Origin of the sequence: Sphingomonas sp. 8AM, from assembly GCF_902506455.1 — a bacterium.
Lineage (GTDB): Bacteria > Pseudomonadota > Alphaproteobacteria > Sphingomonadales > Sphingomonadaceae > Sphingomonas.
The window spans coordinates 2,173,098-2,230,768 of the sequence record NZ_LR733844.1; the positions used below are offsets into that span (position 1 = coordinate 2,173,098).

The 57,671-nt window shown below is 66.4% G+C and carries 50 protein-coding genes (2 of these 50 cut by a window edge); 26 read left to right on the forward strand and 24 right to left on the reverse strand.

The genetic code is table 11. The features are described 5' to 3' along the window. On the reverse strand, positions 1–119 hold the start of the coding sequence (locus BACI71_RS10130) for an alpha-L-rhamnosidase (RefSeq protein WP_159758267.1). 3,022 nt of this gene lie to the left of the window's left edge; only the first 119 of its 3,141 coding nucleotides appear in the window; its start codon is at positions 117–119; its stop codon lies beyond the left edge, outside the window. Positions 120–312: 193 nt separating this feature from the next. On the opposite strand from BACI71_RS10130, the gene BACI71_RS10135 reads away from it, so the two are divergent. Then, positions 313–1,221, forward strand: coding sequence for a glycoside hydrolase family 27 protein (locus BACI71_RS10135; protein ID WP_159758269.1), 909 nt, complete (start codon positions 313–315; stop codon positions 1,219–1,221). On the opposite strand, the gene BACI71_RS10140 is transcribed toward BACI71_RS10135, so the two are convergent. From BACI71_RS10140 to BACI71_RS10155, 4 genes are all read right to left on the reverse strand, one after another. Further along, positions 1,178–1,555: a thiol-disulfide oxidoreductase DCC family protein gene (locus tag BACI71_RS10140; protein WP_159758271.1), complete on the reverse strand. Its 378-nt coding sequence runs from the start codon at positions 1,553–1,555 to the stop codon at positions 1,178–1,180. The genes BACI71_RS10135 and BACI71_RS10140 overlap by 44 nt on opposite strands. Then, the gene (locus BACI71_RS10145) at positions 1,552–3,264 is read right to left on the reverse strand and encodes an FAD-dependent oxidoreductase (RefSeq protein WP_236552938.1); all 1,713 of its coding nucleotides are present in this window, start codon (positions 3,262–3,264) and stop codon (positions 1,552–1,554) included. The genes BACI71_RS10140 and BACI71_RS10145 overlap by 4 nt, the downstream gene beginning before the upstream one ends. 67 nt (positions 3,265–3,331) lie before the next feature. Then, entirely contained in the window at positions 3,332–3,766 is a 435-nt protein-coding gene (locus BACI71_RS10150; RefSeq protein ID WP_159758275.1) for an acyl-CoA thioesterase, read from the reverse strand. A 104-nt stretch (positions 3,767–3,870) separates the two neighbouring features. Continuing rightward, entirely contained in the window at positions 3,871–4,689 is an 819-nt protein-coding gene (locus BACI71_RS10155) for a formate/nitrite transporter family protein (protein ID WP_159758277.1), read from the reverse strand. 155 nt (positions 4,690–4,844) lie between these two features. Between BACI71_RS10155 and BACI71_RS10160 the strand changes: the two genes are divergently transcribed. Further along, entirely contained in the window at positions 4,845–5,648 is an 804-nt protein-coding gene (locus BACI71_RS10160) for an NIPSNAP family protein (protein ID WP_159758279.1), read from the forward strand. A 145-nt stretch (positions 5,649–5,793) separates the two neighbouring features. On the opposite strand, the gene BACI71_RS10165 is transcribed toward BACI71_RS10160, so the two are convergent. Beyond that, the gene (locus BACI71_RS10165) at positions 5,794–5,934 is read right to left on the reverse strand and encodes a hypothetical protein (RefSeq protein WP_159758281.1); all 141 of its coding nucleotides are present in this window, start codon (positions 5,932–5,934) and stop codon (positions 5,794–5,796) included. Between the two features lie 98 nt (positions 5,935–6,032). Between BACI71_RS10165 and ppk2 the strand changes: the two genes are divergently transcribed. Together ppk2 and BACI71_RS10175 are read left to right on the forward strand one after the other, a co-directional pair. Beyond that, positions 6,033–6,791, forward strand: a complete 759-nt coding sequence (gene ppk2 / locus BACI71_RS10170; RefSeq protein WP_159758283.1) for a polyphosphate kinase 2 — start codon at positions 6,033–6,035, stop codon at positions 6,789–6,791. Positions 6,792–6,817: 26 nt separating this feature from the next. Next, on the forward strand, positions 6,818–7,168 hold the full coding sequence (locus tag BACI71_RS10175; protein WP_159758285.1) for a hypothetical protein: 351 nt from the start codon (positions 6,818–6,820) through the stop codon (positions 7,166–7,168). A gap of 178 nt (positions 7,169–7,346) precedes the next feature. On the opposite strand, the gene BACI71_RS10180 is transcribed toward BACI71_RS10175, so the two are convergent. The 5 genes from BACI71_RS10180 to BACI71_RS10200 all read right to left on the reverse strand — a co-directional run bounded on the left by BACI71_RS10180 (position 7,347) and on the right by BACI71_RS10200 (position 13,051). Next, positions 7,347–9,050, reverse strand: coding sequence for a cation acetate symporter (locus BACI71_RS10180; RefSeq protein WP_159758287.1), 1,704 nt, complete (start codon positions 9,048–9,050; stop codon positions 7,347–7,349). Next, positions 9,047–9,355 carry a DUF485 domain-containing protein gene (locus BACI71_RS10185; RefSeq protein WP_159758289.1) on the reverse strand — a complete coding sequence of 103 codons (309 nt, stop codon included), beginning with the start codon at positions 9,353–9,355 and terminating at the stop codon, positions 9,047–9,049. The genes BACI71_RS10180 and BACI71_RS10185 overlap by 4 nt, the downstream gene beginning before the upstream one ends. An 80-nt stretch (positions 9,356–9,435) precedes the next feature. After that, positions 9,436–10,020, reverse strand: a complete 585-nt coding sequence (locus tag BACI71_RS17920; RefSeq protein WP_236552939.1) for a PEPxxWA-CTERM sorting domain-containing protein — start codon at positions 10,018–10,020, stop codon at positions 9,436–9,438. Between the two features lie 49 nt (positions 10,021–10,069). After that, on the reverse strand, positions 10,070–11,947 hold the full coding sequence (locus BACI71_RS10195) for a DUF6055 domain-containing protein (protein WP_159758291.1): 1,878 nt from the start codon (positions 11,945–11,947) through the stop codon (positions 10,070–10,072). A 129-nt stretch (positions 11,948–12,076) separates the two neighbouring features. Further along, positions 12,077–13,051 (reverse strand): family 43 glycosylhydrolase, encoded by a 975-nt coding sequence (locus BACI71_RS10200; RefSeq protein ID WP_159758293.1) that lies wholly within the window; start codon positions 13,049–13,051, stop codon positions 12,077–12,079. A 116-nt stretch (positions 13,052–13,167) separates the two neighbouring features. On the opposite strand from BACI71_RS10200, the gene BACI71_RS10205 reads away from it, so the two are divergent. Next, positions 13,168–14,307, forward strand: a complete 1,140-nt coding sequence (locus BACI71_RS10205) for a 1,4-beta-xylanase (RefSeq protein WP_159758295.1) — start codon at positions 13,168–13,170, stop codon at positions 14,305–14,307. 102 nt (positions 14,308–14,409) lie between these two features. Then, positions 14,410–16,350, forward strand: a complete 1,941-nt coding sequence (locus tag BACI71_RS10210; RefSeq protein ID WP_159758297.1) for a putative bifunctional diguanylate cyclase/phosphodiesterase — start codon at positions 14,410–14,412, stop codon at positions 16,348–16,350. Between the two features lie 60 nt (positions 16,351–16,410). Here the strand turns inward: BACI71_RS10210 and BACI71_RS10215 are convergent, their stop codons facing one another. After that, entirely contained in the window at positions 16,411–17,289 is an 879-nt protein-coding gene (locus BACI71_RS10215; protein WP_159758299.1) for a crotonase/enoyl-CoA hydratase family protein, read from the reverse strand. Positions 17,290–17,407: 118 nt separating this feature from the next. On the opposite strand from BACI71_RS10215, the gene BACI71_RS10220 reads away from it, so the two are divergent. The 4 genes from BACI71_RS10220 to BACI71_RS10235 all read left to right on the forward strand — a co-directional run bounded on the left by BACI71_RS10220 (position 17,408) and on the right by BACI71_RS10235 (position 20,231). Beyond that, complete coding sequence (locus BACI71_RS10220) at positions 17,408–17,878, forward strand: YaiI/YqxD family protein (protein WP_159758301.1); 471 nt, start codon at positions 17,408–17,410, stop codon at positions 17,876–17,878. Between the two features lie 41 nt (positions 17,879–17,919). Then, positions 17,920–19,092 carry a UV DNA damage repair endonuclease UvsE gene (uvsE, locus tag BACI71_RS10225; RefSeq protein WP_159758303.1) on the forward strand — a complete coding sequence of 391 codons (1,173 nt, stop codon included), beginning with the start codon at positions 17,920–17,922 and terminating at the stop codon, positions 19,090–19,092. A 231-nt stretch (positions 19,093–19,323) separates the two neighbouring features. After that, the gene (locus BACI71_RS10230) at positions 19,324–19,488 is read left to right on the forward strand and encodes a hypothetical protein (protein WP_159758305.1); all 165 of its coding nucleotides are present in this window, start codon (positions 19,324–19,326) and stop codon (positions 19,486–19,488) included. 404 nt (positions 19,489–19,892) lie between these two features. Next, complete coding sequence (locus tag BACI71_RS10235; RefSeq protein ID WP_159758307.1) at positions 19,893–20,231, forward strand: hypothetical protein; 339 nt, start codon at positions 19,893–19,895, stop codon at positions 20,229–20,231. Between the two features lie 176 nt (positions 20,232–20,407). On the opposite strand, the gene chrA is transcribed toward BACI71_RS10235, so the two are convergent. The 6 genes from chrA to BACI71_RS10265 all read right to left on the reverse strand — a co-directional run bounded on the left by chrA (position 20,408) and on the right by BACI71_RS10265 (position 26,423). Beyond that, positions 20,408–21,805 carry a chromate efflux transporter gene (gene chrA / locus BACI71_RS10240; protein WP_159758309.1) on the reverse strand — a complete coding sequence of 466 codons (1,398 nt, stop codon included), beginning with the start codon at positions 21,803–21,805 and terminating at the stop codon, positions 20,408–20,410. After that, entirely contained in the window at positions 21,802–22,626 is an 825-nt protein-coding gene (locus BACI71_RS10245) for a chromate resistance protein ChrB domain-containing protein (RefSeq protein ID WP_159758311.1), read from the reverse strand. Before BACI71_RS10245 ends, chrA begins: the two co-directional genes overlap by 4 nt. Positions 22,627–22,809: 183 nt before the next feature. Then, the gene (locus tag BACI71_RS10250) at positions 22,810–23,184 is read right to left on the reverse strand and encodes a response regulator (protein ID WP_159758313.1); all 375 of its coding nucleotides are present in this window, start codon (positions 23,182–23,184) and stop codon (positions 22,810–22,812) included. Then, complete coding sequence (locus tag BACI71_RS10255; protein ID WP_159758315.1) at positions 23,181–24,716, reverse strand: sensor histidine kinase; 1,536 nt, start codon at positions 24,714–24,716, stop codon at positions 23,181–23,183. The genes BACI71_RS10250 and BACI71_RS10255 overlap by 4 nt, the downstream gene beginning before the upstream one ends. An 878-nt stretch (positions 24,717–25,594) precedes the next feature. After that, a complete protein-coding gene (locus BACI71_RS10260; protein ID WP_201297349.1) occupies positions 25,595–25,927 on the reverse strand; it encodes an ArsR/SmtB family transcription factor in 333 nt (110 codons plus the stop codon). A gap of 22 nt (positions 25,928–25,949) precedes the next feature. Further along, positions 25,950–26,423, reverse strand: coding sequence for an SRPBCC domain-containing protein (locus BACI71_RS10265; protein ID WP_159758319.1), 474 nt, complete (start codon positions 26,421–26,423; stop codon positions 25,950–25,952). A 392-nt stretch (positions 26,424–26,815) separates the two neighbouring features. On the opposite strand from BACI71_RS10265, the gene BACI71_RS10270 reads away from it, so the two are divergent. Continuing rightward, positions 26,816–27,745 carry a hypothetical protein gene (locus BACI71_RS10270; RefSeq protein WP_159758321.1) on the forward strand — a complete coding sequence of 310 codons (930 nt, stop codon included), beginning with the start codon at positions 26,816–26,818 and terminating at the stop codon, positions 27,743–27,745. Positions 27,746–28,053: 308 nt separating this feature from the next. Here BACI71_RS10270 and BACI71_RS10275 read toward each other — a convergent pair whose 3' ends face one another. Both BACI71_RS10275 and BACI71_RS10285 read right to left on the reverse strand, forming a co-directional pair. Then, positions 28,054–31,341 carry a PAS domain S-box protein gene (locus BACI71_RS10275; protein ID WP_159758323.1) on the reverse strand — a complete coding sequence of 1,096 codons (3,288 nt, stop codon included), beginning with the start codon at positions 31,339–31,341 and terminating at the stop codon, positions 28,054–28,056. Between the two features lie 338 nt (positions 31,342–31,679). Then, positions 31,680–33,779 carry a TonB-dependent siderophore receptor gene (locus BACI71_RS10285; RefSeq protein WP_159758325.1) on the reverse strand — a complete coding sequence of 700 codons (2,100 nt, stop codon included), beginning with the start codon at positions 33,777–33,779 and terminating at the stop codon, positions 31,680–31,682. Between the two features lie 205 nt (positions 33,780–33,984). Between BACI71_RS10285 and BACI71_RS10290 the strand changes: the two genes are divergently transcribed. The 8 genes from BACI71_RS10290 (at position 33,985) to BACI71_RS10325 (ending at position 41,503) form a co-directional block, all read left to right on the forward strand. Then, a complete protein-coding gene (locus BACI71_RS10290) occupies positions 33,985–34,344 on the forward strand; it encodes a hypothetical protein (protein ID WP_159758327.1) in 360 nt (119 codons plus the stop codon). Between the two features lie 161 nt (positions 34,345–34,505). Next, positions 34,506–35,561, forward strand: a complete 1,056-nt coding sequence (locus tag BACI71_RS10295) for a sialidase family protein (protein WP_201297350.1) — start codon at positions 34,506–34,508, stop codon at positions 35,559–35,561. Between the two features lie 3 nt (positions 35,562–35,564). Continuing rightward, positions 35,565–35,744 carry a hypothetical protein gene (locus BACI71_RS10300; protein WP_028964939.1) on the forward strand — a complete coding sequence of 60 codons (180 nt, stop codon included), beginning with the start codon at positions 35,565–35,567 and terminating at the stop codon, positions 35,742–35,744. Positions 35,745–36,072: 328 nt separating this feature from the next. After that, positions 36,073–39,339: a TonB-dependent receptor domain-containing protein gene (locus BACI71_RS10305; RefSeq protein WP_159758329.1), complete on the forward strand. Its 3,267-nt coding sequence runs from the start codon at positions 36,073–36,075 to the stop codon at positions 39,337–39,339. Positions 39,340–39,412: 73 nt separating this feature from the next. Beyond that, positions 39,413–40,396, forward strand: a complete 984-nt coding sequence (locus tag BACI71_RS10310; RefSeq protein WP_159758331.1) for a 2OG-Fe(II) oxygenase — start codon at positions 39,413–39,415, stop codon at positions 40,394–40,396. 57 nt (positions 40,397–40,453) lie between these two features. Beyond that, positions 40,454–40,597 (forward strand): hypothetical protein, encoded by a 144-nt coding sequence (locus tag BACI71_RS10315; RefSeq protein WP_201297351.1) that lies wholly within the window; start codon positions 40,454–40,456, stop codon positions 40,595–40,597. 25 nt (positions 40,598–40,622) lie between these two features. Next, positions 40,623–40,904: a hypothetical protein gene (locus BACI71_RS10320; protein ID WP_159758333.1), complete on the forward strand. Its 282-nt coding sequence runs from the start codon at positions 40,623–40,625 to the stop codon at positions 40,902–40,904. Between the two features lie 425 nt (positions 40,905–41,329). Further along, the gene (locus BACI71_RS10325) at positions 41,330–41,503 is read left to right on the forward strand and encodes a hypothetical protein (RefSeq protein WP_159758335.1); all 174 of its coding nucleotides are present in this window, start codon (positions 41,330–41,332) and stop codon (positions 41,501–41,503) included. 39 nt (positions 41,504–41,542) lie between these two features. Here BACI71_RS10325 and BACI71_RS10330 read toward each other — a convergent pair whose 3' ends face one another. From BACI71_RS10330 to BACI71_RS10340, 3 genes are read right to left on the reverse strand one after another with little or no spacing between them, the layout of a single operon-like run. Next, entirely contained in the window at positions 41,543–43,069 is a 1,527-nt protein-coding gene (locus BACI71_RS10330; RefSeq protein WP_159758337.1) for a tryptophan halogenase family protein, read from the reverse strand. Next, on the reverse strand, positions 43,066–43,782 hold the full coding sequence (locus BACI71_RS10335; RefSeq protein WP_159758339.1) for a DUF6445 family protein: 717 nt from the start codon (positions 43,780–43,782) through the stop codon (positions 43,066–43,068). The genes BACI71_RS10330 and BACI71_RS10335 overlap by 4 nt, the downstream gene beginning before the upstream one ends. Before the next feature lie 59 nt (positions 43,783–43,841). Then, positions 43,842–46,691: a TonB-dependent receptor gene (locus tag BACI71_RS10340; protein ID WP_159758341.1), complete on the reverse strand. Its 2,850-nt coding sequence runs from the start codon at positions 46,689–46,691 to the stop codon at positions 43,842–43,844. Positions 46,692–47,097: 406 nt separating this feature from the next. Between BACI71_RS10340 and BACI71_RS10345 the strand changes: the two genes are divergently transcribed. The 7 genes from BACI71_RS10345 to repC all read left to right on the forward strand — a co-directional run bounded on the left by BACI71_RS10345 (position 47,098) and on the right by repC (position 56,629). Continuing rightward, positions 47,098–48,159: an NAD(P)-dependent alcohol dehydrogenase gene (locus BACI71_RS10345; protein ID WP_159758343.1), complete on the forward strand. Its 1,062-nt coding sequence runs from the start codon at positions 47,098–47,100 to the stop codon at positions 48,157–48,159. A gap of 438 nt (positions 48,160–48,597) precedes the next feature. Further along, positions 48,598–50,682 carry a carbon starvation CstA family protein gene (locus BACI71_RS10350; protein ID WP_159761092.1) on the forward strand — a complete coding sequence of 695 codons (2,085 nt, stop codon included), beginning with the start codon at positions 48,598–48,600 and terminating at the stop codon, positions 50,680–50,682. Next, the gene (locus BACI71_RS10355; RefSeq protein ID WP_159758345.1) at positions 50,666–50,854 is read left to right on the forward strand and encodes a YbdD/YjiX family protein; all 189 of its coding nucleotides are present in this window, start codon (positions 50,666–50,668) and stop codon (positions 50,852–50,854) included. Before BACI71_RS10350 ends, BACI71_RS10355 begins: the two co-directional genes overlap by 17 nt. 77 nt (positions 50,855–50,931) lie before the next feature. After that, on the forward strand, positions 50,932–51,522 hold the full coding sequence (locus tag BACI71_RS10360; protein ID WP_159758347.1) for a hypothetical protein: 591 nt from the start codon (positions 50,932–50,934) through the stop codon (positions 51,520–51,522). A 1,602-nt stretch (positions 51,523–53,124) separates the two neighbouring features. Continuing rightward, positions 53,125–53,475, forward strand: a complete 351-nt coding sequence (locus BACI71_RS10365; protein WP_159758349.1) for a DUF3147 family protein — start codon at positions 53,125–53,127, stop codon at positions 53,473–53,475. Between the two features lie 394 nt (positions 53,476–53,869). Then, positions 53,870–54,784 carry a replication initiator protein A gene (locus tag BACI71_RS10370; RefSeq protein ID WP_236552940.1) on the forward strand — a complete coding sequence of 305 codons (915 nt, stop codon included), beginning with the start codon at positions 53,870–53,872 and terminating at the stop codon, positions 54,782–54,784. 600 nt (positions 54,785–55,384) lie between these two features. Further along, positions 55,385–56,629 carry a plasmid replication protein RepC gene (gene repC, locus BACI71_RS10375; RefSeq protein ID WP_159758353.1) on the forward strand — a complete coding sequence of 415 codons (1,245 nt, stop codon included), beginning with the start codon at positions 55,385–55,387 and terminating at the stop codon, positions 56,627–56,629. Here repC and BACI71_RS10380 read toward each other — a convergent pair. Further along, positions 56,609–57,671 carry the 3' portion of an O-antigen ligase family protein gene (locus tag BACI71_RS10380; RefSeq protein ID WP_159758355.1) on the reverse strand. It continues 236 nt past the right edge of the window, so 1,063 of the gene's 1,299 nt are visible here — the last part of the coding sequence; its start codon lies beyond the right edge, outside the window — the gene reads right to left on this strand; the stop codon is at positions 56,609–56,611. The genes repC and BACI71_RS10380 overlap by 21 nt on opposite strands.

A 57,671-nucleotide genomic window follows, 5' to 3' on the forward strand; every position in this document is an offset into this window, starting at 1 on the left:
CCGCCGACCAGCAACCCGTCGACGCTCCAGCCCGGCGCCCCCGCGAACGCGCCGACCCGCGCGGGAAGCAGGGCGAGGCCGGCGCCGGCCCCCATCAGAACGGAACGTCGCCTCGCCATCAACTTCCTCCCCATGGCCGCCATCCACCCTGGCAAAAGGCGCTAACCATCGCGCCACGATATTAATCTGACAATTGCGTGTCCAGTAGTGGCGCGTCGATCCCGCTATCCACAATTTCGCTGGATCGTATACGGAAGGATGGATCGATCGGGTGAAGCCGCCCGGTCTGCGGCAGACGAGAGAGATCCACGCGTGACCATCGGCAGGCAAATCGTGCGGGCGGCATTCGGCGCGGCAGCGATGGCGCTGAGCGCCGGCTCCACAGCGGCACCGGCGCAGATCGCCGCGCCCACGCCGCCGATGGGGTGGAACCCCTATAACGTCTTCGACCTGAACTACGGTGAAGCGGAGGTGATGGCGCAGGCCGATCTCCTCGTGTCGTCGGGGCTGGCGCAGGTCGGCTACGATCACGTCAACGTCGATGATGGCTGGTGGCTGCGCCGCGAGGGCGACACGATCCGCGTGCGCACCACCATCTACCCGTCCGCCGCGCTGCCCGACGGCACCACCAGCCTGCGCCCGTTCGTCGATCGCCTTCACGCGATGGGGCTGAAGGCAGGCATCTACACCGATATCGGGCTGAACACCTGTTCGCAGCGCTGGCGTCCGCAGACCCCGAATCTACCCGAAGGCACCGTGCGGCAACGCGAGGTCGGCACCTTCGGCCATCACGCGCCGGACGCCGTCTTGCTGTTCGCGAAATGGGGCTTCGACTTCATCAAGGTCGATGCCTGCGGTGTCGCCGACTTTACCCCCGACGTGCCCGAGGTGAAGGACGGCACGTTGCGCCCCTTCGCGCCGCTGATCGTGCGCGAGCATCCCGCCCGGTCGGATGCGACCGGGCTGGCGCGCCAATATGCCAGCTTCGTCGCCGCGGTGCGCCGGGCCGCGCCGGGGCGGACGCCGCTGGTGTCGATCTGCGCGTGGGGACAGGCGGACGTCAACGACTGGGCGGGTCGCTACGCCCAGATGTCGCGCACCAGCTTCGATATCTCGCCGAACTGGAAGGCAATGCTGTTCAACTTCGACAGCGCCGCCCCGCGCGCCGCGAACGGCGTCACGTCTTTCGCCTGGCATCGCGTGCGGCTGACGCGGCGCTGACGACGCGCTGCATCCACGGGCGAATCCGCAGGAAGCCGGCATAGCCACGATCGAGAAGCGCCAGCACCACACGGTGCCGCGCCACGATCCCCAGCGGGCGAAGCAGCGGGATCGCGCGCCACATCGCCGCAAAGGCCGCGGCGCCGGAGAGCATCGGCCCGCCGTCCTCGCGCGCATGGAAGCGCGCCAGCATCGCCGCGCGGTCGATCGGGCATGCCGCGTGCGTCACATCGACGAACGTGATCCGCCCCCGCGTGTCGAGCCGTCGCATCATCGCGATCTCGCGCCGGCACAGCGGACACCTGCCGTCGTGCCAGACCGTGACGCGGCTCATCCCGCCCGGTCCGGATTGTCGCGGCGGATGCGGTCGGCGAGAACCGTCGCGAACGCCACCCATGCGACGAACGGCACCGACAGCGCCGCCGCGGGCCGATCGACCTTCGCGGCGGTGGCCGCCAGCGCCGCGCCGGACGCCACCATCGCCCCGGACGCGACGGTGCTCGCGTTCAGCCGCTTGCGCCGGAAGAACAATTCGGTCCACCCGCCGATCATGGCGCTATTGGCCAGCCACAATCCGACCGCGGCGTTGCGCGCCGCACCCGGTGGTTTCCGCAACAGCCGGTATCCGCCGATCGCCAGCCCGGTCTCCAGCGCCGGCCATACCGCGCCGAACGCGGCGTCGGGGGGCGTGAAGCCGGGCTTGTCGAGCCGGCGATACCAGCGGCGGATACCCGGATGCGACCGATCGGGCGCGTTGCGGCGACCGAGGACCGCGCTCGCCCCCAGCGTCAGCGCGACCACACCCAGTGCGGCGAGTGGGGACAGGCCGTGCCGCGGGGCCTTCGCCACGGGCACCGCGCCGTCATAGCGCGACAGGTCGGGAGCGTGATCGTCACCGCCGCCCGACAGCGCGCCGGTGACTGCCATCACCGCCGGCCGACTGGCCACTGCCAGGGCCGCGTGCAGCGCATGGATGCCGAGGCGGCTGCGCGGATTCGCCATCCGCGCCGCGAAGCCCGGTATCGCCTGCGCATTCTCGACCATCGGGCGTAGCTGCCGTTCGTACCCATCGAACGCCGCGGACAGGTCGGCGGCGCGGATCAGCTCGCCTGCCAGCACCCGCGCGCCGGTCACCGCCAGTGTCGTGCCCACCCCGCCCATCGGCGTCACGCACCACGCGGCATCGCCGCACAGCACCACCCGCCCGGTCGACCAGCGCGGCATCCGCACCTGCCGCAGCACGTCGAAATAGAAATCTTCGGTCGTCTCCATCGCGGCGAGCACGCGCGGCGCCTGCCAGCCGGCATCGGCGAACGTCTCGCGCAGCCACGCCTTCTGACGCGCGACCGCCCAGTCCTGCTCGCCCGACGGCGGCTTCTGCACCGCCAGCATCGCGCGCGTCGTGCCGTGTCGATCGGGGCGCAGCGACACGCTGCGACCGCCGGTGGCATGGTACCAGCGCCACAGCCGATCGTCATCGGCGCGCCGGGGGATCGTGAAATAGGCCATCGACAGGTTCATGAAGCGTGGCCGGTTCTCGCCGGGGAAGATCAGCTCGCGTGTCGCAGACCCGACGCCCTCGGCAACGATCACCGCATCGAATCGCTCGGTCGCGCCGCCCGTGAACGTCACCGCCGCGCCGTCCGCCCGGTCCTCGATCGCGGTGACATGGTCGCCGAACCGGTAGCGGACATGATCGCGCGCGGCGTCGTACAGCAGCCGCGCGAGATCGCCGCGCAGGATCTCCATCTCGGCGGTCGGACCGTTCGCGCCGGTGTCGGCGGTCAGGAACTGCGCCGCGATGCGGCCGTCCTCCGCGATCCAGGCGGTGCCTTCCTCGCCGGTGCCCGCAGCAAGCGCCGCATCCTCCAGCCCCATCGCGCGCAGCACCGTCCGCCCGACGCCGCGTACGTCGACATTCTGCCCGCCATCGCGGAACGTCGGTGCGCGCTCGACGACCGTGACGTCGAACCCCGCGCGCCCCAGCCACCAGGCGCAGCTGTTGCCGGCGACGCTGGCGCCGGTAATCAGGACTTTGCTCACCACGCCGCCATGCTCCTGTTGCGGAGCCACAACGCCGCAGCGGACGAAAGTTACCGGGCCCTTCGCATCATTCCTGCAACGCCTGCATCGCATGCCGCCACGCCGCCGGAAGCGGGGTCGGGCGATGCGTCGCCCGCGCGACACAGACATGGGTGAACAACGCCTCCGCCGCCGCGTCCGCGGCCCCCGAGGCGAACGCGCCGAGCCGGTAGGTGACGCTTGAAGTGACGAGCCGCTCGACCGCGAGGCCGATCTCGACCGGCTCCGGATAGGAGAGTGGACGCGCGTAGCGGCAGCCGGTCTCCACCACCAGCGCGATCGGATCGCCCGCCGCGATATCGAGCAGCCCGGCCGCGATCAGCCAGTTGTTCACCGCGGTGTCGAACCAATGGTAATAGATCGCATTGTTGACGTGGCCATAAGCGTCATTGTCGCTCCACCGCGTGACGATCGGCTGCCACCAGTGATAGTCGCTGCGGGGGCGCAGGGGGTCGCGTGCCATATCCTCTCCTCGCGCACTGTCGCGCAGATTGCGTCGGCGCATCGTGTCACGGAACGCCAGGCCGATCGACCCGCGGCGGGCGATCGACCGCGATGCCGGCCCGGCTAGTCCTTGATCTCGTTCTTGACCTGCGCATGCGCGAGCAGCGCGAACAGGCCGGTCCCGCCCAGGATATTGCCCAGCAGCGCCGGCAGCACGAACCCGCCCAGCGCCCAGCCGACGCTCGCCTGCCCCGCCCACATCAGCAGGAACGCCTCCGACGCGCCCGCGACCACGTGCGCGAATCCGCCGAGCGAGATCGCATAGGTGACCGCGAAGACGATCCAGAAGTCGCCGCTGTTCACGGCCGAGCGGATCCACGCGATCGACGCGATCAGGAATCCGGCCGGGATCGCCTGCATCAGCGTGTCGAGCGGCGCGCGCTCCAGCAGCTTCTCCGACACCGCGATCATTCCCGCCAGCGTGTCCGGCGGCTGAAGATGCGCATGAACCGCCAGCGCGGTCGCGATCAGCGCGCCGAGCATGTTGGCGACAAAGATCACGCTCCACAGCCGCGCGAGCGACACGAGGTTGCGCGCGCTCGGCGCGCGCACCACCGGCAGCACCGCCACCGCGGTATGCTCGGTGAACAGCTGCAACCGGCCTAGGATCACGATCAGGAACCCGGCCGGATAGCCGAGCGCGATCACCGGCTCCGCCCAGTCGGCTTCGGGCAGATAATGCCGCAGCGCGCCGCTGACCCATAGCGACGCCATGATCGCGATCCCGGCCGCAAAGCCGGACCAGAACAGCGATGCGACCGGGCGCGCCAGCTCGTCCTCGCCCTGTTCGGCGACTGCGGCATGGACGACGCGCGCCGCCGGGGCGCTACGCTCCTCGGCCTCGGCCGCCTCGCCTGCCTGTTGCTCGTCTCGATCGGACATCGTCGCCTCCACTCGCCCGCCCAACGCGCCGTCGCGGCGGATCGCTCAACGTGCGCGATCCGGCTTGATCGGGGTCATGACGATCGACGCCGCGCACGGCTTGACCGCGCCGCCGCCATCGGCATCGTGCGCCGACACGACTTTGCGAGGTTTCAATGTCTTACCCAATCGATCGACGTGCCGTGCTGGCGGGCGCCACCGTAGGTGGCATTGCCCTCGCCGCGCCGGGCAGTGAGGCGCAGTCGCGCGGCGCCACGGCCGCGCCGGAAATCTACGAGCTGCGCACCTATCATCTCGTCAACGGCCCGATGCGCGCGGGGCTCGATGCCTATCTGCGCGACGCCTTCATCCCGGCGGCGCGGCGTGCGGGCTGCGGACCGATCGGTGTTTTCGCGGTCAGCATCGGCCCGGCCAGCCCCGGCGTGCTGGTGCTGATCCCGCACCCGACGCTCGCCGACTTCGCCGCGCTTCCCGCGCGGCTGGCGGCCGACAGGCAGCATCAGCAGGCCGGTGCACCGTTCCTCGACGCCACGCCCACCGCACCGGGCTTCGCGTCGCTGGACGTCAAGCTGATGCGCGCGTTCCCGCACCTGCCGCGTATCGAAGTGCCGGCCACCGGAGCCGCGCGCCTTTTCGAGTTGCGCACCTATTTCAGCCCGAGCGACAAGACGGGCACGACCAAGATCGAGATGTTCGATACCGGCGGCGAGATCGAGATCTTCCGCCGGACCGGCCTTACCCCGGTGTTCTTCGCACAGGATCTGACCGGGGAACGGCTGCCAAGCCTGACCTATATGCTCACCTTCCCCGATCTGGCGACGCGCGAGCGCAACTGGCGGACGTTCGGATCGGACCCGGCGTGGAAGCGACTGATCGGCACGCCCGGGCTGACCGATCCGGAGATCACGACCGGGATCGACAACCGAATTCTAAGCCCGACGCCCTATTCGCAGGTCTGACCGGCGGTCGGAACGGTTCGGGTAAGGCGGGCTCGATCCCTCGACCTGCATCGTCGCCCCGGACCTGGTCCGGGGCCCGCTTCCGCTTGTTCAACGGTGTAGAACAGCGGGATCCCGGATCACGTCGGGAATGACGGAAAAGCGATCACCCGCGCGCCGGGGCCAGACGCTGCGCCATCGCGCGTTCGACCGGGGTGAGGCCGGCGAGCGGATCGTCGTTGATGCGACGCTTGGAAGTTGAAGCCGGCTTGGCAGCGCCGAACAGGCTCAGGGTCGTGCGGGTCATGTCCATCCTTCGGGGCGGTCGGCGCGCCATGCGCCGGGCATGGCAGGAACCGGAATGTTCGGGCTTGGTTCCACGCACACACGCACAGGGAGCCGGCGATGGACAAGGACCGCTACGCACACGAGCTGGAGAAGGCGCAACTCGCGCTGGTGGAGGCGCAGCTCGCCGCGGTGCAGGCGGGCGAGCGCGTGGTGATCGTGCTGGAAGGCCGCGACAGCGCGGGCAAGGACGGGACGATCAAGCGGATCATCGAGCATCTGTCCGTGCGCTACACGCGCGTCGTTGCGCTGCCCAAGCCGTCCGACCGCGAACGGACGCAATGGTATTTCCAGCGCTACGTCGCGCATCTCCCCGCCGCGGGCGAGATCGTGATCTTCAACCGCTCCTGGTACAACCGTGCCGGGGTCGAGGTGGTGATGGGCTTCTCGACCGCGGCCGAACAGGCCGAGTTCCTGCGCGACGCCCCCGATTTCGAGCGGATGCTGGTCGAAAGCGGCATCCGGCTGGTCAAGCTGTGGCTCGACATCGACAAGGACGAGCAGGAGGAACGGTTGAAGGCGCGCCGCACCGACCCGCTCAAGCAATTGAAGGTCTCGGACATGGACAAGGTCGCACAGGCGAAGTGGGACGAATATTCCACCGCGCGCGACACGATGCTGGTGCGCACGCACACCCCGCTCGCGCCATGGCATTGCGTGCGGGCCGACCACAAGAAGGCGGCGCGGATTGCGGTGTTGCGGCATCTCGTCCACCAGATCGCCCCGGCGCGGGTCGCGCAGGAGGTGCCCGTGGCCGATCCGGAGGTGCTGTTCACGTTCGAGCGCGCGGCGCTGGAGGACGGACGGCTGGCGCGCTGATCTGATCCGCGTTAATTCCCACGCACATGGGTATCCTGTGCGTTCTCGGACTTCACCGCTGGGCCGGCCGGCCGACCGCGCGCGCCGGCACCACCGTCTATCGCTGCGCGGCGTGCGGTGCGCGGCTGGTGCTCCACAATCATCGCACCCGGCGGCACAAGCGCGGCTGGGCCGCCGTGGCGCTGGTCCTGTCCGGCGCGATCTGGTTCGTCAGCTACAATCTGGTCTTCCACGGCCGCACCCGCGTCCTCCACACCGCCTCCGCCGCCGCGCGCAAGGCGGAGATCGTCGCCGGACGCGGCCGCGCCGCGATCCACCGCGCGCAGGGCGACAGCGGCACCTATATCGACGGCGATGGCGACGGAGACCCGAAGTAGGCCGGATCGCCGTTTAGTATCTCCAAGCAGATGATCGTTTTTGGGCCGCGCCCGTTCCTCATTCGTCGCCCCGGATCTGATCCGGGGCCCCGCTTCTTGCGACCCCAGTAAAAGCGGGATCCCGGATCAAGTCCGGGATGACGATCGAGAAAAGGTGCGCGTTGGCCGTCGATTTGTCTCAGTGCGACGACGCCGCCGCCGCGCCGATCCCGGTCTCGGCACGGACGTGCTGCGCCAGATAGCCGCCGCGATCGACCGCAGCCCGCCCGCTGCGATCGAGCAGCGAGACCAGCCAGATCGTCACGAACGCGGCGGGCATCGAGAAGATCGCCGGTGACGAATAGGGGAAGATCGCCGCGGGATAGCCGAGGATCTTCTCCCACACCGCGGGCGACAGCACCGTCAGCACCACTGCCAGCACCAGCCCGAGCGTCCCGCCCGCGACGACGCCGCGCGTCGTGCAGCCTTTCCAGAACAGCGACAGCAACAGCACCGGGAAATTGCCCGACGCCGCCACCGCAAACGCGAGGCTGACCATGAACGCGACGTTCTGCTTTTCGAAGATGATGCCGAGCAGGATCGCGACCACCGCCAGCACCAGCACCGTGCGCCGCGACACGCGCAGCTCGGCGGCAGGATCGGCGGCCCCCTTGCGCAGCACGGTCGCGTAGAGATCGTGGCTCACCGCCGACGCGCCCGACAGCGTCAGCCCGGCGACCACCGCCAGGATCGTCGCGAACGCCACCGCCGAGATGAAGCCGAGGAACAGGTTGCCGCCGACGGCGTGCGCGAGATGGATCGCCGCCATGTTGCCGCCGCCGAGCAGCGCGCCAGCCGGGTCGAGATAGCGCGGCGCGGTCGCGACCAGCACGATCGCGCCGAAGCCGATGATGAAGGTCAAAAGGTAGAAATAGCCGATCCACCCCGTCGCCCACAGCACCGACTTCCGCGCCGCTTGCGCATCGGGCACCGTGAAGAAGCGCATCAGGATATGCGGCAGCCCGGCGGTCCCGAACATCAGCGCGAGTCCGAACGACACCGCCGAGACCGGGTCCTTGATGAAATTGCCCGGCCCCATGATCGACCGGCCCTTGCTCGCCGCCGCCGCCGGATCGGCACCCGCTGCGGCGGCGAGCCCGGTCTTCACCGCGACCGCGCGCGCGAACAGCGCCTCGAACGAGAAACCGAACTGCCACAGCACCGCCAGCGCCATGAACGTGGCGCTCCCCAGCAACAGCACCGCCTTGACGATCTGCACCCAGGTCGTCGCGGTCATGCCCCCGAACAGCACGTAGAGCGTCATCAGCACGCCGACGATCACCACCGCATATTCGTAGCGGAGTCCGAACAGCAATTTGATGAGCTGCCCCGCGCCCACCATCTGCGCGATCAGGTAGAAAAGGACGACCGTCAGCGTGCTGATCGCCGCAAAACTGCGCACCGGCGTCTGCGCGAAGCGGAAACTGGCGACATCGGCGAACGTATAACGGCCCAGATTGCGCAACCGTTCGGCCATCAGGAACAGGATGATCGGCCAGCCGACGAGGAAACCGATTGAATAGATCAGTCCGTCATAGCCGTCCGCGAAGATCTGCGCCGAGATGCCAAGGAACGACGCCGCCGACATGAAGTCGCCCGCGATCGCCAACCCGTTCTGGAAGCCGGTAATGCCGCCGCCGGCGGTGTAGAAATCGCCCACCGTCCGCGTCCGCCGCGCCGCCCAGCGCGTGATGCCGAGCGTCAGCAAGGCGAAAGCGGCGAACATCGCGATCGCGGTCCAGTTCGTCGGCTGCTGCACGCTCTGCCCGGCCAGCGCATCGGCGAACGCCGGGGCCGGCATCAGCGTCGCGCCGAGCGCGACCGGGATCACGCGCCGCCTCATGCGTCATGCTCCGCCCGCACCGCCTCGACCAGCGGATCGAAACCGCGCGCAGCACGGCGCACGTAGATGCCGGTCAACACGATCGCGAGCACGATTACCGCGAAGCCGGCGACGATCCCGATCGAGGTGACACCGGCGCCGATCGGCTTTGCGAGCAACGCCTTGTCGAACGCGATCAGCAGGATGAAGCTGAGGTACGCGGCCACCATCACCGCGGTCAGCGCCCAGGTAAAGCGCCCGCGACGGTGCACCAGTTCCTGAAATCGTGGATCCGCTGCCACGCGCGCCGCTTCCGCGTCGTCCATCCCGCCCCTCCCGCTGTTGCCGCTACCATGCAGCAATGCGGGCCGGGCGCAAGGGCGATGCGGAATGCTCGCGCGCGACCTCAGGCGCGTGCAATGGCCGATGGAGCGGCGCTCCGCCGCCGCAAGCGTGCGCCGACCACGCCGAAGCCGGCGATCATCATCGCCCAGGTCGCCGGCTCGGGCACCGCGCCGTCCGTGGCGATATCGTCGGTGACGATCGAGAACGACCCGCTCCAGAAGCCGCGGGGCGTCGTCTCCGTGTTAAAGCTGTCGAGCAGTTCGACCCTCAGCAACCCGTCCTCGTTGAGGAAGAAGTCCAGATCCATCGCCACGAGATCGGCGATGCCCTCGACACGCGCGGTGCCCGAATTCTCGAAGTTACGGTCGGGCGTGAACTTGGCCTGGAGGGTGTCGCTCGTGCCGAACCAGACGTGCTGGTCGTTGACGTACGACGGGTCGAGCGCCTCGATGGTCAGCGAATAGCCGATCGAGGTGACATGCGCCCAGGCGCCGATATCCTTCAGGATGACGGTGTTGCCGTTGGTGCCCGCCACGCCCGTCGCGGGCGCGCGGTCGAGCGAGATGACGGTGGTCGCAGCCTGTGCGGCGGCGGGTGCCAGCGCCAGTGCGAGCACGGACAGAGCGATCTTCGTGAACGAGGCCATGATGCGGTGGTCCTTCAGGAATGTGGAGGGCAAGCGCGCGTCGCGCGGTTCAGCAAGGCTTCGACTGATCGGTGTTGCCGTTCAGCGTGTAGTTGTAGGTCCAGAAGATGCGGTTCATCTCCACATCGCAGGCCGTCACCGGGCCGGTGCGCGGCGTCGCGCCTTCGACCTTGATCGTGTACGGGTAGCGCGTGCCCTTGATCGGGCTGCCCACATCCTGCCAGCCGAGGCTTTCGTAGCGCGTCGGGGTCGCCGTGACCGCCAGATAGGCGCGGGTGCCGGCCGGAATGGTCAGCGTGGTGGTGCCGCTGCCGAGGCCGGTGGCCTTGCCGAGCATCGAATAGGTGGGCTTATAGTCGTTTGTGACGGCGACGATTGCGAAGCGCCAGGCGGCGGCATTCGCCTTTGTGCCGCCGGTCAGCGTGACCGTCACCTTCTGTCCCTCCGCCGCCGTCAGCGGGATCAGATGCGTCCCATATTGCAGCAGCGCACGCTCGACCGGCGGCGCGTAGGTGTTCGCGTCCGTGCCCGAGGCCACCATCGGCGTGTAGAAATGGCCGAGGAAGCTGGTGTTCTGGTTGGCGCGAGTCTGGTCGATCAGGCTGGATTGATCGACGAAGTCCATGGCCGCGAGACGCGCGCCATACCAGCCCATGTCGTCCGCGAAGGAATTGAAGCCCTGCGGATAGGCGCCGGTCTGGCCCCCGCGCTGGACGATCGCCTGAACGAAATCCTTGCGGAGGGCGGCATCCTTGTCGCCCGCCTCCCAGCCACCTTGCGTCTTGGACACGATCGGCTTCCAGACGTCATAGACGAGGCTACGCGTTCGATCGTTCTCGAACAGATAGCTCATGAACGGGAAGGCGCCGTAGCGCGACACGGAGAAGAGCGGCCCGCTCTCGAGATTATTCAGATAGAATTCCAGGAACTCGCTTCGCCCGGCAAGCGTATAACCGCCCCATTCCGCGCCAGTCTCCCAGATCGATCCTGCCTGCCAATTGTCCCGGAAGCCGCCCGAGTAATATTGGACCATGTGGCCGAATTCATGCGCCGCCACCTTCGAGCCCTTCGGAACCGCCCAGGCGGAGACACCCTGCTCGGCCCCGGCACTCGCGCCGCAATCGTCCTTGTCGCCGCCGGCGTTTGGACGGCCCGTTCCGCACAGATAGATGTTGAGCTTCTGCTTGTCGTCGCTGTTGGCGAACGGCATCGGGGCGCCCAGCACGTCGCGGTACATCGTCCAGACGCGCTCGTACCAGTCGGCGGTGTCCTTCACCGCCTGCTCCATCGTGCGGTTGTAGACCCAGCGATTGAACCACGGGAATTTGTAATCGTCGGTGGTGCCGTTGCCGTACCAGAAGGCGAAATGCTGCGTCTGGTACAGGTTCAGCTCACCACTGGCGACCAGCTCGGGGGACGTCAGCGGGTGTCCGTTCGGATCGGGGTCGCTATATTTGATGCGATAGGTGTTGGGATCCTCGACAACCGGATGCTGCGCCACCGCCGCGTCGATGACCGAATTGTCGTCATCCGAGAACGAACTCGACCAATAGGCGCGGCGACAGCCGTCCTCCGTTTCCAGCACGACCCGACGATGCGTATCGCCGAAGTCGTAGCTATAGGCCTGGACCAGTCGGGCGGCGAATGGCTGACCATAAGCCGAACCGGCGACGGTGAACGGGTTGCGGGGTGTCGTCGCCAGCCGCGGCGTCCAGGTGCGCAGGTCGCCCTGCCCCCATGGCCAGCGGGTCGAGCGGCTTTGGCAGCCGGTGGCCGCTGCCTCCTCGGGGGCCAGCGTGTAGCTGGCCAGCGTGTGCCCCGGCGCGTCGAGCGTGGCGGATTTGCCGGCGGACGATCCGCCGTCCTGCCCACATCCCGCCAAAAGCCCCAGAACCGCAGCGCCGACTGCTGATTTGGACCGCCTCATCCATCCTCTCCCCTTATCCGTATACCGTATCGGATAGCGGGAGGGCGGTCGGGTCAAGCCGGGGGCTGCTGACCCACTCGCCTCAATCCGGCACAATGACCCGAAATGAGGATTGCGGTGGGATCGTGGTTAGCGACCACTTTGGACCAGACGCGGCGCCGCCGCCCCGTCGGTCATCCGCACCGGCAGAATGCGTCCGTCGGCGGCATAGCGGAGCCGGTCGATCGCCACCTGTCGCTCGCCCGAAAACGGTGCCGGACCCTGCGGGTTCTCCCAACGATGATACACGATCAGCGATTGGCCGGTCCGCGTCCGGACGAAGCTGTGATGCCCTGGCCCCTTGTGCCTGCGGTCGCTGGTCAGGATCGCGCCGCGATATCGCCACGGGCCGATCGGCGACCGGGCGGTGGCATAATGGACCGAATAGTCCGCCGCATTGAAGTGGCCGTGGCTGTAGGAAAGATAATAGGTGCCGTTGCGCTCGTGCACGAACGCACCTTCCGTAAACTGCGGCGGTGTCTCGACCGGCACTTCGCGCGCCAGACCGGTCATGTCCGGGGTCAGCTCCCATATGCGCAGTTTCGCGCCCGCGCTGCCTCCGGCATAGAGGTACGCCTTGCCGTCCTTCGGATCGACGAACACCATCGGGTCGATCGCCTCGAAACCCGGTCCGCCGGTCACCAGCGGCTGCCCGCTGTCGCGGTACGGCCCCGCCGGGCGATCCGCGACCGCGACGCCGATCCGGCTGGGCGTCGGATTCTGTGGGCCCACCGAATAATAGAGATACCATTTGCCGTTGCGTGTCGCGACGCCGGGCGCCCACAGGAAATGCTCCGGCGCGCCGTCGGCGCCGATCCACGCGATCTGGTCGCGGCGAAGCAGCTCGCCGCGTGGCTGCCATGTCTTCAGGTCGCGCGACGAAAACGCCCCGAAGCGATCCGCTGCCCAGCTGCCGCCCGGTCCGCCGGTCGGGAACACCCACAGCTCGCCGTCGATCATCGTCGCGTGCGGGTCCGCGCCCTGAAACTGCGGATTGTCGGCCTGCACCGGCGCAGCGACGGCACCCAGCAGCAGTGCGGCAGAAAGGAGGGGCAAACGGATCATAAACACCTGTCCGATCGGGAGATTGAGCCCGATTGGTAGGATAATTTCTCGCCTTTGCCGATAGTTGAGTTGTATGCCCGGTTCCGGGAACCCCGATAGAGGAAGGAGAGGAAGCGATGAACAGGCGGCTTCTGACGGCGCTGCTCACCGTCGCCACGGTGACGATCGCGCTGCCGGCCGACGCGCGCGCGCGCTGGAGCGAGGCGCAGGCCAGGGCATGGTACCGTGCGCAGCCATGGCTGGTCGGCGCGAACTACACGCCGGCCTCCGCGATTAACCAGCTGGAGATGTGGCAGGCCGAAACATGGGACCCGCAGGCGATCGAGCGCGAGCTCGGCTGGGCGCAGGGCATCGGGATGAACACGATGCGCGTCTTCCTCCACGACCAGCTCTGGCAACAGGACCCGGCCGGATTCCAGCGGCGCGTCGACCAATTCCTGACGATCGCCGCGCGCCATAAGATCAAGCCGTTGTTCGTATTGTTCGACAGCTGCTGGGACCCCGATCCGAAGCTTGGGCCGCAGCATCCACCGATCCCCGGCGTTCACAATTCCGGCTGGGTGCAGGGTCCGGGGCTGCCCGGGCTGCGCGACAAGCGGCGCTACCCCGCGTACAAGGCCTATGTGCAGGGCGTGGTCGGTGCGTTCCGCAACGACCCGCGCGTCCTCGGCTGGGACGTCTGGAACGAGCCGGACAACGGTGCCGATCAATATAAGGGGCAGGACGGCAAGGAGCCGCTGGTCCGCGCGTTGCTCGCACAGGTGTTCGTCTGGGCGCGCGATGCCGAGCCATCGCAACCGCTCACCTCCGGGGTTTGGCAGCATGACGACTGGACCCCGACCGGCGGCAAGCTGACCGCGATGGAGACGCTCCAGCTCCGCCAGTCGGACGTGATCTCGTTCCACGACTATAGCTGGCCCGAGACGTTCGAGGCGCGGGTGAAGCAGCTGCTGCCCTATGGTCGCCCGATCCTGTGCACCGAATATATGGCGCGCGGCAACGGCTCGACGTTCGACGGGTCGCTGCCGATCGGCAAGCGCTACGACGTGGCGATGATCAACTGGGGGTTCGTCGACGGCAAGACGCAGACGCGGTTGCCGTGGGACAGCTGGAAGAAGCCCTATGTTCTGGAGGAGCCGGTGATCTGGTTCCACGAGGTTTTTCGCGGCGACGGGACGCCGTACCGCCGCGCGGAAACCGACCTGATCCGCGCGCTCAGCAGCGCGCCGCGCGGCATCGTGCCCACGGCGCGTTGAACGAAACATGTCGGAAAACGTAAGGAAAAAAGCACATTCTTCCTCACCTGTCCTTGTGACACCTTAACCGAAATCACGTAATTGTCGTTCCATGGACATGTCATGGCGCGACTGATCGCCCGGCTGCGGGAGCTTCGGCATTCCGATCATCGCATCACCGCCCAGGTGCGGGCGGTGCTCGTCGAGTCGCTGTACGCCTCCACGCAATCGCTGGTGATCGGGGCGCTGACCAGCACGACGATCGCTGCGGTGGTCGCGTGGGCGACGGTTGACGCGTGGCTGGCGGCGGCGGCCGTGGCGATCGGCGTGGTCGGCGCGTTGCGCATCGCCGATGCGCTGCGCGCGCATCGCGTGGACGTCGATGCCGAAGCGGCGGCACGCCACGAAGTCGGCTATCGCGTCGGCGCGCTCGCCTATTCGGGACTGCTCGGGCTGTTCGGTTTCCTGACGCTGACGCGCAGCGGCGACGGCGTGGTGCAGTTGCTCGCGGTCACCACCGCGATCGGCTATGCCGCGGGAATCGCCGGACGCAACGCCGGCCGGCCGCGGATCGCGCTGGCGCAATTGTGTCTCGCCTCGCTGCCGCTGTCCGCCGGGCTGCTGATCGGGTTCGAGCCGCTGAAGCTGGTACTGGCGGCGGTCATCGTGTTGTTCGTCGTCGCGATGATCGACATCACGCTGCAGACCTATGGCGCCCTGCTGAAGGCGACGCTAGTCAGCCATGAGAATGCCGCGCTGGCGGCGCACCATGCCGCGCATGCGCGCCGCGACGACCTGACCGGCGTCGCCAACCGCACCGCGTTCCGCGAACAGTTCGAGGAGCGGCTGCGGATGCTGCCCGGCAGCGGCAGCAAGCTGGCGCTCTACTGGCTCGATCTCGACCGGTTCAAGGAGATCAACGACACGTTCGGGCATCTGGCGGGCAATGCGCTGCTCGCCGCGGTCGCCGGGCGGCTGCGCACGCATTTCGACCACGAAAGCGTGGTGGCGCGGCTGGGCGGCGACGAATTCGCGATCCTCTCTCCGGTCGGCGACCGGCAGGAGGCGGCGACGATCGGCGCGGCGATCCTCGCGCTGGTTCGCCGCCCGGTCGCACATGACGGGCATAGTTTGCGCACCAGCGCGTCGATCGGCGTGGCGCTCGCGCCCGAGAACGGGCGCGAGGCCGACACGTTGCTCAAGAACGCCGACCTTGCGCTGTATCGCGCCAAGGAGAGCGGGCGCGGCCAGCTCTATTTCTACGAACCGGTCATGGACGAGAAGATCGAACGCCGCCGCCAGCTCGATTACGAGCTGCACGGCGCGCTGGAACGCGGCGAATTCCATCTGCTGTTTCAACCAATCTTCGATCTCGCCGCCTCCCGCGTGCTGTCGTGCGAGGTGCTGCTGCGCTGGACGAACCGCCATCACGGCGTGGTTTCGCCGGTCGAGTTCATTCCGATTGCCGAGGACAATGGCACGATCGACGCGATCGGCCATTGGGTCCTCTATCAGGCGTGCGAGGTGGCGCGGGACTGGCCCGCCGACATTTCGATCGCGGTCAATCTCTCCCCCATCCAGCTGCGCGCGACGCACCTGCCCGCCGTGGTGCTCGACGCGCTGAACGCCAGCGGGATGCCGCCCGAGCGGCTCAATCTCGAAGTCACCGAGACGGTGTTGCTCGAGGATGTCGAGACGTCGCTCGCCGCGCTGGAGGCGCTCAACCGGCTGCGGGTCCGCACCACGCTCGACGACTTCGGCACCGGTTATTCCTCGCTCAGCTATCTGACACGTTTTCCGTTCCAGACGCTCAAGATCGATCGCTCGTTCGTCACCGATCTCGAACGCAGCCCGGCGTCGATCGCGATCGTCCAGACCGTCGTCGATCTCGGCGCGCAGCTTGGCATGCGGACGATCGCGGAAGGCGTGGAAACACAGGCACAGCTCGACCAGCTGCGCCGCACGCGCTGCGATGCGGTGCAGGGTTATCTGCTCGCCCGCCCGATGCCGGCGGCCATGGTCTCCGCCATGTTGGCCGGCAAGGGCAGCGAAGCGACCGGCTGACGTCCTCCGGTCGACACCGGCCGCACCCGCCCTCGCCGGGCCGCTACGACCGGCGCTGGCTCAGCGGGGCTTGTCCAGCAATCGCTCCTGCGCGCTGACCAACCGGCGCATCAGCTTGAGATCGCCCTCCCCGAGCCGCAGCGCCGCATCGGCCCACAGCTCGACCACCGCTTCCAGCTCGCCGAGCGTCAGCGGATTCACCGCCCGCGACGCCTCGTAGATCGCGGCATGCGCGCTGTGGCGGCGGCGGTTGGCACGGATATAATCCTCCACCACGCGCCGCCCCTCGCCTGGGTCGGCGAGCGCATGGACCAGCCCCATCTCGTACAATTCCTCGGCGCGGTACGTCCGTCCGCTGAGGATCATCTGCTCGGCGCGCGCCGCGCCCAGCCGACGCGACAGGAAGCAGTGCGCGCCCATGCCGGGGAACAGCCCGAACAGCGTCTCGGGCAGCCCGAACCCCGCGCCGCGCTCCGCGACGACGACGTTGAACGACATCAGCGCCTCGAACCCGCCGCCCAGCGCGTCGCCCTCGACCAGCCCGATCGTGATGATCGACCGATCCAGCCCGAGCATGTTCCGGTGCAGGATGCGCACGCACGCCTTGCCATAGCCGACCAGCGCGTCGCGGTTGCGCGCGCGGATCAGCTGCGCAAACAGGTCGAGATCGCCCCCCAGCGAAAACACGCCCGGGAAATGCGACCCCAGCACCAGATAGCGGATCGGCATCGCGCCGCTGCCATGCGCGATTTCGATATCCTCCTGCCACTGAATGAAATCGTGGAGCAGTGCGGGGTTGAAGCTGGGGCGCACGTCCGGACGCATATAGGTCCACAAGGTCCCCTGCGCCGGGTCGAAGGTCGCCTCCAGCTGGTCGTAGACGAACAGCGCACGCACGTCGGACGGGACGGCGGCAAGCGTGGTTTGATGAACGGTCATCGCGACTTCCTCTTTCCTGACAGCGACTTGCTGTCAGTTCAGGATAACCTGCATCGTGTGACATGTCGGTGCTCAACCGCAGCTGGCCGGCGCAGCTTCGCCATGGCATGGCGCAATCATGACGCTCGTGCCCCGCATCCTCGTCGACGCCGACGCCTGTCCGGTGAAGGAAGAGATCTACCGGGTCGCCTACCGGATGGCGGTGCCCGTGGTGGTCGTCAGCAACGCGCATCTGCGCATCCCCGTCCACCCGCTGATCTCGCGCGTGGTCGTCGACGACGGCTTCGACGCCGCGGACGACTGGATCGTGGCGCAGGTCGATGCCGCGGCACTGGTCGTCACCGCCGACATCCTGCTCGCCGATCGCTGCCTGAAAGGCGGCGCGGCGGCGGTGCTCGGCCCCAACGGCCGCCCGTTCACGACCAGCTCGATCGGCAGCGCGGTCGCGGTGCGGGCGATCATGAGCGACCTGCGCGCCGGTGGCGACCGCATCGGCGGCCCGCCGCCGTTCAGCAAGGAGGACCGCTCGCGCTTCCTGTCCGCGCTCGATGCCGCGATCGTCCGCGTGCGCCGCCAGAGCGGCGGCTGACGGCCGAGGGAGCCGCTGCGCGCCTGCCTCGTTGGGCAGGGATGACCGATCCCGACCATCCGCTCCGCCTCGGCTTTCCCGTCAAGGTGATGGGCCGGCCCGAGCTGAAAACGCAGGACACGCGGCGCTGGCAGAAGAACCCGCATCTCAAATGCTCGCTCGAGCTGCTCGACCCGGTACTCGATTATCTCAGGTCCGAGCGGCTCGACATGTACCGGCTGTCCTCGGACATCGCACCCTACGCCACCCATCCCGACATGCCGCAATTCCACGCGATGGTCGCCGACAGCGATGCCGAGCTTCGCGCATTCGGGGCCAAGGCGCGCGATTATGGCATCCGCCTGTCCTTCCACCCGTCGCAATATGTGCTGCTCAACGCCCCCGATCCGGCGCTGACGCACAAGAGCATCTGGGATCTGGCCAGTCAGGCCGAGATGCTCGACCGGATGGGGCTCGACGACGAAGCGGTGATGGTGACGCATGTCGGCGGCGTCTACGGCGATCACGCGGCGAGCCGCGCGCGCTGGATCGCGGGCTGGGAACAATGCCCGGCGCATGTCCGGCGACGGTTGGTGCTCGAGAACGATGACATCCGCTTCTCCGCCGCCGATGCGCTGTGGATCCACGAGCGCACCGGCGTACGGCTGATCTTCGACTATCAGCATTTCTGGTGCCTCAATCCCGAGCGGCTCGACATGCGCAACACGCTGGAGCGTTTCCTGGCGACCTGGCCGGCGGGTGTCAGACCGAAGATCCACTTTTCCTCGCCCCGCACCGAGTTGCGGGAAATCAAGCAGAAGATCACGCCGACGGCCCGCGCCGCTGCCAGGGCTGGTACCGCGAAGCCAAGGAAGGGCGAGTTGCTCAAGGCGCCGGTCAAGGCGACCGCGCGCGTCAAGACCGTGCTGCGGCCGCCGGTCTGGACCGGTCATGCCGATTTCACCAACCCCTTCGAGTTCGCGACCTTCATGCGCATGGCCGAGGGGTTGGTGTTCGACGTAATGCTGGAGGGCAAGTCGAAAGACCTGAGCCTGTTGCGGCTCCGCCCCGACCTGCTGCGCTACGCTCCCGACGTCGCCGCGCGCTTCGGCATCACCGCCGCCGACCATGCCGCGCTCGCCGATGACGAGGCGCTGCTCGACGAAGCGGCGGCGGCGGACGAGGACGCGGATGTCGACGAGGGTCAGGGCGCCGATGCGGTCGAAGCCGTGTAATCCGTTCTGGCCGGATCGCTGAGCAGATCGGGCCGCTTCGTCCTCGATCAGGCATTGAGATTTTGATCTGCTGGCAGCGCTCCGGCAAAAACTTTCTGCACCCCCTGATCCTTGAGCCAGTTTAAAGACCGATGCGGCCCCATCGGCTAAAGGCGTGTTACAATATAGAAACGATGTGGTGGGCTCATGAGTTCGGATCCTCGGGGAGAGCCCGATCCGGTCACACTGCGCATGGTGGCATGGCTGGCGCGGTCCCGCGCCGAAGCGATGAAGGCGGATGGCGAGGCAGGAGCAGGCACGGCGTATTCCGATGACGAACCCCTTCTTACATTCGCCTCCGACCTCGACCGCATCGCCGCCTCGCTTGAAGGTGGAGATGCTTGGCGCATCGAGTGATCGCGATCGCTGTCGCCTCAGGGTTGAGCAGCGCGTCGCTACGATCATGCGGGACCTTGCCGAGGTTGTCGAAGGCAGGCGCTGATCACAGCATCAACATCGAGCCGTGCTGCCGATGGCGCTCCTCGACCGCGGCCGTCGTGGCGGGAATGCCCTATTCTACTTGGTCGCCTCTGCGATGTGTCCCGGCGCGGATCGAAGCCGATACTGTCCGGATGATTTCCGTGCGCACGCGTCCGCTTTCGCTCACCAACCAACACCGACCGCGATCACAGCAGCTGCGGCCATTACGGGCCGAATCGCAAACCGCGCGGCTGGTTATTCGACCGCCAGGATCAGGCCTCCCAAAATCCACGCCATCATGTCACAGGCTCGGCATGACGGCTGTTCAGGAGCAGTAAGAAATGGCCATCGCCGGAGCATTGGCCGTGTTGATCCGCATGGCCGAGGTCGTACCGGTGGCGGATCGGCCGAGCTACCCGTGTTGGATCGCGAGCGTTGCACGGGAGGGTTCAGGCGTGCGGATTGATTTCGCCGCGGGAGCGCCGGTTCGCCCGGGTGAAGAGAGCATCCATGCCGAAGCCGGTGCAAGCCTTTCCCCATCTAATTCGGGGCATGACGGCTGCACCCTTTCCGTCCTGCGCCGGGGAAAGGACATCGGCATTGAGGCTGAGGCGCATCTGTTCGTGCCCGGCATCATGACCGAACCGGAAGTGCGAAAGGTCTGGATCGTGGCGCGCTGAGCAGCCGCGCCCCCATCGGCGCGGAGCAACCCTCCATCGCCCGCGGCTCCTCGCCACGCCGCAGCTGCCTCTCGGCGCCGATTGTACCCGTCAGATCCCGACCCTGATCGTCTTGCGAACGATCGCGGGATGAGGGACGCGCGGGAGTGCCGGGGTTGTCAGCCGCACTCGCCGCCTCACCGGATCGCTCCAAGGGCGTAGAGCGCAAGGCCGGCGGCCGACGTCGCCAGCAAGGTCGTTATGACGCCTGACCTGGTCATGAAGATCGCATAGCCGGCACCCAGCGATAGAATGAGCGCAGCCGGGTCGATGCTCGTCAGCACGGGTGCGTCGAAGCGGATCGGCCCCGCTGCCACCAGCGTCGTCGTGCGGAAGAGCGTGTGCAGCGCGAACCACACCGCCAGGTTCAGCACGACTCCGACGACCGCCGCCGTGATGGCCGAGAGGGCACTGGCGACCGCGGCGTTGCCGCGCAGTCGTTCGATGAACGGCGCGCCGAGGAAGATCCACAGAAAGCATGGCACGAACGTCACCCAGGTCGCGAGCAGACCGCCGAGCGTTCCCGCGAGAATCGGCGACAGTCCGCCCGGATCGCGGCAGGCGCCCAGAAAGCCGACGAACTGCAGGACCATGATCAGCGGGCCCGGCGTCGTCTCCGCCATGCCAAGGCCGTCCAGCATCTCCTTCGGCCGCAGCCATCCGTAGTTTTCCACAGCCTGCTGCGCGACATAGGCGAGCACGGCGTAGGCGCCGCCAAAGGTCACCATCGCCATCGTCGAGAAGAAGGTCGCGATGCGGCTGAACACGTTATCGGGACCAAGCGCGATCAGCAGCGCCGCGACCGGGACGAGCCAGAGAGCGAGCCACAGCAGCGCGGTGCGCACGGTTTCCCGCCACGTCGGTCGCGCATGGGCGGGCAGCTCTTCACCGAGCAGCGTGTCAGCGTCAGCCACGGTGTTGCCGTGCGATGCGCCATGGCCACCGCCCCGGAATGCCGCGCTGCCTTGCCGGGCCGACCACCAGCCGATCAGGCCGGCGCCGAGCACGATCAGCGGAAATGGCGCGCCGACGAAGAAGATCAGTACGAAGGCCGCCGCTGCGAGCATCCGTGCCGGCGTCGTCTTGAGCGCCCGGCCGCCGATCCGCATCACCGCCTGAAGCACCACGGCCAGCACCGCGCACTTCAGGCCGAAAAAGAGCGCCGAGACGATGCCGACGCGGCCGTAGAGGACGTAGAGCCAGCTCAGCGCCATGATCGCGACGGCGCCGGGGATGACGAACAGCACGCCAGCGACGATGCCGCCCTTCGTGCGGTGCATCAGCCAGCCGATGTAGGTGGCGAGTTGCTGTGCCTCGGGACCGGGCAGCAACATGCAATAGTTGAGCGCGTGCAGGAAGCGCTGCTCGCCGATCCAGCGTTTCTCGTCGACGAGGATGCGGTGCATCACCGCGATCTGTCCCGCCGGACCGCCGAACGAGAGCAAGGCAATCCGCAGCCAGACCCAGAAGGCTTGCCGCAGCGCGACCGGACCGGGGCGCACCGGGGTTGCGGCGCTCGCCGGCTCCGCGATCATGCCGACACCTTGCCGCGCGCCGGCCGATGCGAGGACCAGTTGTGCTTCTCCGCCTGTGCGTCACGGCACCATCGATAAAGCGCGTCGTAGATTGCCATGCCCGCCTCGAGCTGGGCGTGATCGTCGCTATGCAGGCGCGACAGGCCGAGCGAGATGGCGAGCAATCCCGCCGCTTCCGGGGCGAGATCGAGCCGATCGGTATCGGCACCGCGCACGATCGCCGCCAGCCGGAGCAACGACACGTGCGCCTCCAGTCCGAACGCCTCGACCATCACGTCGAAGGTGCAGCGCTCACCGCGATGGCTCCAGAATACGCCTTCCTCCGCAACGTCGAACGGTTCGGCCTGCTGCTGCCTCGCGACGGTCAGCACGTCGCCGGGCGGCACGAACAGGAAACGCGCGTCGGGATCGACGAAGCGGCGGATCAGCCATGGGCAGGCGATGCGATCCACCTTCGGTCGTGATCGTGTGACCCACCACGTCCGGCCGTCCGCATGCCGCGGAGGCAGATGACTTAGTGACACGGTCGGCAGGCCGCCTGCCGTCCATGCGGCGAACCCGCCTTCCAGCACTTCGGCCGGCACACCCTCGCTGCGCAGAATGGCTGCCACGGCCACTGCGGCACCGGCGCCATCGGCATCCACGACGACGATCGGCATTCCGACAGGATAATTCCATCGAACAGGGTCGGGGTCGGCCGGAAACCGCGAACCGGGAATGGCTTCGGTCGGCGCGTCCCGCAGGTCGACGATCTGGGGCGCGCTCGCCACGGCGACGAGGCGGACGAGTTTGTCGGACGTAATGGTGTTTGGTGCAGGCATCATGCGTCCCTTGCGTGTTCGTGCTGGACGCGATTCTCTAGCTGACGCCTCGTGGGGTAATCGCCATCCCCATATGCGTTATCAGCCATGCTCGCGGCGGGTTGTCAATCATCAGGTCTCGTCCTGACGACGTTCTGATAACCGCCCTGCGGCACGTACCGTACGTCGCCTCGGCCGCGCTCCTCAGTCCCGCATCGCCTCCTGAACCGCGCTCTCGAGCTTTCGATACGAAACAGGCTTGAACAGGATAGCACGCGGATGATCGAGCTGTATGCGCGTCACCGTCGCGGGCTCCTTGGAGCCCGTCACGAAGATCACGCGCGACCCGACCAGCTGATGGATGACCAGCGACGCATCCACCCCATCTTTCTCGCCGCGCAGGCGCATGTCCATCAGCACGACCTTGGGCCGGTGCAGGCACGCCAGAGCGACAGCATCGTCGGCGGAGGCAGCCGTTCCGCACACGGCATAACCGAGATCCTCGATCTGGCATTTGAACGCCATCGCGATCATCTCCTCATCGTCCACGATCAGGATGTGGTCGGCAAGATCGCTCATTTCGCACGCGGCCCCTTGACCCGCACCTCCACACGCGTTCCATCCTCATAGCTGTAGCTCACATCACCCTGAAGCTGACGCGCCATGCTGGTGACGATGTTCTTGCCGAGCCCCCCGCCCGTCGGACCAGCACCCGCCGCCGGTGCATAGGTACCACACCCATCATCCTTCACGAGAAGCATGACCTCATCCTCTCCTATGTTACTCACCTGAACGTGAATTGTGCCGGAGCCCGCGGGGAATGCGTGCTTGATGGCGTTGGTGACGAGTTCAGTCACTAGCAAACCGAACGGAATGGCGAAGTCCAGACCCACCGTGAGTGGATCGGCTTTGACCGAAAGCGCGATCTCGCTGGAACCGGACCCTTCCGCAAGATTTTCGAGGAGTTCACTCAGGAACGACGACAGATCGAACGTCGCGAAATCAGCCGTCGCCATCAACTGGTGGTGCACGAGACCCAGCGCATACACCCGGTCGCGCAAGCTTTTCAGTCCGTCCTTCGCACGCTGGTCCGACAACGACCTGCTTTGCAGCACCAGAAAGCTGTCGATGATTTGCAGGTTGTTTTTGACGCGGTGATAGACTTCTCTAATGAGAATGTCGCGCTGCTCCAGTGCCTGGATTTTTTCCGCCAGCGCGCGTTCGATCGACGCACGGGCGTCGCTCTCTTCCTTCTTCCGGTCCGTGATGTCGACGGAGACCCCGACGATGCCGATGGCGCGCCCGGTCGCATCACGCATCGGATATTTGGTCGACCAGAAGGTCCGCGTTCCACCGTCGGGAAGCGTGATGCTCTCTTCCATTTCCCGAATGCCGCCACCGCTCAGCACCAGGCGGTCGTTGGCAAGTATCTTCTCGGCCTGCGCCGGATCGTCGAGAAATTCATCATCCCTTTTCCCGACGACGGCCGCCCAGGGCAGCCCAATGAAATCCAGCGTGCTCTTGTTGGCAAGGATCATGCGCCCCGCTTCATCCTTCGCGTAAATCGCACCGGGAACGGTCTCCACCACTGACCTGAGAAGCTTGTCCGACGTCTGGTAATTCGCTTCGACGCGCCGCAACTCGCTCTCGGTCAGATCCACGCGCTGCGCGAGCGCGGCCCGCGCAGCCTGTAATTCCCGCAACGTGACCTGATGGTCGTCGATCTCCTTCTGCAGGGCTTTGGCGGAGGGCAGGAGAAGCAGCTTGGGGACAAGCGGCAAGGCGAAGATCGCAGTTGCGACCGACGCAAGAGCGGTCACCGCTTTCAGCCAGCCTTCGGTCACGTAATACGGGTACCAGAGTACGAGGATGCTGGCGACGTGAGTTACGCCGCAAAGGCCGATGAACATCGCGAACAGCAGAGCAAGACGGCGGTGACCTTGATCCAGATCAGCCCTGCCGTTGACAAATTGTGCGATGCCGAAGGGAATGGCGAAGTAGGCCAGTGCGATCAACGCATCAGAGCCGATGTGGAGGATCATCAGCTCCGGACGCCACAACAGGCACATGCCGTGCGGCATGAAAGTCTCCAGCTGGTCCAGAAAGTTCATCCGCCCATTGCCCCCCTTGCGACCCCGATGCCGGTTCACTTGCGGGATGGTGACAGATCTCTCGCCTAATCTAAAGTGGTCGCCTGTGGGCCAGGGGACTGGACTGGTTGATCACAGCCAGACGATGACGGCAGCAGCGCGGGCGACCGCGGAGCAGTAGGCGACCGGGCAGCGGCTGTAACGCGCAGCACCCGCCGGTCAGACCGGGACCAGCGCGATCGGCGAGTCTCCGACGGTGGCGACCGCGCTCAACAGCATCATCGCCGCGCTGGTTCGCCCGGTGCCCGGCCCCCTGCACCGGAATGACACCGGAGCGATCCGATCAGGCCCACAGTCGTGGAAGGTCGAAATGCCGGGGTGATGATTATCTGAAGTGGTGCCGCTTACAGGACTCGAACCTGTGACCCCCGCATTACGAAGGCTAAGGAAGCACCGAGAAAAGGCCAGCAAAGACATGTACTTGTCGGCGACCGCGACCGACGGGTTGATGTCAACCCACGCAGTTCCCAGAGTGGTCAAACGAGGCCAAGATTCGCTTACCAGACGAACGCGCTTTGACTTGGGAAAACCCTTGCAGGCGACCTGCGCCATACCCATCGCAGAGCCGCGACGAAGTGCGGAAGCGTCTGCCTTCCAGTACGGAGACTCGACAAAAGAAGGCCGCAAACGCACCCTCCCCACGAGGAGGCCTCCGGCGTCCGCTTTGCCGACCGAGAATGTCCCATTGTGGTGGAAACCGGTCTGACCGCTTTCGGGTACACGGTTGTCGATCGCGGACGTTCTCGGGGGTTGTTGGCTTTCTAAAAGGCATTGTCTGCCCGGGAAGGATTGCACATCTTCAAAACCCGTCTTGCAGGCCGAAGCGGGCAGGAGCCCGCCTACTGATCACCTTCCTGCTCGCCAGACAGGACGGCTCCGAGCGCATCAAGCCGTCTGTCCCAGGCTGATCGCCGCGCGCCCAGCCAATGCGCGACGACGTTCAAGCCATCATGGTCGAGCTGGCAGGACCGCACCCGACCCAGCTTGCTGCTGGTCACCAGCCCTGCCTCTTCGAGAACACGGATGTGCTGCCCGACAGCTGTCAGCGTAATCCCGCATATGTCGGCCAACGCCGACACGGCATGTGGGCGCTCCCCCAGCCGTTCAATCATGCGACGCCGCGTCGGATCACCCAGCGCATGGAGCAGCAGATCAATGGGCTCGACGTCCAACTTTCGGCGTGGCCGCGCCACGTCAGCCCACCAGCAAGCGGCCAAGCCGGTCCAGCAGGTCACTCCACCCCTGCTCACGCATAGCGCGACCATCGGAACCCTCAAAGAACACGCCCTGGAACGTGCAGGTGAGGTCCGTGCCGCCGTCTGCTTCGGCGACTTCCATTGTTTCCAGCGCGACCGAGATCGGTCTGCCCGCTATCCCCATCCGGGATGAGATGATGATGCGCCGTCCATCAACGATGTCATGGAAAACACCTTCGTTGGTCAGTTCGACACCGGGAAAGGGTGTGTCCGGCCCGAACAGGTAGGTGAGCCGCTCGGCACCACCAACGCGAAAATCGCTCTCAAATGCCTTGATTTCATGCGTGTCACTCTCCGCATACCAGGTCTTCTTGATCGCGGGATCGGCGCACGCGGCGAACACCTTAGCGGGCGTTGCCGGGTAGCGCCGCTTGATAGTGAAATTGCCATGCACGGCTGCAGGATCGGTCATGTCGAGCTCCTTACTGCGGTAACGGCTTCACTATAACCAGCCTAGCCTTCAGTCAAGTATAAAGCTCAGTGTCGATCTGTGACGGGCTCAATTTCCCATGGAAGGGTGAGCGGGACGGTTTGGGCGATCCAGAACGAGATCGGGCCTGGGAGTGTCCGGGTTTGGGCGCTTCCCGCCGGTCCGCTTTCCCGCCCGAAATCGGCCGGTCGGCTTTCGGGTGATCCGGTCGGTGCGGGAGACTCGGAACGGCACGACCTGGTGGTTAGCCGACCGACAGCTCAGTGGAGATAATGGCCAGTGCGACCATGTGCTCCAGCAGGCCAAACCGATACCGTCTTGCCCGATCCACATCTGTATTATATAGGCAACACACCGCCTCAACGAGGGATTTTGTGACAAACTCGCAGACAGCTCAGCAAGTGGAGCTTACCGCAAAAAACCTAGCCATCCTCGCGGTCGGGTTGGTCATCACGGCATTTCTCGCATTAGGATCACATGACCTCGCCATCGCCCACCTCGGCATACCCTATCCGAACGACGGCGATGTTCCTCCTTGGGCAAGGTATATTGGGCAGGTCGTGCGGCTTGGTGCGATGGTGTACGTCTGCCGTCTAGCAAGCTGGTATCTGGGCAAGCGCAACACCGTCCGTGCAGCAGCGATCTTCGGACTACTGATCGTTCTCCTGCAAGAAACGCTGCGCGTCATTGTCGTAGATAACGTTGTTTCTGACGGCTGGATCGACCTGCGCTGGGTTTACCTGCTGATGACCCGGCTGCCAAATGCGCTGCTCTCGTTCTACTGTGGAGCCATCGCAGTTGTCATTGCTCGCAAGATTGAGTCAGATCGGCATGTACCGCTACTTATCGCGATCGCGGCTGCAAGCGCTATCGGCTACTTTGCACTGTTGCCGGCGTTGAAGGCGATCGCGAACCTGGTAACCGCTGCGCTGCAGCTGACCGAGACCCCCGAAGTGCACACAATGCCGTACGGCATTTACGTCTACAAATATATTTACGGCATGTTTATCGAGCCAACGATCTCCTCGTTTGCTTTGATCTATCTGCTGTGGCCGGCTTTCGATGGCTCGAAACCTCGGCGCATCGCACTATTCGTTCTCCTTATGCTGCTGATGAGGGGGCGGATCATCGCGACCGGACTGTTCAGTTTCTGGATTAAGGATAGTTGGGCGCTAGCCTTTGCTGCGGAAGGGCAGTTCTTCGTCGAGACACTGGTTCTCGCCGGGCTAACAGGTCTGACTTGGGCTGCCGTGACGCCTAAGGCGACGGCAGTCGGCCAAAATTCGCCATCAGGGAATCGTTAGCCGCTATTGCAATTCGATCTTTAACCGCATCAGACAGGCTGGTCGAGTGGCCTGTCATGCTTTGGCGAACGGCCGCTAGTGGGCGAGAGCCGTCCGGCAGCTTCTCCGCCCTATAGCGGTCCGTCGGCTTTCGGGTGTTCCGGTCGGCTCGGTGAGCTCGGAACGGCAAGGGTTGGTGGTTAGCGGATCGGACGCTTTCGGGTGAGGCAGGGCGCATAGCTGACGTTGGCTACCCCCGCCCGCCGTGCCGATTGGGATGACAATTTGCGAATGCTCTATAATCATACTTGAACGCCACGCAACCGCGTCTAGTTATGGCTGTGTGTAGCAGCCGCTTTGGCCAAAGCCTTGGCTAACTCATCGAGCGAATATGGCTTTTGCAATAACTCGAAGCCAGTCTCATCCTGTTCGGCAAGGACACTGCTGTACCCGCTAGTCAGAACGACCGGTATATCCGGAAAGCGCCTAAGGATCTCATCCCGCAACTCGATCCCGGACATACCGGGCATCACGACATCAGAGAAGACGAGGTCGAACTCGCCTTTGCTCAGTTCGACAAGAGCACTTGCGGCGTCGATGGCTAGCTTGGTTGTATAGCCCAGCTCGCTCAAGGCCTGGGTTGCGAACGATCCCACTTCACTGTTGTCCTCCACGACCAGGATACATGCGCCGGCCGCGAGCGGAGTTCCGCCCTCACCAGCCGGCCGGATGAGCTCCCTTTCCTCTGATGCCGCCTTTGGAAGATAGAGGGTAAAGGTGGCGCCTTCACCTACAACACTGCTCACGATAACTTCGCCGCTCGATTGCTTGGCAAACCCGAACACTTGGCTGAGACCAAGCCCGGTTCCGTGACCGACGCCTTTAGTCGTGTAGAAAGGCTCAAAGATGCGATCGAGCTGTTCTGGGGCGATGCCGCTGCCAGTGTCCCGAAGAGAGAGCGCAACAAAACGGCCCGGCACTGCTGGGTGTGAACGCGCCGCGGGAATGCCGTTCACCTCGTGGACACCAATAGCCAGCGTCCCTTCCCCCTTCATTGCATCACGGGCATTCACCGCCATGTTGACCAGTGCGGTGTCAAACTGGCTGCGATCCGCCTTGATGAGGAATTGACCCGGTGGGACGTCCATCTCGATGACAACACGCGAGCCAGTCAGGGTCACTAGCATGTCGCTTATACCGGCAACACTTGCTGATACATCGAACACTTCGGCCTTGAGCGCCTGCCGTCTTGCAAAGGCAAGCAGTTGGCTGGTGAGCTTGGTCGCGCGATCGGCAGTGTCTGAGATAGCCGCAATGTATCGTTCGCGCCTCTCGTCCGACAGATTCGGACGGCGCAGGAGGTCCACTGAACCGCGGATCACGGTGAGGAGATTGTTGAAATCGTGTGCGACGCCACCGGTAAGTTGCCCCACCGCCTCAACCTTCTGGCTTTGTCGCAGTTGTTCTTCAGCCGCAACTAAGGCTGCATCGCGCTCCTTCTGTTCGGTAATATCGCGCGCCACGCAGTAAAGCAGGCCTCCAGTCGGCACTGCCGACCACGCGAGATTCCGGAATCCTCCATCCTTGGTTCGAAATCTGTTTTCGAAGAACAATGTGGTATGTCCCTCAGCAAGACGACCAACCTCTTCCCGTGTTCTGGCTCGGTCATCCGGATGTTCCAGCCACTCGGACGTTTTGCCGACAAAGGCCTCCGGCGGCCAACCAAGTGTATACGACCAGGCCGGATTGACGCTGATCCAGATGCCCTGAGCGTCGGCGACACCGAGCAAATCGCGGCTGACCTGCCAAACTCGATCGCGCTCTTGCGTGCGCTCTTCCACCTGTTCCTGCAGCGACCCTGCGAGCGTCTGTAGTTCCAACTCAACGCGGCGACGCTCGATGGCCACCCTAGTCCGCTCGGCAGCTTGCTGGACGAAGTCGATCTCGTCAGTGGTCCAGTCACGGGCGAAATGCGACACGACGCAGAAAATTGCAGTAAGCCGATTCCTTTCCACCACAGGCGCATTGAGTAAAGCGCTCACGCCCGCGTTTTCGAATGCCATGGCGAAAGGTGATGTTCGCGCATCTGTGCGCACGTCACTTATCGCAACGGTGCGGTTTTCCAGAAGATCATCGATGTAGGAACCGTAGTTCCGCATAGGATGCTCACCCGCGATTACGTACTTGGGCGTTATCTTCCAATCCCGCTCGATCACTAACGTTTGGTCGGATGCGTCGATCCGGCCGAAGCCTGCGGCACTAACACCCAACGTCTGTCCGACGACCTCAGCCGCAGCTGCTGCCATAGCTGCTGGATCATCCATGTTCCGGAGGGTGTCGCCCAACAGGAGAAGAGCTGCTCGCCTCGCCTCTACCGCTGCCTGCTGAAAGGCACGCTGCCGGCGCTCCGTTATATTCTCGAAAGTGCAGATTGCGCCGCGAAGCTTTCCATCCTGAATGATTGGGGTAGCCCGATACTCGACCCACAGTGGCTCGCGATTGATCGGAAAGAACAGCTCTTCCAGCACATGTGCAGGTCTGCCGTCCCGCGCAGCTACATAGATTGGGCATTCGCCTTCGGGGTAAGGCGAGCCGTCGACATGCGAATGATGAATCACGTCATGCAGGCGGCGCCCAATGACGTCCTGGGCGTTGTCGAAGCCCATCATCTGCAGAAACGCAGCATTGCAGGTAGTTGTTAGTCCGTCATTGTCGACCGCGTAAAAGCCTTCGCTGATGGAATTGAGCAGCAAGCGAAGATTGGCCTCGCTACTGCGCAAAGAGGCATTGAGGCCACGCTGATGCTCTTCACTTGCTTTGAGACGTGATTCGGTTACCCGTCGCTCGGTGATGTCGCTGAACAAAATCGCAACGAGCCGATCTGCCGGATCACCGACACGGTAGGCAAACACCTCGTACCAGCGACCGTTAAGCGCCTCAGCTGGCAGTGTGAACCGCTTGGACTGGCCCGTCAGCGCGATGCGGGCATACATATCGAACCAGTGCTGCTCATGGTTTGGCGCAAGATCGCGCATCCAGTTGCCGGGCGCGTCGATAAGACCAGTTTGCCGCTCGAAGGCTGGGTTCACTTCTAGGAAGCGATAGTCGATCGGCTTGGCGGCGTCGTCGCATCGGACTTCGATCAAGCAGAAGCCTTCGTCAATAGAGTCGGACAACGCCCGATAGCGATCCTCGCTCTCCGACAGTGCTACCGCGGTATAATGCTGTTCAGTGCGGTCGCGGAGGATCTTCACATACCCTTCGAGATCGCCGCTGCCGCTACGTAGAGGCATCATTTCGCCGTTGGCCCAGAAGCGCGAGCCGTCCTGTCGAAGGTGCCAGCGCTCATCCACGCCACGTCCGTGGCGCACGGCAGCACTCATCTCAGCTTCGGATATACGGTTTTCGATGTCTTCCAGCGTAAAGAACAGGTCAACGGACCGGCCGATCGCGTCACTTGCGCTCCAGCCCATGATGCGTTCGGCACCAACGTTCCAAGAGGTGATCGCACCGTCGAGATCGAGGCCGACGATCGCATAGTCGATCGCATTCTCAATGATAAGCTGGGCCTGCCGACCGGACAAATTTTCTGAGGAAGTGAGGGAGCTAGCGTTCATACTTATTTATGTCCGATTAATGGATTTGCAGCAATCACGATTGCGCACCCGTCCTGATCGGGGCGGGCAGTTGAAGACGCCACGCCGCTCCTGACGTGCTCCCCTGAAACTCCGCCAGTTTGAGCTAGAGTCCGCCTTCGTGAGGAGACGGATGTGAAGAAGAGCAGGTTCAGCGAGGAGCAGATCATCGCGGTGCTGCGCGAGCAGGACAGCGGGATTCGGCCGCCTCAAACACTTCCGCCGCTTCGCCACACGTTATGATCGCCGCACCGTCCACTTCACCGGCTTCGTACATCTCGCCGCCGCCATGATCTGGCTACGCTGAATGTCGATCCGACCTAGATCCGCACGCTCGCGTTGAGCAGCACGGTGCGCGGCGGCTGGATGAAGACATAGCCGGAGCTCAGAAAACCCCAGCTCGCGCGGTCGGCGAGATTGTCGACCTCGGCGCGCAGCGTCACCGGCGTGCCACCGGCATCGACCACATAGCTCACGCGCGCATTGACCAGCGTCACCGCCGGCACACGGAACGTGTTGACGTCATTGCCCCACAGGCTGGTGCCATGCTGCGCCTCGAGCGTCGCCCTGAGCGCGGGCAGCGCGACCGGCTGCTCGGTCAGCTGGACGGTATCCTTCAGGCCCGGCACGCCCTCGACCGCCTTGCCCTGCACCAGCGGGTCGGTCTTGCGATAGGCGGCGCGCTCGATCGCGATGCTGTCGGTGATGCTCAGCCCGAGCGGCAGCGCGACGCGGGCATCCGCCTCGATCCCCTCGTACCGCTGCTCGCCGTCCGAGACATAGACGTTGGCGGCATTGGCATATTGCGCGCCACGCGCGATCCGGTAGGCGGCCGCCGAGAGCGACCAGCGCGCGCGTTCGAGCTTGATGCCGGCCTCGAGCTGCTCCGACCGCACCGGCGGCAGCGTCTCGCGCGCATTGGCATAGGTGTCGGGCACCGTGGTCCCGCTCTCCAGCGCCTGCACATAGCTGACGTACAGCGTCGCGGCCGCCCACGGATGATAGAGCAGCGCCGCGACCGGGGTGACAGGTGTTTTCGTGTAATTCGTGCGCGTGCCGGTCTTGCCCAGCTGATCCTCGCTGAAGCGCGTGACCCGCGCGCCCGCGATCAGCGCCACCTTGCCCAGCGTCAGCGTGTCGCTGGCGAACGCGCCACGCTGCGTCGACTGGTAATTGTGGTAGACGCCGCCCGTGAACGTGGTCGGATAGGCGATCGGCACGACCGGGGCGTAGAGGTTCTCGTGGCCGACCAGCGTGCTGACGCGGTTGAGCGGCAGATATTTGTCGAGCCCCTGCCAGGTGCCGCCGAACGTCAGCTGATGCTGCACCGCGCCGGTCGCGAACCGCCCCTCGACGTCGAGCTGGACCTGATTGTAGCGCGACCACGAACGCGGGTTGGTCGACAGCAACGGCTGGTAATCGCCGGCCGGACTGGTCAGCGACATCCACTCCGATTTGTAGCTCCGCCAGTCGAGGCTGTTGCTGTAATCGGCGCGCACCGTCCAGTTCGGCGACGGCGACCAGCGCAGCCCGGTCGCGCCGTAGAAAACGTGGCTGTTGAAGAACAGGTCGGGATAGGCAGCCAGGTTGGTCCGCCCGCTGACCGGCCGCGGCAGGCGGTCCGCGCCGTAGGCGTCGGGGTTGGAGATATAGAAATCCTGCGTGCCGCCGCGGATGCGCCGGTCCTGATAGATCACGTCGCCGGTCCACAACAGCGTGTCGGTCAGATGCGCGTCGAGTCCCAGCGACGCCGAATAGCGCAGCACGTGCGACCCGCTGTACGTCTCGCCCTGTTCGTGCGTCGCGTTGAGGCGATAGCCGACCCCCGCGCCGAGCGGCCCGCCGAGGTCGACATGCTGCGACACGATCGTGTCCGACGAATAGCCGACGTCCGCGTTGGCGAACGCCTCGGGCGTCGAACGCTTGGTGCGATAGTCGATCAGCCCGCCCGGGGCGTTGAACCCGTACAGAAAGCCCGACGCGCCCTTGAGCAGCTGCACCGTCTCGAACGATTCCAGCGGCAGTTCTACCGTCGTCATGTAGAACGGGTCGCCGTTGATCCGGTAGGAATTGTAATCGTCGAGCGGGATGCCGCGCACCGTCTGCGAATAGCTGTTGAAGGTATAGGTATCGCCGTTGGCGACGACCGACGCATCCTGGCTGAACACGCGCGCGAGCGATTTCACCTGCCGGTCGGCGATCTCGTCCGCGGTGACGGCGGTGATCGAGAACGGCGTGTCGATGATCGCGCGCGCGCCGAGCGCCCCGCCCGCCGCCCGCTCGTGGTCGGCATGGCCGTTGACGACGATGTCGGTGGGCGGCCGCTCGCCCGCGCCGCTCGCGCTGTCGGGTGCGGCCTGCGCGACGACGGGCTGGGCGAGAACGAGGCCCGGCAGGGCCAGCCAACGAACAAGGATCATACGCACCTCCGATATCAGATCGTTTCGGTAGCGTATCGATTTTGGGTGCGCGACGAACGGAAGCTTTAGCCCGCTAAAGGCATGCGGGTCCGCCAGCGTCCCGCGCGCTGCCTTGCGCGTGCCGTCCCCGGCGCTGGAGCATGATTAATCGTTCATCGACAATCGCATGGTACGTGGCGCGGACTGACGACAAGGCCGCCGCCCGATGTACACGATCCAATATGACGCCGCGGCGCGCACGCTGCATATCGTGACCGAGGGGTTCTGGACTCCCGGTGTCACCGCCGCCTTTATCGCCGAATTGCTCGCGCGCGGCACCGCGCTCCGGCTGCGGCACGGGCCGTTCGTGGTGCTCGCCGACCTGCGCGCCGGCGCGATCCAGCCGCCGCAGGTCGTCGACGCGCTCGCGGCGATGATGCCGCGCGCGCTCAAGGTCACCTCGCTGCCGATCGCGGCGGTGGTCGCGAACAATCTCGCGAAGCTGCAGACCGAACGCTATCTGGTCGGCGCCAATTGCCGCACGTTCCTCGACCCCGCCGACGCGCAGCGCTGGCTGGCGGCGTAAGTCTGCCGTCATCCCGGACCTGATCCGGGATCCCGCTTCCTTGCCCGGCCCGCGAGAAAAAGCAGCGGGGCCCCGGATCAAGTCCGGGGCGACGAAGATCGGGAATGTCTTGCGCGATACAGATTAGCCCCCTCCGCCCGGCTGCGCTAAGCGGGCGCGCGATGCCCCTGCCCTCCCTCACCCGCCGGCTGCTGCTCGCGGCGCCGATGCTGCCCGGGCTCGTCGGTGCCGCGCCATCAGCGATCCTGACGTCCGAGGTCATCGACCCCGCCCCGCCCTATCCGCAGGCGCATGCCTCGACGATCGTCGAACTGCCCGACGCCACGATCGCCGCGGCGTGGTTCGGCGGGTCGGGCGAAGGGCGCGCCGATGTCGCGATCTGGTTCGCGCGGCGTGGGGCGAAGGGCTGGGAGACCCCGGTCGCGGTCGCGCGCGATGCCGGGTACCCGACGTGGAACCCGGTGCTGTTCCAGCCGCCCGGGCAACCGCTCCAGCTGTTCTACAAGGTGGGCCCCAACCCGCGCGACTGGTGGGGGATGGTCATCACCTCCGAGGACGGTGGCCGCCACTGGAGCACGCCGGTGCGGTTGCCCGACGGCGTGCTCGGCCCGATCAAGAACAAGCCGGTCGTGCTCGCCGACGGGACGTGGCTGTCGCCGTTCAGCCGCGAGATCGGCACGCCCGAGCACAACCGCTGGTTCCTGCGCATGGAACGCTCCACCGACCGCGGCCGGACATGGAGCGCCGGCGCCGAAATCGCGTCGTCGGTCGGGCTGGAGGCGATCCAGCCGAGCGTGCTGACGCTGAAGGGCGGCACGCTCGCGCTGGTCGCGCGGACGCGGCAGGGGGTGGTCGCGACCAGCCGCTCGCGCGACGGCGGGCGGAGCTGGTCGCCGCTCGCCGCGCTCGCGCTCCCCAACCCCAATGCCGGCACCGATGCGGTGACGCTCGCCGACGGGCGGCAGCTGATCGTCTACAATCACGCCGCGCACGATCCCGCGACCCCCGGCGACGGTCCACGCTGGCCGCTGAACGTCGCGCTGTCCGACGACGGGGTGCACTGGCGCGCGGTGCTGACGCTGGAAAGCCGCCGGATCAAGGACGGTTACGCCTATCCGGCGGTGATCCAGTCGCATGACGGGCGCATCCACATTACCTATACGTGGAACCGCACGCGTATCCGCCACGTCGTGCTCGATCCCCGCCAATTGAGGTAAGTCATGGCCGAACGCTTCGAACGCCACCGCCAGCCGTGGCGCCCCGACGAGATCCAGAAGCTCCACCAGCTCGCCAAGAAGGGCATGGCGCTGAAGGCGATCGCCAAGGCGCTGACGCGTAGCGAGGAATCGGTGAAAGACCGCGCCAAGGAAGACGGGCTGTCGATCGCAAAGTTGCGATGAGATAACGGCAGCGCAACGAGTGGCGAAATATGTCGTCGACGCATCAGGATATTACGTCAAACTTTCGCAATGTTGCAAAGTGCCATTTTAGCAACTTTGCTGCGCAGCGGCGTTTGGGAGGGTAATCCCATAAGCCAAGCGAGGTACCTTTTGTAACTATCTGCGAAATGAGGATGATGGGCATTGAATCGGCCCAATCGGAAGCGTGACTTTTATGTGACTGTTCGTTAAGAAAGAATTATTACAATTCGGCAGAAGCGCGCTCGCGGCTTGTCACTGCCCCACACAGCGGTCTTCATGAACCCCATATGAAAAAGGGGTTAAATCCATGAAGTTGTCGCGTTACCTTTGCGCCACGGCGATCATCGGCGCTTTCACCGCCATTCCGACCGTCGTCAGCGCCCAGACCGAGACCGGTGCGCTCTCCGCCCGGCCCGAAGCCGCTGGTGAAGACGTCGGCGAAGTCGTCGTCACCGGTTCGCGCATCCGCCGTCCGAACGAGGATTCGGCGATCCCGATCACGACGATCACCCCGCAGGAGATCCTGCAGACCGGGCGCATCTCGATCGGTGACGCGCTCAACCAGCTGCCGCAGCTGCGGCCGTCGCTGGGCTCGCAGAATTCGACCTCGGGTCTCGGCACGCGCGGGCTCAACTTCCTCGAGCTGCGCAACCTCGATCGCGCGCGCACGCTGGTGCTGGTCAACGGCCGCCGCCACGTCACCGCCGACATCATCAACAACGGCAATGCCGTCGACATCAACACGATGCCGACCGACCTGATCGAGCGCGTCGACATCCTGACCGGCGGCGTGTCGTCGGTGTACGGGTCGGACGCGATCGCGGGCGTCGTCAACTTCGTGCTCAAGCGCGACTATGAAGGCGCGCAGATCCGCGCACAGGGCGGGATCAGCGACAAGGGCGACGCGGGCAACCAGATCGTCTCGCTGCTCGCGGGCAAGAATTTCGCCGAGGGCCGCGGCAATATCGCGATCAACGCCGAATATGCGCACCAGCAGGACTATTACGCCGCAGGCCGCCGCAACCTGCGCCAGAACGACGGCTTCGTCGTCGTCGACACCGACCCGGCCAGCGCGCCGTCGGACGGTGTGTTCGACCGCAAATTCTACCGCGACATCCGCAGCACCACGATCGGGCTCGGCGGCCAGCTCGGCTTCCGCTACGGCAACGGCGCGCCCGGCTGCGGCTCGGACGCGGTCGGCTCGGCGTTCACCTGCGCCTATCTGTTCCAGCCCGACGGCAGCCTCGCCGCGCAGACCGGCCAGCGTGTCGGGCTCGGCCCGAATGGCAGCTTCGTCGGCGGCAACGGCGCGACCGGGCGTGACGGCAAGCTGCTCGTCCTGTCGCCCGATACGACCCGCTACGTCGTCAACGTCCTCGGCCATTTCGAGGTCACGCCGGCGTTCGAGCCGTTCATCGAGGCCAAGTACGTCCGCACCGAGGCGTTCGGGTCGCAGAGCGGGCCGTTCTTCTCGCAGGGCAGCACGCTGGGTGACGGGATCGCGGGCAGCGGCTTCGCGGGCACCTACGACCGCTCGTACAACAACGGCTCGTATGACGAGGACGGGCAGCTTAACCCGACCTCGATCAACCGCGAGGGCGTCCGGCTCGACAATCCGTTCCTGTCGGCCGCCGCGCGCGGCACGATCTCGCAGCAGCTGGTCGCCGCGATCAACTCGGGCGTGAACCCGAACACCGGCGCGGCGTTCAAGAACGACAACAACACCGCCGAACAGGCCGCCGCCAACCAGGCTGCGGCGCTGGCGCAGGTCGCGGCGGGCACCTACCGCTTCTCGTCGCGACGCAACTGGGTCGATCTCGGCACGCGTGACGAGCGGCTGCAGCGCGACACGTTCCGCGCCGTCGTCGGCGTGCGCGGCACGTTCAACGACGACTGGAACTACGAAGTGTCGGCCAATTACGGCCAGCACAAGGAAAACAGCGTTATCACCGGCAACGTGAACACGCAGCGGTTCCTGCTCGCGCAGGATTCGACCGTGAACGCCGCCGGGCAGATCGTCTGCCGTTCGCAGGTCGATCCGGCCTATGCCGGCAGCGACATCGGCGGAAACCCGGCGCAGCTGGCCTCTGACATCGCGGCCTGCGTCCCGCTCAACCCGTTCGGTCAGGGGTCGGCCAGCGAGGCCGCGCGCAACTATCTGGTGTCGCCGACCACCGCGACCGGCAAGGCGACGCAGTTCGTCGTCAACGGCTTCGTCGCGGGTGACCTGAGCCAGCTGTTCGAGCTGCCCGGCGGCCCGGTCGGCTTCTCGGTCGGCGGCGAATATCGCCGCGAGACGCTGAGCTACGATCTCGATCCGCTGACGCAGGCCGGCTACAATTTCTACAATGCGATCCCCAGCTTCCGCGCCCCGGCGTTCGAGGTGAAGGAAGCCTATGGCGAGCTGTCGATCCCGCTGCTCAAGGACGTGTTCCTGTTCAAGGAACTGCGTCTCAGCGGCGCCGGCCGTGTCGCCGACTACAAGGGCGGCGCGGGCACCGTTTACGCCTGGGACGGTCGCCTCGAATGGCGTCCGGTGCAGGACCTGCTGCTGCGCGGCGGTTATTCGCGCGCGGTGCGGGCGCCGTACCTTGGCGAGACCGGCGCGCCGCTCGGGCAGAATTACACCCCTGCCCCGAACGATCCGTGCTCGGCGCGCAACATCGGCACCGGTTCGGCGACGCGGGCAGCCAATTGCGCCGCGGCCGGCGCACCGGCGGGTTATGACTTCGTCTACACGCAGTCGCTGGAAATCCGCAGCGGCGGTAACCCGGACCTGAAGGCCGAGACGTCGAACTCGCTGACGCTAGGCGGCGTGTTCCAGCCGACCTTCCTGCCGGGCCTGTCGGTGTCGGTCGATTATTACGACATCAAGGTGAAGGACGTCATCACCGGGCCGACCGTCCAGCAGGCGCTCGACGCCTGCTATGACTCGCCGACGCTCGACAACCAGTTCTGCGCGCTGTTCCAGCGGGCGGGCGCCAACGGCGGCCCGGCTGGCGAAGCACCGTTCCAGATCCTCGAGGCATCGTATCGCGACGTTCCGCAGAACTACGCACAGCTGCGCACGCGCGGCATCGATACCGAGATCGTCTACAACCGCGATTTCGGGTTCGTGCGCGCCAACCTGCGCGGCGTGTGGAACCACATGATCCAGCTCGACCGCTTCACCGATCCGGCGCGGCCGAACTTCCGCAACGTCGAAACCGACGAGCTGGGCCTGCCGTCGGATCGCTTCAACATCCTGTCGAACCTGACGTTCGGGCCGGTCCGCATCGGGCACACGCTGCGCTGGATCGACAGCATGTACCTGAACACCTGGGAAGACTATAACGCCGTCAACGGCCAGCCGGCGCAGAACACCGATTATGCGCCGATCAGGAAGTATCCGGCGGTCACCTACAACGACATCAACTTCAACATCGAGGTCAACGACAAGGTCGACTTCTATGGCGGTGTCAACAACGTCGGCGACGTCAACCCGCCCTATGGCCTGACCGGCATCGGTCTCGGCTCGGGGATCTACGACAACCGTGGTCGCTTCTTCTACGCAGGCATCACCGCCCGCTTCTGATCCGGCTGGTTGATGATAAAGGGAAAGGGGTCGGCGCTGTCCGGCCCCTTTTTCGTTCGAGGAGATCACCGCAATGCCCGACACGCGGACCGCCCGGGCCGAGCAACTGGCGGCGACGGGACAGGTCGACACGGCGGTGACGTTGCTGGCGGACGGCGCGGCGGCCGGCGATGCGGAGGCGGCGATGCTGCTGGCGGTCTGGCACCTGCGCGGCACGCCCGTTCCGCGCGACCTGCCGCGCGCGCGTGATCTGCTGCGCCGCGCGGTCGAAATCGGGCATGTCGATGCCGCGCTGATGGAGGTCGCGCTCACCGCGAACGGCAGCGGCGGTGCGCCCGACTGGCCGTCGGCGCTCACGCTGCTCCGGACCGCGGCGCGCGGCGATGCGGTCGCGGCGGCGCAGCTGGCGCTGGTCGCGGCGATGGCGGTCGATGCCGAGGGCCGGCCGGCGTCCGCACCGCGCGGGACGCCGCTCGCAACCACGCCGCGGATCGTGCATTTCCCCGGCTTCCTCACCGCGGCGGAATGCGCGCATGTCGCGGGGGTCGCGGGCGCGATGCTGGCGCCGGCGCAGATCATCGACCCGGCGACCGGACGGCTGGTCGCGCACCCGATCCGCACTTCCGACGCCGCCGCGATCGGTCCGGTCCACGAAGACCTCGTGGTGCGCGCGATCAACGCCCGGATCGCGGCGGCGAGCGGCACCGCGATCGACCAGGGCGAGGCGCTGACCGTGCTGCGCTATCGCCCCGGGCAGGAATATCGCCCGCATCTCGACACGATCCACGGCGCCGGCAACCAGCGCGTCGCGACGATGCTCGTCTATCTCAACGGCGGGTTCGCGGGCGGCGAGACGCACTTCCCTGCCCCCGCGATCACGGTCACGCCGCGCGGCGGCGATGCGCTGCTGTTCTTCAACACGCTCGCCGACGGTCGTCCCGATCCGGCCACCCGCCACGCCGGGCTGCCGGTGCGCAGCGGCGCAAAATGGCTGGCGACGCGCTGGATCCGCGCGCGTGCGCTCGATGCCTGGGCCCCGCCCGTCGCGCCGGCTTGATCGCCGACAAACCCGAACGGCGTGACAGCGGCGCTCTTCCGTGCCACAGGAAAGCGCATGATCGAGCTTTCCCGCGAACTGGTTGCCTATGCGATCATCGGCGTGCTGGTGATCGTCGCGGTGCCGACCGGCATCGTGATCGCGCGCAGGCGTCGCCGGGAAAAACTGCGCCGCCGCGGCATCAAGACCTACGGGCATTGAGCGCCCTGCCGGTTCGGCCCGCAACTTGGCGAAACGACGCCACTATCTGACCGCGCGGCTGCCCGACGGCTATGTCAAGACGATCGGGCCGACCGCCCAGCCGTTCACGCATTACTGGCGGATCGTCGCCACGCTCGCCAACGGCAGGACCGAGGTGTTCTGGGGCCACACCGCGTCGCTCGCCGAGGCGAATCGCAAGCGTGCCCCGCTCGCCGACGCCGCCCGGCAGCGTGGCTGGCGCGACCACCGGTTCGAGATCGTCGAAGTGGAGCGCAGCGCGACGGCGCCGGGGTCGGATCACGGCTGATCCCGGCGGCCGTCCGCCACGAAGAGCCGGATCGCGGCAAGCCTCGACGCTCCACCAACGTTGACGATATATGATCCAGGTCAACAATATATCACGGCCGGTGTTTGCAAGTCGCTAAGTAAAGCACGGTACTTGTCCCCCATTGGAGGGGGCGATGAAGCAGACGAAGACGGAGCGTTTGACGGCCAGCACGGCCGTGATCCTCGGGATCATTGCGGACAAGCAGGCGTTGCTGCGATCTCCCGCCGCCGCGACCAATGTCCCGACGCTCGCCGGCTTCCGATGGCGGCTGACGAAAGCGTTCTACAATTACCGCTGGTTCATCAAATCGGCGCTGGGCGCGAACATCGGCGGCGGACATCATGACCCGCGGATCATGGCGGTGCTCGTCGCGGTCGACGACGTGAACGCCGCTGCGCAAGTACGTGCTCCACTGGAGCAACGGCGACAATGCGGCGCGCTGGCCCGACTATCAGGCGGCGGCGAGCGCCACGCTCGACGAGATCGCCAGCGCGGTCCGCCGCCTCTCCGCCGATACCGCGACCATCCTCCACGAGGCGGCACGGGCGGAGGTGCAGGTCGGGAAGGCCGCCAGCTGAGCCACAGGCGACGCCTTCGCGATCGCACGGTCGCTCCTGCTATCGGAGCGGCCGCGCCGGCGGTGCCGCCGCGCAATGCCGTGCGATGAAGTCGACATGTGCCGGCATATGCCCGATCGCAGCCTGGGTGACGGTGGCGATCCGTTGCAGCCGCGCGCGGACCTCGTCGATCGGCATCCCCGCCGCCAGCGGATCATAGCCGTCCGCCACCAGCCCTTGCCCGTCCATCACCGCGAGCCAGCTCGTCTTCGTGAACAGCTCGTCCGCCTCGCGGTAGACGCGCCCGGTCCGCGCATGGATCGCCAGCCGTTCGGACAAGGAGTCCGGGATCGGCATCGTCGCCAACTCGCGCCAATAGGCGGTGTCGCGCCGTTCGGTCGCGTGGAAATGCAGGATCAGGAAGTCGCGAATGCTCTCGAACTCCGCCGCCATCAAACGGTTGTAGCGGCGCGTATCCGCCGGCTCGAAGGCGCGGGTCGGCAGCATCTCGAGCAGCCGCGCGATCCCGGCCTGGATCAGGTGGATGCTGGTCGATTCCAGCGGCTCCATGAACCCGCTTGCCAACCCGAGGGCAACGCAATTGCCGACCCAGAAACGGTCGAGCCGCCCGGTGCGGAAGCGCAGCTGGCGCGGCGCGGCGAGCATTTCGCCGTCGAGGTTCGCGAGCAGGGTCGCGGTCGCCTCGTCGTCGGAGAGATGCCGGCTGGCATAGACATGGCCGTTGCCGACACGATGCTGCAACGGGATGCGCCATTGCCAGCCGGCCGCGCGCGCGGTCGAGCGCGTGTAGGGCGCGGGCGGCGCCGTGTTGGCGGTCGGGACCGCGACGGCGCGATCGTTCGGGAGCCACTGGCTCCAATCCTCGAAGCTCGCGCCCAGCGTGTCGGCGATCAGCAGCCCGCGGAACCCGGAGCAGTCCACGAACAGATCCGCCTCAATCCGCGTGCCGTCCTTCAGCAGGATGGCGGCGATCCGGTCGGGACGGTCGTCGCGGATCACCTCGACGACCCGCCCCTCGCGCCGGACGACCCCCGCCGCCTCTGCATGGCGGCGCAGGAAGTGCGCATAGAGCGCGGCGTCGAAATGGAAGGCATAGCCGATATGCGCGAGCGGTGTGTTGCCCGGCTGTGGCGGCATGAACCGTCCGGCGTGCGCCGCTGCCGCGCAAATCGAATAGGCCTCCAGCGGCAGCGCCTCCCCCGCCTGCCGCAGCCGTTGCCACATCGCCTCGAACGGCACCGCGCCCTTGTCGATGCCATAGACGCCGAACGGATGGAAATAGCGATGCCCGGGCCGCAGCCAGTCGACGAATTCGATGCCAAGCTTGAACGTGCCCTGCGTCGCGCGGACGAACTCGGCTTCGTCGATGCCGAGCAGCGCGTTGAACGTCTGGATCGGCGGGATCGTCGCCTCGCCGACGCCGACCGTGCCGATCTCCTCGGACTCGACCAGCGTGATCGCCGGGCCGTGCGGGCCCAGCACCCGCGCGAGCGCGGCGGCCGCCATCCAGCCGGCGGTGCCGCCACCCACGATCGCGATATGCCGCAGCGGTGTGTTGTCGGTCATGGCGCACCCCGGCATTGCAGGAACAGATTGCCGGTCAGCCGGCCGTGGCGCGGGTCCGCCGCCTGCGCGGGGAGTGTCGTGATCCACCCCGAATGGAGCAGCGCGGCACGGTAGAGGATCAGGCGGTCGGGCAAGGCGGGGACGATCTCGATCGCCTCGAACCCGTCGTCCGCACCGGTGCAATAGCGGGACGGCGGGGCCGGATCGTCTGCCCGTGCCGCCTGATAGGTGGGCAGCCGTGCGGCATCGAGCGTCTCGAACCCGGTCGCGCGATGCCGGAAGAAGGCGGTGCCGTCGCGATTGCCCGGCGACAGGAAGTGGACGGTCGCGAATTGCAGCCGGTCGGCGGTGTCGACATGCGGCACGCGCTGCTCGGCGGTCAGCGCGTCCGGTGCGGTGGTGACCAGCGAAAAATTGCCCCGCGCGCGCGCCGGACGGACCGGGTGGCCGGTGAAATGCGTCGCGATCAGCGGCAGGATCCCGCGCACCATCGCGTCAATATAGGCGACCGGCGCAGTGCCCAGCAGGCCGGGATAGCCGCTCCCGACGCTCGCCGCCGGCGCGAAGGCGGCCTGACCGGCGGCGAAGGCACGCAGCGCGTCGACCTGCCCGGTCGCGCAGTCGATGACCAGCACCGGCTCGCGCTCGGCGCCGACGTGAAGGACGGTGAGCGTCGCACCCGGGGCGAACGCCAGATCATGCCCAATCGTCACCGACCCCTCCCCTGGAACAATGCTGGCCTCTCCCTATCAGCAGAGGCCAGCAGGGGTCATCAATAGGTCGCGCGCAACGACAGGCCGAAGCGACGATCGTTGAGCTGATATTGCAGCGGCTGACCGATCGTGCCGATGTAGGTGACGTTCATGCGATTGGTCAGGTTCACCGCATCCGCCGAGATCGCGACATGGGTGTTGAGGTTGACGCTGACTGAGGCGTCGAGCGACGCGTAGGGCTTGGCATATTGCGGCTGGTTGGTGCCCGCCCCGAACGTCTGGTCGAGATAGCTCGACCGCCAGTTATACGCGAGCCGCGCGGTCAGCGGCCCCTTCTCGTACAGCCCGATCAGGTTGTAATTATGCTTCGACAATTTTTCGAGCGGCAGCTGCGCCGACATGCCCGACCCGGCGACCGCGAACGGATCGGTGACGTTCGAGTCGACATAGGTGTAATTGGCCTGCACCCCGAACCCGCTGAACAGACCGGGCAGGAAGTCGAGGAACTGCTGATAGCCGATCTCGGCGCCCTTGACGGTGCCCTTGCCCGAATTGAGCACGGTGCTGACGTCATAGGCGCGGCCCTGGAACGTCTGGACCAGCGTACCGCTCGCCAGGAATCCGTCGACCTTCTTGTAGAACAGCCCGCCGGTCAGCGATCCGGCCGGCGCGAAATACCATTCGGCGGTCAGATCGAAGTTGTTGGACTCGATCGGGTTGAGGCGTGGATTGCCGGAGCTGGCGCTGGGGCGGCCGGTGATCGGATTGACCTGGTTCGCATTGTTGAGCGTAAGATTGGTCGACAATTGGTCGAAGTTCGGTCGCGCCAGCCCCTTTGAATAGGCGAAGCGCATCTGGAACTCCTCGGTCAGCCGCGCGCGCAGGTTCACGCTGGGCAATGCGCGGGTGTAGCTCTTGTCGATCGCCAGCGGCGAGGTGGTGCCGTTGGAATTGAACTGCGTCCCGAACGAGGTGAGGTCGGTCTTGACCAACCGCACGCCCGCGTTGCCGTCGAAGCGGATGCCGCCTGCCGCGAACGCATAATCCGTCGAGCCCCAGACGGTGTAGGTCTTTTCGGTCTGCGCGTTGAGGTCGCCGGGGGTGAAGGCGTCCTTGGTCTTGGCGCCGAACAGCGCATACAGCGCCTTGGTCTGCGCCCAGACGTCGCCGGTCACGCCCCCGCCGCCGGGCAGCGCCGGATAGAGCAGGCCGCCGGTCACGCTCTTGCCGTCGAAGAAGTGCGGCGATGGCGCCGGCATCGCCAGCTGCGGGTTGCGGGTCAGCGGGATCAGCGCCGTGCCGTCCGGGGCATCGACGCCCGGCCCGGCAGCGCTCAGCCCGACGCCGTTCCACGTGCCGCGCAGGTCGATCGAATTGTCCGAATAGCGCGCCCCGCCACGCAGCTTCTGGAGGAAGCCGCCCTCGAGATCATAATCGATGTCATAGGCGAGCGCGAGCGTATCGGCGTTGTTGCGTTGCAGCGCGTCGGCGATGAACGGCGTCGCGTAATTGGCGGGATTGGTCAGCAGCGCCTTGTCGCGCACGTCCCACCGCGGACGGCTGCCGCGCAGGTCGAAGTCGATGATCGACGGGTGCGGCGATCCGGTCGGCGTGTTCTGGCCCGTGGCGGTGAACAGCGTCAGCACGTGCCCGTTGCGATCGGCGTTGTAATAGCTCTTCAGATACTGGACGTCGAAATGGACCTTCGCGCGGTCGGTCGCCTGCCAGTCGGCGCCGAGCGTGAAATTCTGGCTCTGGCTCCACAATTGCTGGTCGAAGCGCCCGGTCTCGAAATTCTGCTGCTGCAGCGATCCCGACGTCGCATAGCCGTCCTTGTTGAACGTGAAGGCCGACCCGGGCAGCGGGTTGGACTCCGCGCCGCCGTTGACGGTGTAATAATAGGCGCCGCGGCGGTTGAACCAGTATTTGGCGAGCTGATACTGGCCGGTGACCAGCAGATTGTCCGCCGCTTGCCACTGGATCGCGGCGGCGATGCCCAGCCGGCGGCGATCGCCGAGATCGTCGTAGACCTGCATCCCCATCGGCGCCCTGGCATTGGCGGGCGCGCCGGCGATCGACCCGGCCGGGATCGGGTTCTGCGGGTTGGCGAGGATGCCATCCTGGCGATAGGCGCTGGTCGAATAGACCGCATTGGCGAGGATGCCGATCTCGCCGATCCCGGTGTCAAAGCGGTTGCTGTACAGCCCCGACGCCGAATAGCCGAACTTGTCGACCCGGTCGTAGTAATTGCCGCGGACGGTGCCGCTGATCGTCTGGCCGGGCTGGTCGAACGGCAGGCGCGTGCGCAGGTTCACCGCGGCCCCGACACCGCCCTCGATGATATTGGCGGGCGCGTTCTTGTAGACGTCGATCCCGGCAAGCAGCTCGGGCGGGATGCCTTCCAGATCGAAGGCGCGACCGCCCGACGCCGAATAGACCGCGCGGCCATCGAGGAAGTTCTGGACCTGGGTGAGCCCGCGAACGGTGATCGCCGGCGACGTGCGGTGATCGAAGTCGGTCGCGCCCTCGCCGTAGCGACGCTGGATCTGGACACCGGTGATGCGTTGCAGTGCTTCGGTGGTGTTGGCGTCGGGCAGCTTGCCGATGTCCTGCGCCTGCACCGAGTCGAGGATCTGGCTGGCGTTGCGCTTCAGCGCCTGTGCCGACCGCAGCGACTCACGGACGCCGGTGACGACGATATCCTGCTCGTTCTGATCCTGTTGCGCGACCTGCGCGGCGTTCAGCGCACCGGTGGGACGATCGGGATTGCTACCCTGTTCGACGCGGATGCTGCCGCTTTGCCCGGTCGGGGCGGCGTTCGTCTGTGCACCCGCCACGCCACTCGACCCGCCAGTGGCGATCGCCACCATCGATGCACCGATCAGCCAGCGCGCTTCCAGCTTCCGCATATATCCCCTCCTCAGCATGCTACCGCATTGTTGCGGCTAACCTAGGCTGCTTCGCACAATTCCAATTGCCAGACAAATATATTTTATAAGATTTTATCCTCGGCTAGGTTTTTATAGCAAGCGTTTGAATATCAAAGGAAATGCACGATTTTTCTGATTGTAACGGTAGAACCTTCGTCGCTGCGTTTGTCAGACCTTTCGTTTTAATTTCAAATACTTGATGTGCCCGCTTGAGGTTGGGTTCCCTTGTCCGGCGGGAGACAAGCACCCTGCTCGCCCGACCGTCGGCCACGACCGGCGGGGCATCTCGCGCCACGGCACTCCACCGCCGCTCGATCGTTGAGCCTCGACGGTCGCGCCGTTACGGCGCTGAAGCCGTGTTACTTACATCTCCACGAGGGTTTGCATGACCACCACCGCCCACGGCTATGCCGCGCCGTCCGCCGACGCGCCGCTCGCCCCCTTCACTTTCGAGCGCCGCGACTGCCAGCCCGACGATGTCGCGATCGACATTCTCTTCTGCGGCGTCTGCCACTCCGACCTTCACACCGCGCGCGGCGAATGGGGCGGCACGCTCTATCCGTGCGTCCCCGGGCACGAGATCGTCGGGCGCGTCAGCGCGGTCGGCGCCGACGTCACCAGGTTCGCGGTCGGCGACGTGGTCGGGGTCGGCTGCATGGTCGACAGCTGCGGGCAGTGCGCGTCGTGCCACGAGGGCGAGGAGCAATATTGCGAGACCACCGGCTTCGTCGGCACCTATAACGGCCCGGACCCGGTGCTGGGCGGGCATACGTTCGGCGGCTATTCGGACCGGATCGTCGTCAGGCAGGGCTTCGTGCTGCGGATCGGCCATGACGAGCAGGATCTCGCCGCGGTTGCGCCGCTGCTGTGCGCGGGCATCACCACCTATTCGCCGCTCCGGCACTGGAAGGTCGGACCGGGCCAGAAGGTCGGGATCGTCGGGCTCGGCGGGCTCGGGCATATGGGCGTCAAGATCGCCGCGGCGATGGGTGCGGAGGTGTACGTCTTCTCGACCTCGCCGAACAAGCGCGACGATGCCAAGCGGCTCGGCGCGACCGACCTGATCGTCTCGAAGGACGAGGAGGCAATGGCCGCGCACACCGGCACCTTCGACTTCATCCTCAACACCGTCGCGGCGAGCCACAGCCTCGACCCGTTGCTGATGCTGCTCAAGCGCGACGGCACGATGACATTGGTCGGCGTTCCCGAGGAGCCGCACCCCTCGCCCTCGGTCGGCGCGCTGGTCTTCAAGCGTCGCGCGATCGCCGGCTCGCTGATCGGCGGGATCGCCGAGACGCAGGAGATGCTCGACTTCTGCCACGACCACGGGCTGACCGCCGATATCGAGCTGCTGGCGATGAAGGACATCGAGCAGGGCTATGACCGGATGCAGCGGAGCGATGTGAAGTACCGCTTCGTCATCGACATGGCGACACTCGACAAATAAGTTGACGGGTCGACGGGTCGACGTGTCGCGATGTCGACACGTCGACCTGGGGCCAAGCGACATTCGCCGGGCACCCGCCCTCGTTCGTCTTCCCGGACCTGATCCGGGCTCCCGCTTTCACGGCAGTCGCCGGATTCAGGCTCATGCGAAAGCGGAAGGAAAAGGGGTATCCACGCGGAGGCGCGGAAGACGCAACGATGTTGTGCTCGCCTCTCCGCTGCCTGTCCGCTCACGATCCGGCGTGACAGGATGACGCGTGCCCCACGCGCTACACCTCCGCGTCCTCCGCGCCTCCGCGTGAATCAAACCTTCTTCCGACGCCCGGCGTGCCGAACCCGCATGGCGATCGGCCCCGGCACGAAAGCGCACTGGCGCGCCGCGTGCCGGGATGCGATGCTCGCCGACAACACAGGCGAGAGGATCGACATGGCAGCGGGGATGGCGGCGACGCAGCAACGGCTCACCCCGCAGACCGCGCGCGAATGGCTGTTGTGGGGCGCGGTGACGCTGCTCGGTGCGGGCGCGCTGGGCGTCGTCGCGCTCCACCGCGGCGAGCCGGTCAACGCGCTGTGGATCGTGACCGCCGCGCTCTGCACCTATCTCGTTGCGTACCGCTTCTACGCCCTGTTCATCGCCACCCGCGTCGCACGCGTCGATCCGGCGCGCGCGACGCCCGCGGTGCGCCGCGCCGACGGGCTCGACTTCGTCCCGACCGATCGCAACGTGCTGTTCGGGCATCATTTCGCCGCGATCGCCGGCGCGGGGCCGCTGGTCGGGCCGGTGCTCGCGGCGCAGATGGGCTATCTGCCCGGAACGCTCTGGCTGCTGGTCGGGGTGGTGTTCGCCGGCGCGGTGCAGGATTTCCTGATCCTGTTCTGCTCGACGCGCCGCGACGCCCGCTCGCTGGGCGACATGATCCGCACCGAGATGGGGCGCGTCCCCGGCACGATCGCGCTGGTCGGGGTGCTCGCGATCATGGTCATCCTGCTCGCGGTGCTGGCGCTGGTCGTCGTCAAGGCGCTCGCCGACAGTCCGTGGGGGACGTTCACCGTCGCCGCGACGATCCCGATCGCGCTGTTCATGGGGCTGTACGGTCGCTTCCTGCGCCCCGGCCGGATCGCGGAGATGTCGGGGATCGGCTTCGTGCTGCTGATGGCGGCGATCATGGGCGGGCAGCATGTCGCCGCCTCCCCTGCCCTCGCGCCGCTGTTCACGCTGACCGGGCCGACACTCGCGCTCGCGCTGATGGCCTATGGCTTCATCGCCTCGGTGGTGCCGGTGTGGCTGCTGCTCGCGCCGCGCGATTACCTGTCGACCTTCCTCAAGATCGGGGTGATCGCCGGGCTCGCGCTCGGCATCCTGATCGTCCGGCCCACGCTGCAGATGCCGGCGGTGACGCACTTCATCGACGGCACCGGCCCGGCATTCGCGGGGGCGCTGTTCCCGTTCCTGTTCATCACGATCGCGTGCGGCGCGGTGTCGGGCTTCCACGCGCTGATCGCCAGCGGCACCACGCCGAAGATGATCGCCACCGAAAGCGACCTGCGCTTCATCGGCTATGGCGCGATGCTGACCGAGAGCTTCGTCGCGGTGATGGCGCTGATCGCGGCGTGCGTGCTCGACCCGGCGGTCTATTTCGCGATGAACGCCCCCGCCGCGCTGATCGGCACCGATGTCGCCAGCGCCGCGCAGGCGATCGGCCAATGGGGCTTCCGGATCCAGCCCGAGGCGCTGGCGCAGATCGCGCGCGACGTCGGCGAGGGCACGATCCTCAGCCGCGCGGGCGGCGCGCCGACGCTGGCGGTGGGGATGGCGCATATCCTCAGCCGCGTGATCGGCGGGCCGGCGCTGATGGCCTTCTGGTACCATTTCGCGATCCTGTTCGAGGCGCTGTTCATCCTCACCACCGTCGATGCCGGCACGCGCGTGGCGCGCTTCATGATCCAGGATCTGCTCGGCAGCGTAATCCCGGCGATGCGCGCGACCGAGAAACTGGCGCCGAACCTGATCGCGACCGCGCTGGCGGTCGGCGCATGGGGCTGGTTCCTGTATCAGGGCGTCACCGATCCGCTCGGCGGGATCAACACGCTGTGGCCGCTGTTCGGCATCTCCAACCAGATGCTCGCCGCGATCGCGCTGGTGCTCGCGACGGTGATCCTGTTCCGCATGAAGCGGCAGCGTTATGCATGGGTGACGATCGCGCCGACGATCTGGCTGCTGATCTGCACGCTGACCGCCGGCTGGCAGAAGCTGTTCCACCCCGATCCGCGCATCGGCTTCCTGTCGCACGCCGACAAGTTCGCGCAGGCGCTGGCGGAGGGCCGGCTGCTCGCCCCCGCCAAGGCCCCCGCCGACATGGCGCGGATCGTCTTCAACGACCGCGTCGACGCCGCGGTGTGCGCGTTCTTCGTCGTGCTGGTGCTGGCGATCGTCGGCTACGGCGTCGCGGTCGCGCGGCGTGCGCTCGCCAGCGACCAGCCGACCGCGCAGGAGACGGAGGGTGAGCATGTCATACTGGTCTAGGGCGGTGCAGACCGCGCGGCTGATGGTCGGCGTCCCCGATTACGACGCCTATTGCGCACACCGCGCCGCGCACCACCCCGACGAGCCGGTGCTGAGCCGCGCCGCTTTCCACCGCGACCGGATCGAGCGCCGCTACGGCACGGGCAAGGGCGCACCACCGCGGTGTTGCTGACCCGGTCCGGTGCGGTGGCTTGCAGTATGGTCATGCCGTTCTAGGCTCGTCGGGGGGCGTTGGACGGGGGAGCGGGGATGCGGCGGAACATCGTATCGGGGTTGATCGGCGGGGCGGCATTGCTGGTGGCCGGCTGGCTGCTCGGGCGGCTCGGTGTGGAAACCCCGCCCCTGCCGGCTGATGGCGTGAAGGTGGTCGCGGCGCCGACGGGTGTCACACCGGCGCCGCCCGCGGGCGCACGGGCGACCACGGCCCCTGCCCTGCCGACGCCCGCGGCGACGCCGGACAGCGCGCCCGCGCACGTTCCGGAGGACGATGCGGTGCGGGGCGCGTTCCTCGACCCGGCGTTCGAGCCGAAAGCGCTGTATCGTCGCCTGCGCGCCGAGCCGGTCGATCCCGCGGCGGCCGCGCGGATGCAACGGGCGATCGACGGCGGGCTGGGCAAGATCCCCTATCTCGACCGCGAACAACTGCGGGTGCGGTGCGCGACGACGTTGTGCGAGATCCACGGGCCGTTCGCGCACGGCGCCACTTCCGACAACGTCAACGTCGCAATGCAGCAGCTTCAGGGCGACCAGCTGCGCACCCCGCTCGCGGCGGCGGGGCTGGAGATTATCACCGCCGCATTCGGGCCGGACGGATTTACGCTTTACACCAGACGAAACTGACGCTGCGTGCTGGATTGTCGACATGACGACATGTGGGAGAGGCGTGCGTGGCTCGGTTCTGGGTCGACGCGTCGATCTGTCGACACACATCGCGCGTCTGGCAGAAGAAGGGGTTCACGCGGCGGCGCGGAGGCGCAAAGGGGTGTCCGCCGGAGGCATCGCGCGTCTGGCCTCGCGATTGCGTGAGGGGAAGGGCCGGAAGCGGCGAGCGTAACATCTCCGCGCTCCCTGTGGCTCCGCGCGAATAATCCCGCTCAAGTTGGTCCCTCAGCGCTGACCGGTCGATCATCTTCCAGCAGGTCGCCCGCACGTTCCATGTGTCTCCTGCCCTTCCTCTAACCAGTGGTTCATGTCGACAATCCGACACCTCGACTTCCTGCCTTCTGCCAATCGTCACTGCGAGCGTAGCGAAGCAATCCAGGGCGTCGTGGTCCGGCGCTGGATTGCTTCGCTACGCTCGCAACGACGTGGTGCTGGAACGATGTGGAGGAGAGCCGGCCGATGGTTCCCGTCTACACCTCGACACCCCGACACCCCGGCACGCCGACGCCTCGACATGCCGGTACGACGGCAGCTCTCCCTCCCCCCTTCCCTGCCCTTCCCTGCCCTGCCCTGCCCCTACGCGCGCGTCGGTATGCGTCCGCAGCGCCGAACGACCGTCGGCATCCGGGCAGAAGAATGGTTCACGCCGAGGCGCGGAGGTGTGTTCGAACGTCGCCGGGCACACCCGTCCTAGCACCGGCATGAGGGGACCGGTGCGGGAGCCGCACGCGCAACACTTCCGCGTCCTCTGCGCCTCCGCGCGAACCATCTGCGTCAGGCTTCCACAGGCGCCGACCGATCGATCAGCGTCCGGCAGGTCGCTCTCCCTTCCTCGAAGGCTCCTGCCCGTCCGCTGTCCGGCGGATGTCGACACCCCTACACCTCGAACAGTCGACGTATCTGGACCCGAACGATATTGACCGGGCACCCACCCGCTTGCGTCATCCCGGACTTGATCCGGGATCCCGCTTTTGCCGCGGTTGCCCAAGAGGCGAGACTCCTGTTCACGTTCGGGACGGCAGTTTGGAAGGCTGTCGCTCAAAGTATCAGGCCGATCGTTCGCGATGACCCTGAATGTCGATCGGCGCCCTCCCTTGCCGCCCGCCGTCACTGCGTTCCCGACCTGCGCCGGGTTGCCATGACGCGTGGTGGCATCGACGCGGCGACCTGTCGACGATGGTGCGTGTCGACATCTCGACAAAGATAGTAACCGTTGCTTTCTGCGACGTCGGGGATGGATGATGTCGACGGCTCGACATGCCGACATACGCGTCATCTCCCCGGGTCGCGAAGCAAGCGAGGGCGCTTGCCGCGGTCGTAGAGTGCCTCGCTGCACGTAGCCATCATCGTCCCTGTCGGCATGTCGGCATGTAGACAGGGCTGAAGACCACCATAGCCAGCGCAACGAACGTATATCGCCGCGCTTCGGCGACCCTCCCGCCGCACGGCGCCCTCACGATGGCGGCTTCGGCCCGAAGGATCGCCCCTCTACCTGTCGACATGCCGACATGCCGGCACGCCCCCTTCCCTCCGTGGCCCACGCCGATCTACAAAACGAGCATGGTCCCGTTCCTGCTCAAGGCCGTCGTGTCCGGGTTGCTCATCGCCGCCGCCTCGACGCTGGCGAAGCGCTATCCCGGCATCGGTGCGCTGGTTGCGTCGCTGCCGCTGGTGTCGGTGCTCGGGATGATGTGGCTGTGGCATGAAAAGCCCGACGCAGCGAACATGGCCGCGCATGCCGGCGCGACCTTCTGGTACGTGCTGCCGTCGCTGCCGATGTTCCTGCTGATCCCGGCGCTGCTCCGCCACGGCAGCGGCTTCTGGCCGGCGCTGGCGGCGGGGTGTGCGCTGACGATCGCGCTCTACGCCGCGATGACCTGGCTGGGGCCGCGCTTCGGCCTGCCGTTCTGATCGACGTGTCGACATGGCGTTGTGTCGACATGTGGGGATGTCGTGCGTGGTTTCGGGGCTCGCGCCGACGGAGACGCGCTGTCGACGCGTCTGCGTGTAGACAGCCATAGACGGCAGCGTATTTTCACCTCAACCCGGCAGCCGACAAAAAGGCCCGCTGGACACGTCGATCCGCCGACATTCCGACGTGTCGACATGCAAGATGCGCACCTGCTCTTTGCGCTACCTTCGCCAACATCGGTTCGCGTCCACGTCGGGCGCGTCCGCGTTTGACACGTCCGCCCGCCGGCCGGTAAATCCGCGTTATGCGCACGCCATGGCCCGCGACGTCCGGCACGGCCGGGCAGGGGTTTTCCGCCCGAAAGCACGAACGCTCGCGCCGGGGGCCGCGCGCGTGACGAAGGTCATCCCGCCGCAGGGCGATCTGTTCCGGCTCGACAGCCCGTTGCTCGGCGACATCCAGGGCGAGCGCACCGTCGCCGAGTTTCCGTTTTTCGCGCTCACCAAGCGCGCGCAGATGGAGCCGATGACCTTCGAGAGCGCGGCGGCGCGGATCGAGATCAACCCCAGCAAGACCGGGGTCGCGACGATCTACGACAAGGAAATCCTGCTCTATATCGCCAGCATCATGGTCGGGCGGCTCGAGGCCGGGGAGACGGTCGACCGCACGCTCAGCTTCACCGCCAACGACCTGTTCCGGATGACCGGCACCAACGCCTCGGCGCGCTCGTACAGTGCGCTCAAGGCGTCGCTGTCGCGGCTGCAGGGCACGCAGATCATCACCAATATCGAGACGGGCGGGGAGGGATCGGACAGCGCTTTCTCGTGGCTGCTCAAGGCCGACATCAAATATATCAAGCTTCCCAACGGCGAACGCCGCGTGAAGCATATCGAGGTGATGCTGTGCGACTGGCTGCACCGCGCGATCCTCACCGATCGCCGCATTGCGGCCTATCACGACGATTTCTTCAAGCTCGGCCCGATCGAGCGGCGCTTGTACGAGCTGGCGAAGTTCAATTGCGTCGACGGTGCGCGTTTCGAGATCGACGCGGTCGAGCTGGCGGGCAGGGTGGGGTGCTCGCTCGAGCCGCGCTCGCTGGAGAATTTCCGCCGCACGCTGCGCGAGGTGGTCCGCAACCAGTCGATCCCCGAATATCTGCTTGCGCTGACCGACCACAAGGAACCGGGCCCGAACGGCGGGCGCCCGCGGCTGACGACGATGGTCACGATCACGCATGACGAGAAGCTGCAATTCGTCGGCCCGCCGGCGCCGGCGCGCGGCGCGCTGGGCGCCCCCGACGCCGACTGACCCGGCCGGTCAGGGCAGGGGAGGGGTTTCCCGCCCGAAAGCACGAACCGTCCGGCGGTTTCCCGCGCCAAAGCACGAGTGCGCGCCCGACAGCGTTTTCCCCGCCTCTGCCACCCGATTTCGCGGCTTCGGCACCCCGATCGCGCCGCGCGCCAGGTGATTCGCGACCTTCGCCGGCATGATCCAGGCGTTGCGGGGGCGTTTTCCGCCCGAAAGCACGAACGATCGCCGGTCCGGGGGGCGCGATCCGGTCCGCGGCGCCAGTGGTTTCCCGCCCGAAAGCACGAGCATTCGTCGGGTTTCCCGCCCGAAAGCACGAATATTCGCGCTTTCCTACATCAGGACCGCCCGCCACAAAGACGAGGAGGAGGCGGATGCGCGGTCGCACCGCCGATGGGGAAAATGGCTGTGAGCACATAAACGAATGCCCGGCACGAAGGCCGGGCACCCGAGATTGCTATATGGCAGCGTCGCCAAACGCTGACAGGTCCTAACGAACGACCTTCCATCTAGCGGTTTACGAACTCCGGTTCAAGGGAGCGCGCTTCGCGCCACGGTTTGTTTTTGCCTGCTGACGGCCCCTTTTGTGGGGGACGAACGATGACCTGTACCCAGACGGCCTTTACCGGGGCCACGGGAGCGCGGCCGATCACCGCGTGGTCGCGCCGGCTGGTGCGCGATCTGGAAGCGCGCGCGCCCGCCGCCGGCGCGGTCGAGCGCAACCGGCTCTATCCGGTGCTCGACGGCGCCAAGGTCGCACTGGGGCTGGGGACGCCGGCGCTCGAGACGCTCAAGCATCTGATCGGCTTCACCCGCCCCGACGACTGGCAGGACGGGCGCACCCCGCTCGCCTGGCCGAGCAATTACACGCTCGCCGAGCGCGCCGGGGTTACCGAAAGCGCGATCAAGGCGCGGCTGCGCCAGTTGCGCGCGCTCGGGCTGGTCGCCGCGCACGACAGCGCACACGGCCGCCGCACCGGGCGCCGCGACGCCGCGGGGACGATCACATCGGCCTATGGCCTCGACCTGTCGCCGCTCCGGATCCGCTTCGCCGAGCTCGCCGCGCTTGCCGAGGCGCAGACCGCGCAGTCACGGCTGTTCAAGGAAGGCCGGCTGGCAATCGCGCGGGTGCGGCGGCTGGTCGGGCAGGTGCTCGCGCAGGCCGCCGATCTGCGCCTGACCGGCGCGCACTGGCTGGCGTTGCAGGACGCGATCGACGCGATCGCCGAACAGGCCGCGGCGGCTCGCCACGCGCGCGACAGCGCGGCCTATCAGGTTGCGCTCGATCGCTTGCCAGCGGTTGAGCAACAGGTCGGGGAGACGATCGACGCGCATATGTTTTCTACAGGAAATGACGGGTCGGGGTCAAAATCGGCACCCGTTATACAAATACAAACCAACCCCCCCTTTGCAACTTCTGTAGAAGGCGATCAGGACGGTAGTTCTATGCTGACTCCGCTCGATCGGACCGCCCCGTCGCTTCCGGCGTCGCCGTCGGGAAGCGTCTTCAAGGCGCGGCCCGCCGATCTGCTCGTGATGTTCCCGAGCGCGGCGATGTACGTCGCGACAGCGCGGCCTGGTTGGCCGGATCTCCACGCCGCCGCGGCGCGGCTTCGCCACGATCTCGGCGTCCGCACCGGCACCTGGGTCGATGCGGTCGAACAGCTCGGGCGTGACGGTGCGGCGATCGCGATGTTCATCACCGCCGAACGGCAGGCACGCGGCGACATCCGCGTCACCACCGGCGCCTATTTCGCGGGCATGCTGGCCAAGGCGCGCGTCGACCAGCTCGATCTGGGCAAGAGCCTGTGGGGGTTTCGCGGCTTAGGCGAGGCGATGCAGTGACGGACCATGCCGCTCCCGCGCCGCGAACAGCACCGCAAAGCCGAGCGCGATCATCATGATGAAGCGCGGGTAATGGAGCATGCCTTCCAGCAGGCTCATGAACAGCAGCGAATATAGCATCCCGGTCAGCGGCTGCAGCCGCGGGTCGTCCATACCCGTGCGGTGCGTCGCGACGATCGCGCGCGCCAGCAGCCACAACCCGCCCGCGGCGCCGACAATGCCCCACGAGATCAGGCATTGCAGCACGACGTTGTGCGGCTGGGTGTGCGTCCAGCCGACATAGACCTCCCAGAAGGTCGAGCCCGATCCCCAGCCGAACAGCGGCGCGTCGAGCCAGCGCGCGAAGGTGGCGTGCCACAAGGCGAGCCGCCCGCCAGTCGCCGCATCGGCACTTTGGGCATCACTGGTGACATAGAGATGGAAGGCGGGATCGGCGGGCAGTAACGTTAGCGCGAGCCCCAGCGCCAGCGCGCTCAGCGCGGCGACCTGCACCAGTCGCGTGCGGGTCGGCAAGCGGCGCAGGCTCACGAGGGCAACCACGGCGACCACCGCCATCGCCAGCAGCGCCGCGCGCGTGCCCGACCAGCAGGTCAGCCCGACGGCGAATAGATAGGCGAGCGCGGTCGCGTGCTGATCCTTCTCCTCTTCGCCGTAAAGCAGCGCGAGCATCAGCCCGGCTGCGATCGCGCCGGTCCACGACCCGAAATGCCGGACGTTGATGAAGCCGGGCAGCGCCGAGCCCCATTCGATCACCCCGCCCGGCACATCGGCCACGGGCGGTGGAAGCTGGAACCGCCACACCGTCAGCACCGTCAACGCGCCCAGTCCGAGCGTCAGCCAGCGGAACAGCGCGCCGATGTCGGCCACCGGTGCGGCGCGCGCGAGAAAGTGGATCGCCGCGCAGAAGCGCAAATGGACGAGCGTGATCAGCGACAGCAGCACGGAGTCGAACGGGTGCTGCGAGCGGAACACGCTGCTGACCGTCAGGCCGACCGCGAGCAACCCGAATGCCAGCTTCGCGTCGCCCGGCAGCCCCCGCCAC

Bases quoted from the DNA above. Each gene is read 5' to 3' on its own strand.
- BACI71_RS10235 (WP_159758307.1), top strand. From the start codon at position 19,893: ATGGCCATCGCCGGAGCATTGGCCGTGTTGATCCGCATGGCCGAGGTC.
- BACI71_RS10330 (WP_159758337.1), bottom strand. From the start codon at position 43,069: ATGACCGACAACACACCGCTGCGGCATATCGCGATCGTGGGTGGCGGC.
- BACI71_RS10255 (WP_159758315.1), bottom strand. From the start codon at position 24,716: ATGAACTTTCTGGACCAGCTGGAGACTTTCATGCCGCACGGCATGTGC.
- BACI71_RS10195 (WP_159758291.1), bottom strand. From the start codon at position 11,947: ATGAGGCGGTCCAAATCAGCAGTCGGCGCTGCGGTTCTGGGGCTTTTG.
- BACI71_RS10275 (WP_159758323.1), bottom strand. From the start codon at position 31,341: ATGAACGCTAGCTCCCTCACTTCCTCAGAAAATTTGTCCGGTCGGCAG.
- BACI71_RS10210 (WP_159758297.1), top strand. From the start codon at position 14,410: ATGGCGCGACTGATCGCCCGGCTGCGGGAGCTTCGGCATTCCGATCAT.
- BACI71_RS10250 (WP_159758313.1), bottom strand. From the start codon at position 23,184: ATGAGCGATCTTGCCGACCACATCCTGATCGTGGACGATGAGGAGATG.
- BACI71_RS10230 (WP_159758305.1), top strand. From the start codon at position 19,324: ATGGTGGCATGGCTGGCGCGGTCCCGCGCCGAAGCGATGAAGGCGGAT.
- chrA (WP_159758309.1), bottom strand. From the start codon at position 21,805: ATGATCGCGGAGCCGGCGAGCGCCGCAACCCCGGTGCGCCCCGGTCCG.
- BACI71_RS10160 (WP_159758279.1), top strand. From the start codon at position 4,845: ATGTCTTACCCAATCGATCGACGTGCCGTGCTGGCGGGCGCCACCGTA.
- BACI71_RS10305 (WP_159758329.1), top strand. From the start codon at position 36,073: ATGAAGTTGTCGCGTTACCTTTGCGCCACGGCGATCATCGGCGCTTTC.
- BACI71_RS10165 (WP_159758281.1), bottom strand. From the start codon at position 5,934: ATGACCCGCACGACCCTGAGCCTGTTCGGCGCTGCCAAGCCGGCTTCA.
- BACI71_RS10290 (WP_159758327.1), top strand. From the start codon at position 33,985: ATGTACACGATCCAATATGACGCCGCGGCGCGCACGCTGCATATCGTG.
- BACI71_RS10345 (WP_159758343.1), top strand. From the start codon at position 47,098: ATGACCACCACCGCCCACGGCTATGCCGCGCCGTCCGCCGACGCGCCG.
- ppk2 (WP_159758283.1), top strand. From the start codon at position 6,033: ATGGACAAGGACCGCTACGCACACGAGCTGGAGAAGGCGCAACTCGCG.
- BACI71_RS10155 (WP_159758277.1), bottom strand. From the start codon at position 4,689: ATGTCCGATCGAGACGAGCAACAGGCAGGCGAGGCGGCCGAGGCCGAG.
- BACI71_RS10220 (WP_159758301.1), top strand. From the start codon at position 17,408: ATGACGCTCGTGCCCCGCATCCTCGTCGACGCCGACGCCTGTCCGGTG.
- repC (WP_159758353.1), top strand. From the start codon at position 55,385: ATGACCTGTACCCAGACGGCCTTTACCGGGGCCACGGGAGCGCGGCCG.
- BACI71_RS10150 (WP_159758275.1), bottom strand. From the start codon at position 3,766: ATGGCACGCGACCCCCTGCGCCCCCGCAGCGACTATCACTGGTGGCAG.
- BACI71_RS10315 (WP_201297351.1), top strand. From the start codon at position 40,454: ATGATCGAGCTTTCCCGCGAACTGGTTGCCTATGCGATCATCGGCGTG.
- BACI71_RS10140 (WP_159758271.1), bottom strand. From the start codon at position 1,555: ATGAGCCGCGTCACGGTCTGGCACGACGGCAGGTGTCCGCTGTGCCGG.
- BACI71_RS10180 (WP_159758287.1), bottom strand. From the start codon at position 9,050: ATGAGGCGGCGCGTGATCCCGGTCGCGCTCGGCGCGACGCTGATGCCG.
- BACI71_RS10245 (WP_159758311.1), bottom strand. From the start codon at position 22,626: ATGCCTGCACCAAACACCATTACGTCCGACAAACTCGTCCGCCTCGTC.
- BACI71_RS10300 (WP_028964939.1), top strand. From the start codon at position 35,565: ATGGCCGAACGCTTCGAACGCCACCGCCAGCCGTGGCGCCCCGACGAG.
- BACI71_RS10295 (WP_201297350.1), top strand. From the start codon at position 34,506: ATGCCCCTGCCCTCCCTCACCCGCCGGCTGCTGCTCGCGGCGCCGATG.
- BACI71_RS10340 (WP_159758341.1), bottom strand. From the start codon at position 46,691: ATGCGGAAGCTGGAAGCGCGCTGGCTGATCGGTGCATCGATGGTGGCG.
- BACI71_RS10215 (WP_159758299.1), bottom strand. From the start codon at position 17,289: ATGACCGTTCATCAAACCACGCTTGCCGCCGTCCCGTCCGACGTGCGT.
- BACI71_RS10355 (WP_159758345.1), top strand. From the start codon at position 50,666: ATGTCATACTGGTCTAGGGCGGTGCAGACCGCGCGGCTGATGGTCGGC.
- BACI71_RS10350 (WP_159761092.1), top strand. From the start codon at position 48,598: ATGGCGGCGACGCAGCAACGGCTCACCCCGCAGACCGCGCGCGAATGG.
- BACI71_RS10365 (WP_159758349.1), top strand. From the start codon at position 53,125: ATGGTCCCGTTCCTGCTCAAGGCCGTCGTGTCCGGGTTGCTCATCGCC.
- BACI71_RS10185 (WP_159758289.1), bottom strand. From the start codon at position 9,355: ATGGACGACGCGGAAGCGGCGCGCGTGGCAGCGGATCCACGATTTCAG.
- BACI71_RS10310 (WP_159758331.1), top strand. From the start codon at position 39,413: ATGCCCGACACGCGGACCGCCCGGGCCGAGCAACTGGCGGCGACGGGA.
- BACI71_RS10285 (WP_159758325.1), bottom strand. From the start codon at position 33,779: ATGATCCTTGTTCGTTGGCTGGCCCTGCCGGGCCTCGTTCTCGCCCAG.
- BACI71_RS10205 (WP_159758295.1), top strand. From the start codon at position 13,168: ATGAACAGGCGGCTTCTGACGGCGCTGCTCACCGTCGCCACGGTGACG.
- BACI71_RS10360 (WP_159758347.1), top strand. From the start codon at position 50,932: ATGCGGCGGAACATCGTATCGGGGTTGATCGGCGGGGCGGCATTGCTG.
- BACI71_RS10265 (WP_159758319.1), bottom strand. From the start codon at position 26,423: ATGACCGATCCTGCAGCCGTGCATGGCAATTTCACTATCAAGCGGCGC.
- BACI71_RS17920 (WP_236552939.1), bottom strand. From the start codon at position 10,020: ATGGCCTCGTTCACGAAGATCGCTCTGTCCGTGCTCGCACTGGCGCTG.
- BACI71_RS10200 (WP_159758293.1), bottom strand. From the start codon at position 13,051: ATGATCCGTTTGCCCCTCCTTTCTGCCGCACTGCTGCTGGGTGCCGTC.
- BACI71_RS10175 (WP_159758285.1), top strand. From the start codon at position 6,818: ATGGGTATCCTGTGCGTTCTCGGACTTCACCGCTGGGCCGGCCGGCCG.
- uvsE (WP_159758303.1), top strand. From the start codon at position 17,920: ATGACCGATCCCGACCATCCGCTCCGCCTCGGCTTTCCCGTCAAGGTG.